General features: G+C 66.1%; 48 protein-coding genes (1 of these 48 cut by a window edge). 19 read left to right on the top strand and 29 right to left on the bottom strand.

Features of this window, described 5'->3' with window-relative positions:
- The 6 genes in view from YH64_RS22095 to glyQ are tightly spaced (at most 20 nt apart) and all read right to left on the bottom strand, a layout consistent with a single transcriptional unit that may run on beyond the window.
- Positions 1–810, bottom strand: the 5' portion of a protein-coding gene (locus YH64_RS22095) for a 2-aminoethylphosphonate--pyruvate transaminase (protein WP_046806493.1). Its footprint begins 333 nt before the window's first position; only the first 810 of its 1143 coding nucleotides appear in the window; it begins with the start codon at positions 808–810; its stop codon lies off the left edge, out of view.
- Positions 811–830: 20 nt separating this feature from the next.
- Complete coding sequence (locus YH64_RS22090; RefSeq protein WP_143215489.1) at positions 831–1847, bottom strand: M48 family metallopeptidase; 1017 nt, start codon at positions 1845–1847, stop codon at positions 831–833.
- Complete coding sequence (locus tag YH64_RS22085; protein ID WP_046806492.1) at positions 1834–2562, bottom strand: 1-acyl-sn-glycerol-3-phosphate acyltransferase; 729 nt, start codon at positions 2560–2562, stop codon at positions 1834–1836. The genes YH64_RS22090 and YH64_RS22085 overlap by 14 nt, the downstream gene beginning before the upstream one ends.
- A 4-nt stretch (positions 2563–2566) precedes the next feature.
- Positions 2567–3106 (bottom strand): D-glycero-beta-D-manno-heptose 1,7-bisphosphate 7-phosphatase, encoded by a 540-nt coding sequence (gmhB, locus tag YH64_RS22080; RefSeq protein ID WP_046806491.1) that lies wholly within the window; start codon positions 3104–3106, stop codon positions 2567–2569.
- On the bottom strand, positions 3103–5241 hold the full coding sequence (gene glyS / locus YH64_RS22075; RefSeq protein ID WP_046806490.1) for a glycine--tRNA ligase subunit beta: 2139 nt from the start codon (positions 5239–5241) through the stop codon (positions 3103–3105). The genes gmhB and glyS overlap by 4 nt, the downstream gene beginning before the upstream one ends.
- The gene (gene glyQ / locus YH64_RS22070) at positions 5242–6153 is read right to left on the bottom strand and encodes a glycine--tRNA ligase subunit alpha (RefSeq protein WP_046806489.1); all 912 of its coding nucleotides are present in this window, start codon (positions 6151–6153) and stop codon (positions 5242–5244) included.
- Positions 6154–6431: 278 nt separating this feature from the next.
- Between glyQ and YH64_RS22065 the strand changes: the two genes are divergently transcribed.
- Both YH64_RS22065 and YH64_RS22060 read left to right on the top strand, forming a co-directional pair.
- The gene (locus YH64_RS22065) at positions 6432–7199 is read left to right on the top strand and encodes a crotonase/enoyl-CoA hydratase family protein (RefSeq protein ID WP_046806488.1); all 768 of its coding nucleotides are present in this window, start codon (positions 6432–6434) and stop codon (positions 7197–7199) included.
- A 125-nt stretch (positions 7200–7324) separates the two neighbouring features.
- Entirely contained in the window at positions 7325–8848 is a 1524-nt protein-coding gene (locus tag YH64_RS22060; RefSeq protein ID WP_006217560.1) for a fumarate hydratase, read from the top strand.
- Between the two features lie 81 nt (positions 8849–8929).
- Here the strand turns inward: YH64_RS22060 and YH64_RS22055 are convergent, their stop codons facing one another.
- The 3 genes from YH64_RS22055 to YH64_RS22045 are packed head-to-tail and all read right to left on the bottom strand — an operon-like array spanning position 8930 to position 11941.
- Positions 8930–10162 (bottom strand): CaiB/BaiF CoA-transferase family protein, encoded by a 1233-nt coding sequence (locus YH64_RS22055; protein ID WP_046806487.1) that lies wholly within the window; start codon positions 10160–10162, stop codon positions 8930–8932.
- Positions 10159–11019, bottom strand: coding sequence for a MaoC/PaaZ C-terminal domain-containing protein (locus tag YH64_RS22050; protein ID WP_046806486.1), 861 nt, complete (start codon positions 11017–11019; stop codon positions 10159–10161). Before YH64_RS22050 ends, YH64_RS22055 begins: the two co-directional genes overlap by 4 nt.
- 7 nt (positions 11020–11026) lie before the next feature.
- Positions 11027–11941 (bottom strand): SDR family NAD(P)-dependent oxidoreductase, encoded by a 915-nt coding sequence (locus YH64_RS22045; protein ID WP_046806485.1) that lies wholly within the window; start codon positions 11939–11941, stop codon positions 11027–11029.
- Between the two features lie 150 nt (positions 11942–12091).
- Between YH64_RS22045 and YH64_RS22040 the strand changes: the two genes are divergently transcribed.
- The 5 genes from YH64_RS22040 to YH64_RS22020 all read left to right on the top strand — a co-directional run bounded on the left by YH64_RS22040 (position 12092) and on the right by YH64_RS22020 (position 20995).
- Positions 12092–12997, top strand: coding sequence for a LysR family transcriptional regulator (locus tag YH64_RS22040; protein WP_046806484.1), 906 nt, complete (start codon positions 12092–12094; stop codon positions 12995–12997).
- Positions 12998–13227: 230 nt separating this feature from the next.
- Entirely contained in the window at positions 13228–14223 is a 996-nt protein-coding gene (locus tag YH64_RS22035; RefSeq protein WP_046806483.1) for a tripartite tricarboxylate transporter substrate binding protein, read from the top strand.
- Between the two features lie 176 nt (positions 14224–14399).
- Positions 14400–16910 (top strand): type VI secretion system Vgr family protein, encoded by a 2511-nt coding sequence (locus YH64_RS22030; RefSeq protein ID WP_046806482.1) that lies wholly within the window; start codon positions 14400–14402, stop codon positions 16908–16910.
- 75 nt (positions 16911–16985) lie between these two features.
- The gene (locus YH64_RS22025) at positions 16986–19352 is read left to right on the top strand and encodes a DUF3274 domain-containing protein (protein ID WP_082134592.1); all 2367 of its coding nucleotides are present in this window, start codon (positions 16986–16988) and stop codon (positions 19350–19352) included.
- Positions 19353–19573: 221 nt separating this feature from the next.
- Positions 19574–20995 (top strand): DUF2875 family protein, encoded by a 1422-nt coding sequence (locus YH64_RS22020; RefSeq protein ID WP_221935916.1) that lies wholly within the window; start codon positions 19574–19576, stop codon positions 20993–20995.
- A 15-nt stretch (positions 20996–21010) separates the two neighbouring features.
- On the opposite strand, the gene YH64_RS22015 is transcribed toward YH64_RS22020, so the two are convergent.
- The 5 genes from YH64_RS22015 to YH64_RS21995 form a co-directional block, all read right to left on the bottom strand.
- On the bottom strand, positions 21011–21979 hold the full coding sequence (locus YH64_RS22015; protein ID WP_046806481.1) for a nitronate monooxygenase family protein: 969 nt from the start codon (positions 21977–21979) through the stop codon (positions 21011–21013).
- Between the two features lie 19 nt (positions 21980–21998).
- A complete protein-coding gene (locus YH64_RS22010) occupies positions 21999–22973 on the bottom strand; it encodes a tripartite tricarboxylate transporter substrate binding protein (RefSeq protein WP_046806480.1) in 975 nt (324 codons plus the stop codon).
- Positions 22974–23030: 57 nt separating this feature from the next.
- Positions 23031–24551 carry a class I adenylate-forming enzyme family protein gene (locus YH64_RS22005; protein WP_046806479.1) on the bottom strand — a complete coding sequence of 507 codons (1521 nt, stop codon included), beginning with the start codon at positions 24549–24551 and terminating at the stop codon, positions 23031–23033.
- Positions 24552–24612: 61 nt separating this feature from the next.
- The gene (locus tag YH64_RS22000; RefSeq protein ID WP_046806478.1) at positions 24613–25785 is read right to left on the bottom strand and encodes a thiolase; all 1173 of its coding nucleotides are present in this window, start codon (positions 25783–25785) and stop codon (positions 24613–24615) included.
- Positions 25782–26186: a Zn-ribbon domain-containing OB-fold protein gene (locus tag YH64_RS21995; protein ID WP_046806477.1), complete on the bottom strand. Its 405-nt coding sequence runs from the start codon at positions 26184–26186 to the stop codon at positions 25782–25784. Before YH64_RS21995 ends, YH64_RS22000 begins: the two co-directional genes overlap by 4 nt.
- A gap of 218 nt (positions 26187–26404) precedes the next feature.
- Here YH64_RS21995 and YH64_RS21990 point away from each other — a divergent pair, with 218 nt between their 5' ends.
- The 3 genes from YH64_RS21990 to paaG are packed head-to-tail and all read left to right on the top strand — an operon-like array spanning position 26405 to position 29572.
- Positions 26405–27595 (top strand): acyl-CoA dehydrogenase family protein, encoded by a 1191-nt coding sequence (locus YH64_RS21990; protein WP_046806476.1) that lies wholly within the window; start codon positions 26405–26407, stop codon positions 27593–27595.
- Positions 27596–27626: 31 nt separating this feature from the next.
- Entirely contained in the window at positions 27627–28757 is a 1131-nt protein-coding gene (locus YH64_RS21985) for an acyl-CoA dehydrogenase family protein (protein WP_046806475.1), read from the top strand.
- Positions 28754–29572 (top strand): 2-(1,2-epoxy-1,2-dihydrophenyl)acetyl-CoA isomerase PaaG, encoded by an 819-nt coding sequence (gene paaG, locus YH64_RS21980; protein ID WP_046806474.1) that lies wholly within the window; start codon positions 28754–28756, stop codon positions 29570–29572. The genes YH64_RS21985 and paaG overlap by 4 nt, the downstream gene beginning before the upstream one ends.
- Before the next feature lie 30 nt (positions 29573–29602).
- Here paaG and YH64_RS21975 read toward each other — a convergent pair whose 3' ends face one another.
- Positions 29603–30496 (bottom strand): LysR family transcriptional regulator, encoded by an 894-nt coding sequence (locus YH64_RS21975; protein WP_104143472.1) that lies wholly within the window; start codon positions 30494–30496, stop codon positions 29603–29605.
- A gap of 165 nt (positions 30497–30661) precedes the next feature.
- On the opposite strand from YH64_RS21975, the gene YH64_RS21970 reads away from it, so the two are divergent.
- The 4 genes from YH64_RS21970 to YH64_RS21955 are packed head-to-tail and all read left to right on the top strand — an operon-like array spanning position 30662 to position 34405.
- Positions 30662–31492 carry a MaoC family dehydratase N-terminal domain-containing protein gene (locus YH64_RS21970; protein ID WP_046806472.1) on the top strand — a complete coding sequence of 277 codons (831 nt, stop codon included), beginning with the start codon at positions 30662–30664 and terminating at the stop codon, positions 31490–31492.
- Positions 31489–32682, top strand: a complete 1194-nt coding sequence (locus YH64_RS21965) for a CaiB/BaiF CoA-transferase family protein (protein ID WP_143215488.1) — start codon at positions 31489–31491, stop codon at positions 32680–32682. The genes YH64_RS21970 and YH64_RS21965 overlap by 4 nt, the downstream gene beginning before the upstream one ends.
- Positions 32679–33512 (top strand): CoA ester lyase, encoded by an 834-nt coding sequence (locus YH64_RS21960; RefSeq protein ID WP_046806470.1) that lies wholly within the window; start codon positions 32679–32681, stop codon positions 33510–33512. Before YH64_RS21965 ends, YH64_RS21960 begins: the two co-directional genes overlap by 4 nt.
- Positions 33509–34405: a sugar kinase gene (locus YH64_RS21955; RefSeq protein ID WP_046806469.1), complete on the top strand. Its 897-nt coding sequence runs from the start codon at positions 33509–33511 to the stop codon at positions 34403–34405. The genes YH64_RS21960 and YH64_RS21955 overlap by 4 nt, the downstream gene beginning before the upstream one ends.
- Before the next feature lie 96 nt (positions 34406–34501).
- On the opposite strand, the gene YH64_RS21950 is transcribed toward YH64_RS21955, so the two are convergent.
- The 4 genes from YH64_RS21950 to hda are packed head-to-tail and all read right to left on the bottom strand — an operon-like array spanning position 34502 to position 37790.
- On the bottom strand, positions 34502–34990 hold the full coding sequence (locus tag YH64_RS21950) for a 2-amino-4-hydroxy-6-hydroxymethyldihydropteridine diphosphokinase (RefSeq protein WP_046806468.1): 489 nt from the start codon (positions 34988–34990) through the stop codon (positions 34502–34504).
- 3 nt (positions 34991–34993) lie between these two features.
- Positions 34994–36394 carry a polynucleotide adenylyltransferase PcnB gene (gene pcnB, locus YH64_RS21945; RefSeq protein ID WP_046806467.1) on the bottom strand — a complete coding sequence of 467 codons (1401 nt, stop codon included), beginning with the start codon at positions 36392–36394 and terminating at the stop codon, positions 34994–34996.
- Positions 36394–37092, bottom strand: a complete 699-nt coding sequence (locus tag YH64_RS21940; protein WP_046806466.1) for an HAD family phosphatase — start codon at positions 37090–37092, stop codon at positions 36394–36396. The genes pcnB and YH64_RS21940 overlap by 1 nt, the downstream gene beginning before the upstream one ends.
- Positions 37089–37790 carry a DnaA regulatory inactivator Hda gene (gene hda, locus YH64_RS21935; protein WP_046806465.1) on the bottom strand — a complete coding sequence of 234 codons (702 nt, stop codon included), beginning with the start codon at positions 37788–37790 and terminating at the stop codon, positions 37089–37091. Before hda ends, YH64_RS21940 begins: the two co-directional genes overlap by 4 nt.
- Positions 37791–38181: 391 nt before the next feature.
- Here hda and purM point away from each other — a divergent pair, with 391 nt between their 5' ends.
- Positions 38182–39231, top strand: coding sequence for a phosphoribosylformylglycinamidine cyclo-ligase (gene purM / locus YH64_RS21930; RefSeq protein WP_046806464.1), 1050 nt, complete (start codon positions 38182–38184; stop codon positions 39229–39231).
- Positions 39232–39391: 160 nt separating this feature from the next.
- On the opposite strand, the gene miaA is transcribed toward purM, so the two are convergent.
- Entirely contained in the window at positions 39392–40360 is a 969-nt protein-coding gene (gene miaA / locus YH64_RS21925) for a tRNA (adenosine(37)-N6)-dimethylallyltransferase MiaA (RefSeq protein WP_046806463.1), read from the bottom strand.
- A 2-nt stretch (positions 40361–40362) separates the two neighbouring features.
- Positions 40363–42516: a DNA mismatch repair endonuclease MutL gene (mutL, locus tag YH64_RS30405; protein WP_046806462.1), complete on the bottom strand. Its 2154-nt coding sequence runs from the start codon at positions 42514–42516 to the stop codon at positions 40363–40365.
- Positions 42517–42618: 102 nt separating this feature from the next.
- Here mutL and YH64_RS21905 point away from each other — a divergent pair, with 102 nt between their 5' ends.
- Positions 42619–43254, top strand: a complete 636-nt coding sequence (locus tag YH64_RS21905) for a VTT domain-containing protein (RefSeq protein WP_082134590.1) — start codon at positions 42619–42621, stop codon at positions 43252–43254.
- Positions 43255–43377: 123 nt separating this feature from the next.
- Here YH64_RS21905 and YH64_RS21900 read toward each other — a convergent pair whose 3' ends face one another.
- Entirely contained in the window at positions 43378–44760 is a 1383-nt protein-coding gene (locus tag YH64_RS21900; protein WP_046806461.1) for an N-acetylmuramoyl-L-alanine amidase, read from the bottom strand.
- On the bottom strand, positions 44688–45227 hold the full coding sequence (tsaE, locus tag YH64_RS21895; RefSeq protein ID WP_046806460.1) for a tRNA (adenosine(37)-N6)-threonylcarbamoyltransferase complex ATPase subunit type 1 TsaE: 540 nt from the start codon (positions 45225–45227) through the stop codon (positions 44688–44690). Before tsaE ends, YH64_RS21900 begins: the two co-directional genes overlap by 73 nt.
- A 162-nt stretch (positions 45228–45389) precedes the next feature.
- Here tsaE and fumC point away from each other — a divergent pair, with 162 nt between their 5' ends.
- A complete protein-coding gene (gene fumC / locus YH64_RS21890) occupies positions 45390–46784 on the top strand; it encodes a class II fumarate hydratase (protein ID WP_046806459.1) in 1395 nt (464 codons plus the stop codon).
- An 80-nt stretch (positions 46785–46864) separates the two neighbouring features.
- On the opposite strand, the gene YH64_RS21885 is transcribed toward fumC, so the two are convergent.
- Positions 46865–47764: an AEC family transporter gene (locus YH64_RS21885; RefSeq protein WP_143215487.1), complete on the bottom strand. Its 900-nt coding sequence runs from the start codon at positions 47762–47764 to the stop codon at positions 46865–46867.
- Between the two features lie 245 nt (positions 47765–48009).
- Here YH64_RS21885 and YH64_RS21880 point away from each other — a divergent pair, with 245 nt between their 5' ends.
- Positions 48010–49002: a tripartite tricarboxylate transporter substrate binding protein BugE gene (locus tag YH64_RS21880; protein WP_046806457.1), complete on the top strand. Its 993-nt coding sequence runs from the start codon at positions 48010–48012 to the stop codon at positions 49000–49002.
- Positions 49003–49241: 239 nt separating this feature from the next.
- On the opposite strand, the gene YH64_RS21875 is transcribed toward YH64_RS21880, so the two are convergent.
- Positions 49242–50147 carry a LysR family transcriptional regulator gene (locus YH64_RS21875; protein ID WP_104143488.1) on the bottom strand — a complete coding sequence of 302 codons (906 nt, stop codon included), beginning with the start codon at positions 50145–50147 and terminating at the stop codon, positions 49242–49244.
- A 114-nt stretch (positions 50148–50261) separates the two neighbouring features.
- On the opposite strand from YH64_RS21875, the gene ggt reads away from it, so the two are divergent.
- Positions 50262–52028, top strand: coding sequence for a gamma-glutamyltransferase (ggt, locus tag YH64_RS21870; RefSeq protein ID WP_046806456.1), 1767 nt, complete (start codon positions 50262–50264; stop codon positions 52026–52028).
- 133 nt (positions 52029–52161) lie between these two features.
- Here ggt and YH64_RS21865 read toward each other — a convergent pair whose 3' ends face one another.
- From YH64_RS21865 to YH64_RS21850, 4 genes are all read right to left on the bottom strand, one after another.
- Positions 52162–53568 carry an APC family permease gene (locus YH64_RS21865; protein WP_046806455.1) on the bottom strand — a complete coding sequence of 469 codons (1407 nt, stop codon included), beginning with the start codon at positions 53566–53568 and terminating at the stop codon, positions 52162–52164.
- A gap of 97 nt (positions 53569–53665) precedes the next feature.
- The gene (locus YH64_RS21860; RefSeq protein WP_046806454.1) at positions 53666–54802 is read right to left on the bottom strand and encodes a CaiB/BaiF CoA-transferase family protein; all 1137 of its coding nucleotides are present in this window, start codon (positions 54800–54802) and stop codon (positions 53666–53668) included.
- 12 nt (positions 54803–54814) lie between these two features.
- Positions 54815–55798 carry a tripartite tricarboxylate transporter substrate binding protein gene (locus YH64_RS21855; protein ID WP_046806453.1) on the bottom strand — a complete coding sequence of 328 codons (984 nt, stop codon included), beginning with the start codon at positions 55796–55798 and terminating at the stop codon, positions 54815–54817.
- A 52-nt stretch (positions 55799–55850) separates the two neighbouring features.
- A partial coding sequence (locus YH64_RS21850) for an acyl-CoA dehydrogenase family protein (RefSeq protein WP_143215486.1) occupies positions 55851–57466 on the bottom strand: 1616 nt, incomplete at its 5' end.

The following is a 57466-nucleotide window of genomic DNA, read 5'->3' as shown; positions in this document are numbered from 1 at the left end:
GTTGGCCGTGTAACGCGCCAGCCGCGCCTCGCGGCCTTCCTGGTGGTACAGGTCCAGCGCCACGGCCAGCGCCGCCAGCGTGGGTGCGGGCGGCGTGAAGCGCGGGCCGGCATTGGGCGCCAGCGTGTGTTGATAGATGTCGGCCAGGTCCAGCGACCAGCTGCCCGCGTTGCCGCGCGCGGCCTCCAGGCGGTCGCGGCGGGCCACGACGAAGGCGGCGCCGGGCAGCCCTTCCAGGCATTTATTGGCCGTCAGCACCACGGCATCCACGGCGGGCAGGGAGGAGACATCCAGCGGCAATGCGCCGAAGGCGGATACCGCGTCGACGATGACGCGGCGGCCCAGCGCGTGGGCAATGCGCGCCAATGCCGGCACGTCGTGGCAGATGCCGCTGCCCGTTTCGCTATAGACCAGCGCCAGGTGCGTCAGCGTGGGGTCTTGTTCCAGCGCGGCGGCCACGGCGGCCGGGTCCAGGCGTTCGGTGGCGCCGACCGCCAGCGGCACGGCGATGCGTCCGGCGTCGCCGGCCAGCTTTTGCAGGCGCGCCGCGTACGCGCCGGTGGACGGCGCCAGCAGGCGGCCGCCGGGCGGCACGAAGGTGCGCACGGCGGCTTCCACCGCAAAGTGGCCGCAGCCGGGCAGCGCCATTGCCACGTGCTCGTCGGCCGAGCCCTGGGCCACCTGCAAGACCCCGTCGCAGACCTGCCGGTAGGCTGCGCGGAAATCGTTGTCCCACGGCGCGTAGTCTTGCGCCATGGCGGCCTTCACCCGCGCGTCGGTCGTGACCGGGCCAGGAATCAGCAGCAACATTGTCTTGTCTCCAGTGCGCCTCAGAACTGAGGCAGCGAAGCGGGGTCGTGGCGCCGCAGGACGTTCTTGGCGTCTTCGAAGTCGGGAAGGATCTGGCCGACTTCGCGCCAGAAGTCCTGACTGTGGTTCATCTCGCGCAGATGCGCAAGCTCGTGCGCGATGACGTAGTCGATGATGCCGGGCGCGAAATGGATCAGGCGCCAGTTCAGCATGATGTTGCCGTCGCTGGTGCAGGAGCCCCAGCGCGTGGCGGCGGACGACAGTCGCCAGCGGCGGATCTTCAAGCCGCTGATTTGCAGGAAGTGCGCCAGCCGCGCGCCGAACCAGGCGCCCGCGCGCTGCTGTAGCCAGGCTTGCGCGGCGTCGCGGATGCGGCTTTGGTCGGCCGTGGACGGCAGCGCCAGCCACAGCGTGTCGCCGTCCTCGGGCGCGTCGGCATCGCCCGACAGGCGCGACTGGCGGCTGTCGCCGCCTACGCCGATCAGGATGCGCTTGCCCAGGTAAGGCAGTTCGCCGCCCGCCTGCCAGCGCGTGTGCGCCATGGCCAGCTGCTGCTTGCGGGCGTGCCATTCGCGCAGCTTGGTGACGATCCAGCGCGCTTTCTCGCGGACCGCGTCGTCGATCTGCGTCAGCGTGACCCAGCTGGGCGCGGTGACCCGCAGGCCGTCGTCGGTGATGACAAAGCCAATGCTGCGCCGGCGCGAACGCAGCAGCACGAAGCCGATGGGCTGTTGGTCGGTGGGAATTTCGCGCCAGCGCGCGCCGGGCGGCAGCGGGTCGGGGCAGGGCGTGGGCACGCGCGAGGCGGCATTGGGCGACAGCGTCAGCAGCGGTTCGCCCTTGCCGGCATCGCCTTGAGAGGCGTCGGGGAACAAGTTCACCGGCGTGACGGGCTGGGGCTGGGGCTGAGGCTGAGGCTGCGGTTCAAGCCTGGGCTGCGGCCGCGGCTTCGGCGTGGCGATCAGCGGCGACGCGCCGTGGGGCGCGTCGTGTTCTTGCATGTCGAACAAGAGTTCGAGCTGATCAGTGCTGGGCATACCTTTCAGGATTCAGACGCCGCATTTCCCCTTCGATCCATTCCTGAACCTTCTGGTTCAGTTCGTCGGGGGAGAGTCCTTTGGATTCTATCGCGGGACCGATCGACAGGGTGACCAGCCCCGGATATTTGACGAAAGCGTTGCGCCGCCAGCACTCGCCGGCGTTGTGCGCCACCGGAATAACCACCGCGCCGGTGCGCGAGGCCAGCAGCGCTCCGCCCATCTTGAAGCGCGCCGTCTTGCCCGGCGGCACGCGCGTGCCCTCGGGAAACAGCAGCGGCCAGCGGCCTTCGTCCATGCGCGTCTGGCCCTGCTTGACCACCTGGTCGAAGGCGTCGCGGCCCTTCGAGCGGTCAATGGCAATCATGCGCAGCAGCGCCAGGCCCCAACCGAAGAACGGCACCATGTGCAGTTCTTTCTTGTAGACGAAGCACACTTCGCGCGGCATGTGGGCGGGAAAGAACAGCGTTTCCCAGGCCGACTGGTGCTTGGACAGGATCACCGCCGGGCCGTCGGGCAGGTTTTCCCAGCCCTTGACCTGCCAGCGGATACCGCAGAACACCTTGGCGCCCCAGATGGCCAGGCGCGGCCAGCCCACCGTCAGCTTGTAGCGCCAATGCAGCGGCAGCGGCGCCCACAGGATGCACAGGAACGCGTAGGGAATGACCGTGATGGCCAGGAACAGGAAATACAGCAGCGAACGTAGCCGGGCCATTGAATCAATTGTCCTGAAGCAGAATGTCGACCACGGCCGACAGGTCTTCGCAGACCCGGGTGTTCTCGGGCAGGCCGCCCTTGGCCAGCGTCTTCTTGCCGTTGCCGGTGTGCACCAACCACGGCGCGCAGCCCACGGCCGCCGACGCTTGCAGATCGCGCAGCGAATCGCCCACCGCCGGCACGCCGGCCAGGCTGATGTCGTAGCGATGGCCGATCTGTTCGAACAGGCCCGGGCGCGGCTTGCGGCAGGTGCAGTTGTCATCCGGCCCGTGCGGGCACAGGAACACGGCGTCGATCGTGCCGCCCACGGCGGCCAGTTCGCGCCGCATCTTGGTGTGGATGGCGGTCAGCGTGTCCATGTCGAACAGGCCGCGCGCCAGGCCCGACTGGTTGCTGGCCACCACCACTTTCCAGTCGGCCTGCGTCAGCCGCGCAATGGCTTGCAGGCTGCCGGGCAGGGCGATCCATTCGTCGGGATTCTTGACGAACGCATCGCTGTCCTGATTGATGACGCCGTCGCGGTCTAGGATGATCAGTTTCACTGTGCCAGCCTGGAAATGTCGGCCACCTGGTTCATCAGGCCATGCAGCTGGCTCAACAACGCCAGCCGGTTGGCGCGCACGGCCGGGTCTTCGGCCATGACCATGACGTCGGCAAAGAAGGCGTCCACCGGTTCGCGGGCTTGCGCCAGCGTGGACAGGCTGCCGGCAAAGTCGCCGGCGGCCAACTGGGCTTCGGCTTGCGGACGCAGCGTGGCGACCGTGGCGGCCAAGGCCTTTTCAGCCGGTTCCACCAGCGCGGCGTCGTTCACCGAACCGATCTCGCCTTCAGCCTTTTTCAGCAGGTTGCCGATACGCTTGTTGGCGGCGGCCAGGCTGGCGGCTTCGGGCAGTTGCGCGAATGCGGCGGCGGCGCGCACGCGTTCGGCCACCTGATGCAGCGGCGGCGTCAGCACAATCACGGCTTCCACCGCGTTGCGGTCGAAGTCGTTGATGAGCTGGTTGCGATAGCGCTCGTAGATGAAGGTGCGCACTTCGGCCAGCGTGTCGGCCGGAATCTTCCCGGCGGGGAAGGTGCCGGCGGCCAGGGTCAACAGGCCGTCGAGCGACAGCGGGCCGTCCTGGCTGACCTTCAGCCAGCCGCCGGCCGCCAGTTGTTCAAACGCGCTGATCAGGCCCAGCGCCGCGCGGCGCAGGCCGAAGGGGTCGCGCTCGCCCGTGGGCGCCAGGCCGATGGCCCAGATGCCGACCATCGTTTCCACGCGCTCGGCGATGAACAGCGTGGCGGCGGTCAGCGTGTCTTGCGTGACGGGGGCATCGTAGCGGTTGCGGTATTGCGTGCGCAGCGCTTGCACGACGCTGTCCGGCTCACCATCGCCGGCTGCGTAGTAAGCGCCCATGATGCCTTGCAGCTCGGGGAATTCGCCCACCATGTTCGAACCCAGGTCGGCCTTGGCCAGCATGGCGGCGCGGTCGGCGGCGGCAACGTCGCCGCCCAGCTGTTCGGCCACGCCGCGCGCGATGGCGCGCACGCGTTCGACGCGTTCAAGCTGGGTGCCCAGCTTGTTGTGATAAACGATGGAACCCAGCTGCTCCACGCGCGAGGCCAGCGGCGTCTTGCGATCGGTTTCGAAGAAGAACTGCGCGTCGGCCAGGCGCGGGCGGACCACGCGCTGGTTGCCTTCGACGATATTCACCGGGTTGTCCGTGTGCATGTTGCTCACGATCAGGAAGCGGTGCGTCAGGCGGCCGGTGGCCGGGTCGAACAGCGGGAAGTACTTCTGGTTCAGCCGCATGGTCAGGATCAGGCATTCCTGCGGCACTTGCAGGAACTGCTCTTCAAACTGGCCCACGTACACGGTGGGGTGTTCGACCAGCGCCGTCACTTCGTCCAGCAGCGCGGCCACTTCCGGGTCATCGCCCAGCGTGGCCGACAGGCGGCCGGCGTGGTCCAGCAACTGACGCTGGATCTCATCGCGGCGGCCTTCGAAGGACGCCACGACGCGGCCTTTTTCCGCCAGCGTGGCGGCGTAGGAATCGGCATCGGCAAACGAGACCGGGCCGGCGGACATGAAGCGGTGGCCCAGCGTGTCGCGGCCGGCCTGCATGCCCAGCGTGGACACGGGCACCACCTCGGCGCCGAACAGGGCGACCAGGCCATGCGCCGGGCGCACGAACTTGACGGTGGTGACGCCGTCGGCCAGCTGATAGCGCATCACCTTGGGAATCGGCAGGCTGTTCAACGCCGTGTCGATGCCTTCCTGCAAACCGGCAGCCAGCGACGAACCGGTGGCGGTGCCGCGGGCAACCAGGTAGTCCTGCTTGCCGTCGGATTCGCGGTCCAGCGTGGACAGGTCTATGTTTTCCAGGCCCTTGGCGGCCAGCTTCTTTTGCAGTGCGGGCGTGGCCTTGCCGTCTTCGGTCAGGCCGATCTTGGCGGGCATCAGCTTTTCGGCATAGGGCTGGTCGGGCGCCTGCGCCAGCACGGCGGACAGGTGCACGGCCAGCCGGCGCGGCGTGGAATACGCGGTCACGGCGCAGCCGTCGGCCAACAGGCCGTGGCGTTCCAGCGTGGCGCGCACGCCTTCGGCAAAGGCCTGGCCCAGCTTTTGCAGGGCCTTGGGCGGCAGTTCTTCGGTCAGCAGTTCGACCAGCAGGGGGCGGATGTTCGTCGTCATTTATGCTGCCTCCCCGGCGGCCTGGTTGCGGCGCAGCATGGGAAAGCCCAGTCGTTCGCGGGAATCGAAATAAGCCTGCGCGACGGCGCGCGACAGGTTGCGGATGCGGCCGATGTAGGCGGCGCGCTCGGTCACGCTGATCGCGCCGCGCGCGTCCAGCATGTTGAAGGTGTGCGCGGCTTTCAGCGCGGCCTCGTAGGCCGGCAGCGCCAGGGGCACTTCCATCAGGCGCTTGGCCTCGGCTTCGTAGTCGTTGAAGTGCGCAAACAGCATGTCGGCCGACGAGTGCTCGAAGTTGTAGGTCGACTGCTCGACCTCGTTCTGGTGGAACACGTCGCGGTACAGCACGCGGTTGCCGTTGGCGCCTTCGGTCCAGACCAGGTCGTAGACGCTTTGCACGTCTTGCAGGTACATGGCCAGGCGTTCCAGGCCGTAGGTGATTTCACCGGTGGTGGGGGTGCAATCCAGCCCGCCCACCTGCTGGAAGTACGTGAATTGCGTGACTTCCATGCCGTTCAGCCAGACCTCCCAGCCCAGGCCCCAGGCGCCCAGCGTGGGGTTTTCCCAGTCGTCTTCCACAAAGCGGATGTCGTGTTGGGTGGGGTCGATGCCCAGCGCCTTCAGCGAACCGATGTACAGGTCAAGGATGTCGGGCGGCGCGGGCTTGAGCACCACCTGGTACTGGTAATAGTGCTGGAGACGATTGGGGTTTTCGCCGTAGCGGCCATCCTTGGGGCGGCGCGAGGGCTGTACGTAGGCGGCGCGCCACGGCTCCGGGCCGATCGCGCGCAGGAACGTGGCCGTGTGCGAGGTACCGGCGCCGACTTCCATGTCGTAGGGTTGCAGCAGGGCGCAACCCTGCTTGTCCCAGTATTCCTGGAGCGTAAGGATGATTTGCTGAAAGGTGAGCATAGGATTCTTGGAATTCGACCGCCGGGCAAGGCCTGCCGTGGGCGTGGGAAACCGGGCATTTTAACTGGCCCGGGGCCGTCCCGTTTGGCGGGCGCCGCCGCGCGGTTACATCTATGTCCTGGTGGCATCCCCCGGGCGGGCCAGGTGTGCCCCTGGCGGACGCTTGGGGGCGGCCTCGCTGCGCCTGCAAACCAATGGTCGTATGATTCCGGGTTACGTCCCAAGTCTTATATAAAACCCGGAACCCGATTCCGAGAAATCCCGGAAGGAGCAGTCCTATGTCAGACCTGATCACGGTGGAAGTCACCGACGGCATCCAGATCATCACGATCAATCGCCCCGAAGCCAAGAACGCCATCAACCTGGAAACCGCCCAGGCCATGGCCGCCGCGCTGGACCAGCTGGACAGCCGCGACGACATCCGCATCGGCATCCTGACGGGTGGCGGCGGCACGTTCTCGTCGGGCATGGACTTGAAGGCATTCGCCAAATCCGGGCAGCGCCCCTACGTTGAAGGCCGTGGTTTTGCCGGCCTGAACGAACGCCCGCCCAAGAAGCCGCTGATCGCCGCCGTGGAAGGCTACGCGCTGGCCGGTGGCTGCGAAATGGCCTTGGCTTCCGACCTGATCGTGGCCGCCAACAACGCCAAATTCGGCCTGCCGGAAGTCAAGCGCGGCCTGGTGGCAGGCGCCGGCGGCATGCTGCGCCTGCCGCGCCGCCTGCCGTACCACATCGCCATGGAAGTGATCTTGACGGGCGAAATGCTGACGGCTGAACGCGCTTACTCGTTCGGCCTGGTCAACCGCCTGACCGAGCCGGGCGGCGCATTGGCCGGCGCGCTGGAACTGGCGCGCGCCATTGTTGAAAACGGCCCGCTGGCCGTGCAGACCGCCAAGAGCATCGTGTCGCAGGCCGTTGATTGGGAACAGGACGGCATGTTCGACCGCCAACGCCCGTTGATCGCCCATATCTTTTCGTCGGCCGACGCCAAGGAAGGCGCGACCGCTTTCGCTGAAAAGCGCAAGCCGGTCTGGCAAGGCAAGTAAGGAGTATCTCCGGCCGCCTTTCAAGGCGGCCGGGCAACAATAACGATCTGTGCTCCCATGTGGTTAGCTTCACCCGCCAGCCGCGTTTTCAATATCCAGTTTTCCATCTAGACCCGCAAATCGCCATGTCCGTCATCATTAAAGAAGAAGACTTCATCCAGTCGATAGCCGATGGCATCCAGTTCATCAGCTACTACCATCCCGTCGACTACATCCGCCATCTGGCGCGCGCGTACGAGCGCGAGGAAAGCCCCGCCGCGCGTGACGCGATGGCGCAGATCCTGACCAATTCCCGCATGTGCGCCGAAGGCAAGCGTCCGCTGTGCCAGGACACCGGCATCGTCAACGTCTTCCTGAAGATCGGCATGAGCGTGCGCTTTGACACCAAGCGCACCTTGCAGGAACTGTGCGACGAAGGCGTGCGCCGTGGCTACCTGAATCCGGACAATCCGCTGCGCGCCTCCGTGCTGGACGACCCGCTGTTCGCCCGCAAGAACACGCGCGACAACACGCCCTGTATCCTGCACGTCGAACTGGTCCAGGGCGACAAGGTCGACGTGCAGATCGCTTCCAAGGGCGGCGGTTCTGAAAACAAATCCAAGTTCGCCATGCTCAATCCCAGCGACTCGCTGGTGGACTGGGTGCTGAAAACCGTCCCGACGATGGGCGCCGGCTGGTGCCCGCCGGGCATGCTGGGCATCGGCGTTGGCGGCACCGCTGAAAAGGCCATGCTGATGGCCAAGCAGTCGTTGATGGAAGACATCGACATGTACGAACTGCTGGCCCGGGGCCCGCAGAACAAGCTGGAAGAACTGCGCATCGAGCTGTACGAAAAGGTCAACGCGCTGGGTATCGGCGCGCAGGGCCTGGGCGGCCTGACGACCGTGCTGGACGTCAAGATCAGCACCTTCCCCACGCACGCCGCGTCCAAGCCGGTTGCCATGATCCCGAACTGCGCCGCCACGCGTCACGCGCACTTTGAGCTGGACGGCACGGGCCCCGCGCGCCTGGACCCGCCGTCGTTGTCCGAATGGCCCGAAGTGCATTGGGCGCCGGACTACAACAAGTCCAAGCAAGTCGACCTGAACACGCTGACCAAGGAAGAAGTGGCCAGCTGGAAGCCGGGTCAGACGCTGCTGCTGTCGGGCAAGATGCTGACCGGCCGCGACGCCGCGCACAAGCGCATCCAGGACATGCTGGCCAAGGGCGAGCCGCTGCCGGTGGACTTCACCAACCGCGTGATCTATTACGTGGGCCCGGTGGATCCGGTGGGCGATGAAGTGGTCGGCCCCGCCGGTCCCACCACCGCCACGCGCATGGACAAGTTCACTGACATGATGCTTGAGAAGACGGGCCTGATCTCGATGATCGGCAAGTCCGAACGTGGCCCGGTCGCCATCGAAGCCATCAAGAAGCACGGCTCGGCCTACCTGATGGCCGTGGGCGGTGCGGCCTACCTGGTGTCCAAGGCCATTCGCGGCGCCAAGGTGCTGGGCTTTGCCGACCTGGGCATGGAAGCCATCTACGAATTCGACGTGAAGGACATGCCGGTGACCGTGGCGGTGGACGCCAAGGGCACGTCGGTCCACACGACGGGTCCGAAGGAATGGCAGGCCAAGATCGGGAAGATCCCGGTTGCGGTGGCGTAATCCACGCAGCGTTGCGCGCTGACATAAAAACGGCCGCTGAGAAATCAGCGGCCGTTTTTTTGACGCGGTTTGGCATGGCCCCTAGGCGTCGCGCGTGCCCTTCGTGAACGCCGCTATCGCGTCCGGCGATTTGCCCAGCACCTCGCGCAGCACTTCCTCCGTGTGTTCGCCCAGCAGCGGTGGGGCACGCCGATACACCACCGGCGACCCCGAAAAGCGCAATGGGCTGGCCGTCACCGGCGCCACGCCGCCCAAGGGATGCGGCATGTCTCGACGCAACTGCCGGGCTTGCGCCTGCGGGTGCGCAAAGGCCTGCGCAATATTATTGATTGGGCCGCATGGCACGCCCACCGCTTCCAGTTTGGCAATCCAGTCGTCGCGGCGGCCTTCCTGCATGATCGCCGTCAGGATGCCGATCAGTGTTTCGCGGTTCGTCACGCGCAACCGGTTCGTGGCAAAGCGCGGGTCGTCGCCCAATTCCGGCACGCCGATGGCGCGGCAGTACGCGCGGTACTGCGATTCATTGCCCGTGGCCACGATCAGGTGGCCGTCGCTGGCGGCGAACACCTGATACGGCACCACGTTCTGGTGGGCGTTGCCCGCGCGGGTGGGGGCCACGCCCGAGTTGAAGTAGTTGGAATTCTGGTTTGCCAACAATGCCACGTGGCTGTCCAACAGGGCGATGTCCAGATGCTGCCCCAAGCCGCTGCGATGCCGTTCCTGCAAGGCCGCCAGAATCGCTACGGTGGCGTACATGCCGGTGACGATGTCTGTCACCGCCACGCCCGCCTTCTGCGGGCCGCCGCCGGGCAAGTCGTCGCGTTCGCCGGTGATGCTCATCAGCCCGCCCATGCCCTGGATCATGAAGTCGTAGCCGGGGCGCTGTGCAAAGGGTCCGTCCTGCCCAAAGCCCGTGACCGAGCAGTAGATCAGGCGCGGGTTGACGGCCTTCAGGCTGTCGTAGTCCAGCCCGTATTTGGCCAGGCCGCCCACCTTGAAGTTCTCGACCAGGATGTCGCTGACAGCGGCCAGCTCGCGGATCAGCGCCGCGCCTTCGGGCGTGGCCATGTCCGCTTCCACCGAACGCTTGTTGCGGTTGGCGCTGAGGTAATAGGCGGACTCGCTGGTGTCCTGGCCGTCGCCATCCTTCAGGTACGGCGGCCCCCAGGCGCGCGTGTCGTCGCCCACGCGCGGGCGTTCGATCTTGATGACGTCGGCGCCCAGGTCGGCCAGGTTCTGCGTGCACCAGGGGCCGGCCAGGATGCGCGACAGGTCCAGCACGCGGATGCCGTCCAGCGCGGGCGCGCGCGTCATGATTGCACCGTCGCGGTACCGTGGCTCATCACCACGACGTTGCGTTCGCGCGAGCGCGCCAGGAACTGGATCTGCCCGTCCGGCAGCCGCCAGATGTCGCATTGCAGCGTTTCACCGGGATACACCGGCGCCGAGAAGCGCGTGTTCAGACTGGTCAGCCGCGAGGCGTCGTAGTCGCAGCAGCTTTTCACGATCGCGTGCGCCACCACGCCATACGAGCACAGCCCATGCAGGATGGGGCGCGGATACCCGGCCTGGCGCGCGACCTCGGGGTCGACATGCAGCGGATTGGGGTCGGCGTTCAAGCGATACAACAGTGCGGCATTGGGGGCGATGCGCATTTCGCAGCGCAGGGTCGGGTCGCCGTCCGGCGCGGCGGGCAGGGGCTCCGGGCTGGCATCGCCCTGGCCAAAGCCGCCGTCGCCCCGGCAGAAGGTGCTTTGCCGCAAGGTGGCCAGGCAGGCGCCGTCCTCGCCGTGCAGCGTGCGTTCGGTGATGACGATGGCGCCTTTGTCCGCGCCCTTGTCGATCACATGCGTGTTGCGGCTGCGGCTGGTGACCTGGCCCGCCGGCGGCAGCGGCGCGTGCACGGTCAGGCGTTGTTCGCCGTGCACCACCTTGACCCAGTCGATGCTGCTGCGCGCATCGCGCACCCAGAAGCCCGGGTACGCCAGCACGACGCCCATCGTGGGAAATGCTTGCAGGTCTTCTTCGTACACGTAGCGCAGCTGCCGGGTGTCCTCGGGGTCCTGGCCCAAGCCGATGCCCAGCGCGTACAGCATGGTGTCTTTGTGGTCGTAGCGCTGACGGACCTCGTCAAAGCGCCAGTTCTTTACGGTCGCGTAATCCAGCGGCATGGCGGTCTCAGATGGGGTCCCAGTCGATCACGTCGGGCGAACGCTCCAACGCGTAGAAGTGCTTGCGCATGGCAGGCACGGCGATGTCGGCGATGCGTTCGGGCGTCCAGCCTTCGCTGTGATGCACCGTGCGCAGCGGGCGCGGCTGGCTGATCAACATGATTTCGTTGGCGCGCACCGCGAAGATCTGCGCGGTGATTTCGCTCGCCGCGTCGCTGGCCAGAAACACGGCCATCGGCGCGACCTTGCCCGCTTCCATCTTCTTCAATTTTTCGACGCGCGCTTTCTCTTCGTCGGTTTCCGCCGGAATGGAACTGGTCATGCGGCTCCAGGCAAAGGGCGCAATGCAGTTCGAACGCACGTTGTAGCGCGCCATGTCCAGCGCGATGGATTTGGACAGCGCCACGATGCCCAGCTTCGCGGCCGCGTAGTTGGCCTGGCCGAAGTTGCCGATCAGGCCCGAGGTGGATGTCATGTGCACGAACGCGCCCGATTCCTGCTCGCGGAAATACGGCGCGGCCGCGCGGCTCATGAAGAACGAACCGTTCAGGTGCACGTCGATTACCTGGCGCCATTCCTCTTCGCTCATCTTGTGGAAAACCCGGTCGCGCAGATTGCCCGCGTTGTTGACGACGGCGTCAATGCGTCCGAACGCGTCGATGGCCGTCTGAACGACGCGGCTGGCGCTGTCGTACGCCGCCACGCTGTCGGTGTTGGCCACCGCCTGTCCGCCTGCCGCCGTGATTTCGCGCACGACTGCTTGTGCGGGGCCTTCGCCGCCGCCTTCGCCGGTCAGCGACACGCCGATGTCGTTCACCACTACCTTGGCGCCCGCCTCGGCCATCGCCAGCGCAATGCTGCGCCCGATGCCTCCGCCCGCGCCGGTGACGACCACTACCTTTCCGGAAACGATGCCGCTCATTGCCCTGACTCCTTTGCTGCGGCGCACGCGCCGTCGATGGAAAACAGTTCCGCATCAACCGGTCTGGTTCATGGGAATGCCCCATGGTAGATTCGTGGCGGCATTCGAAGAATTCAAAATTAGAAATGCCCCCCTTCTGCGTGGTGGAACATGAGACATGATCTGACGGACCTGCGTTTGTTCTTGAACGTGGGCGAAACCCTCAACCTGACCCGGGCCGCGGAACGCACGTTCCTGTCCTTGCCAGCGGCAAGTGCCCGGGTCAAGCACATGGAAGAAGCCTTCAAGGCGCGCCTGTTGGTGCGGCTGGCCACGGGCGTGGCGCTGACGCCGGCGGGCGAGGTGCTGCTCAAGCACGCCAATGCCGTCTTTCGACAGCTGGAATGCCTGAACGCCGATCTGCAACCCTATGCCAGCGGCCTGAAAGGGCGCTTGCGCCTGCTGGCCAACACCACGGCCACCAATTCGTTCCTGGCCGATGCCTTGTCCACGTTCCTGGCGGAAAACCCTGACGTGGACGTCGAGCTTGAAGAGAAAATTTCTGGCGACATTGTCATCGCCATCCGCGCGGGCGCGGGTGACCTGGGGCTGGTGGCCGGCAATATCGACGTGGAAGGCCTGGATGTCACGCCCTTGTTTCGCGACGAGCTCACCGTGGTGACGTCGCTGGACCATCCGCTGGCCGCCTCCCAGTCCGCGCACTTCGCGGACCTGGTCGACGCCTACCAGTTCGTGGGCATCCACCCCGACAGCGCCATCCAGACCTTTCTGGAAGACATTGCCAGCGGCCTGGGCAAGCGCCTGTGCCAGCGCGTGCACGTGGGCAGCTTCGAAGCAGTGTGCCGCATGGTGGAGGCGGGCGCGGGCATTGCCGTGGTGCCACGCGCCTGCGCCGCGCGCTACAGCCGCCCCGATGCGCTGCACGTGCTGAAGCTGGAAGACGCCTGGGCGCTGCGCGACCGCTTGCTGTGCCGCCAGCGCGGCCGCGACCTGCCCAGCTTTGCCGAGTGCTTCATCGAACACGTGCAACGCGCGGCGCGCGGCCAGTCGGCGTAAGCCGGCCCTCGTGCGTATGTCGTAGGCGCGACGGGACTTAGGGAAATTCCTGTCCGATGACCGAACATTGAAGCGGGTACGAAAGAGGGGCTTTTGAAAATGTGTAGCGGCGAATCCGGGCTCTCGGAAAATAATAAAAAAGCGTGAGGCGACCCACGCGAAGAAAAAGAGCGGCGGGCGGCAGCATCCAACGCCTGATCGCGAACAACACCGAGACCCAGGAGACCGCAGTGATTGATCCTCAACGCCGCCGCGTCATCGCGGGGCTGGGCGCCGCGTGCGCCTCGGCCGTGCTGCCCACTTTGTTTTCATCGCCGGCACGCGCCGCCACCTGGCCCGGCCATGCCGTGACCTTCATCGTGCCGTTTCCGGCGGGCGGGCCGGTGGATACCACCGCGCGCTTCACCACGCAGCCGCTGGGGCAGATGTGGTCGGTGCCCACCGTGGTGGACAACAAGTCGGGGGCGGGCGGCATCGTCGGCGCGCAGTTCGCGGCCAAGGCCGAGCCCGACGGCTACAACTTCTTTTTCGCATCCATCCATCACGCGGTGCTGCCCAGCCTGCGCAACAACCTGACGTACGACATCACCACCGATTTCGTGCCGGTCGGGATGGCCGCGGTGTTTCCCATCGTGCTGGTGGTGACCGCATCGCTACCGGTGAACTCCGTCAGCGAATTGATCGCCTACGCCAAGAAGAACCCGGGCAAGCTGTCGTTCGGGTCGTCCGGCACGGGCGGCGGCACGCACCTGGCGGGAGAATTGTTCAATGCCATGGCCGGCATCCGCATCCAGCACGTGCCCTATCGCGGCAGCGCGCCGGCCATGCAGGATTTGCTGGGCGGGCAGGTGCAGGTGATGTTCGCCGATGGCCCGTCCGCCGTGCCGCACCTGAAGGGCGGCAAGGTCCGCGCGCTGGGCGTGGGCAACCCCACGCGTTCCAGCATGCTGCCCGACGTGCCCACCATCGCCGAGTCGGGCCTGCCCGGCTACGAGGCCTATTCCTGGAGCGGCGTGATGGCGCCCAAGGGCACGCCGCCCGACATCGTCAAGCGCATCAATGCCGACATGGTCAAGGTGCTGTCCGACCCGGCCACGGCCAAGAGCTTGATCGCGGCGGGCGCCGAGCCCAAGCCCGGCACGCCCGAGCAGTTCGGCGCCTTCGTGCGCGACGAGATCGTGAAATGGCGCGACCTGATCAAGACGGCGAATATCAAGCTGGAATAAGGCAGATGAGATATAGCAGATGAGATAGAGCAGATGAAATAAGGCAGACCGCATCGGGCAGATTGATGAATCCGGATAGGGGCTTCGGATTGCGCTGCCGCATTTCAGATTTGTTCTATATCTGTTTGGCGTGGGGTCGGCTAGGCTCCCGGCAGGAAATCCTTACGGACTCTGCCATGCCCAGCCAGTCGACGTTCCGTTTCACCTTTGAGCCTGTCAAGGCAAGTGCGATCGGCGTTGCCTTCGACGTTGTCGAGTTCACGCTGGACGAAGCGCTGTCGGAAACGTATCGCTTGACGCTGTGGCTATCCAGCACGGCATCCGCCATGGATATCGGCGCCATGCTGGACGAAGCGGCCTTGTTCACCATCTGGCATGGTGCGCAAGCCGCGCGCCACGTACACGGCATCGTCACTGAATTTGAACAAGCCGCTACCGGCTTTCGCCGTACCCGCTATCGGGCAGTGGTCGAACCGTCATTGGCGCGCGCCGCCCTATGTTCCGATTGGCGCATCTATCAGCACCTGTCCGTGCCCGAGATCATGGCCGACGTGATCAAACGCCAGGGCATCACCGACTACGAACAGATCAGCACCCACGAACACCTGCCGCGCGAGTATTGCGTGCAGGCAGGCGACACGGACCTGGCTTTCCTGGACAGGCTTGCCGCCGAGGAAGGCTATTTCTATTACTACGCGCATTCCGACGGCGGGCATCGTCTGATACACGGCGACCGCATCACCCTCAACGACGACATCCCGGGTGACCCGGTCATCTACCACCCCGCCCGCGGCGGCGACCCGCCCGCGCCCGGCTTGCAGCGCTTTAGCTATACCGAGCGCGTACGTACCGCCATCCAGACACAACGCGACTACACCTATACGCACCCCCGGTACGAGCAGGAACACAGCGCTGTCGCCGAGGATCAGGCGCATCACGACACCCGCTACGAGCGTTACGACTATCCCGGGCGCTACAAGCGCGATGAGGCGGGCAAGCCCTTCACCCGGACCCGCCTGCTGGGGCGGCGTAACGACGCTTGCAGCGCGTCTGTCGAAGGCGACGACCCGCGCCTTGTTCCCGGCCTGGCCTTTTTGTTGCAGGGCCACGCGCGCAACGAGTGGAACCGCAAGTGGCGCCCGGTACGCATGCGTCACCATGGGGTTCAGCATGTCAGCCAGGAGCAAGACGGCGCGCACGCCCAGTCAGGCACGCACTACGGCTACACGGCTGAACTTGTGCCCGATAAAACAGACTGGAAGCCGTCGCCCCGCGGCAGACCGTGCATCGATGGCCCGCAAACGGCCACCGTTGTCGGCCCGCCCAACGAAGAAATCTTCTGCGACGAGTTTGGCAGGATAAAAGTGCAATTTCCCTGGGACCGCCTCGGCCGCAACAACGAACACAGCTCGTGCTGGATACGCGTGGCGCAGGATTGGGCGGGCGCGCAGTGGGGGCATATGGCGGTCCCGCGTATCGGTCAAGAGGTCGTCGTGAATTTCTTGAACGGTGATTGCGACCAGCCAATTGCCATGGGGCGGCTATTCCGCGCAACCAACCTGCCGCCCTACGCGCTGCCCCGGCACAACACGATTGCAACCATCAAATCCAAAGAGCACAAAGGGCACAGCGCGAACGAACTGCGGCTGGACGACACCTTGGCGCAGATCAGCGCGGCGCTGATGAGCGACCATGCCGCCTCCGAACTGCATCTGGGTTATTTAACGCAGCCCAGGCCCGACGGCGGGGCGCCCCGTGGTGAAGGGTTTGAGCTGCGCACGGACGGACAGGGCGCGGTGCGCGCCGCAAAGGGGATATTGCTGACGACAGACGGACAGGCACACGCCAAGGGCGGGCAGCTATCCCGTAGCGAACTGGTGCAGGGCTTGGAAAGCGCGCTGGAATTGGCCCGTAACCTGGGCGAACACGCCGCCCGCCACGAGGCGCTGACGCTTGACCCCACGCGCCAACAGCAGCTGACGGACAACGTGCGGGACCTTGGTCATGGCGCCAACGACGAAGCCGGGGGCAGCAACGGCGGCCAACCCGTTATTGGGTTGAGCAGCCCGGCGGGCATTGCCGTGGGGACGCCGGCGTCAATCACCCTGGCGGCGGGCGGCAACGCGGATACCGTCGCGCAGAAGAACCTGCACCTGACGGCGGGGCAATCCGTCGTTATGAATGCGGGGCAGGGAATCAGCCTCTTCACACAAAGCGGGGATATGCGGCACATCGCCCACCAAGGCCAGATGCTGTTGCAGGCGCAACATGGCAGCGTGCGCGTGCAGGCCGAAAAAAGCGTTGAAATTTCCTCGGCCGACGCGCATGTCCTGGCGGTCGCCGACAAGCACATCACGCTGTTGTGCGGCGGGGCCTACATCAAGATGCAGGATGGCGCGATTGAGTTCGGCTGCCCCGGCGCGTTCACGGTCAAGGCGGCCAGCCACCAGATGTTGGGGGCGGCCAGCTTGGCAGCGGAACTCCCCCGGTTTGACCTTGGCCAGACCCAACGAAAATTCATCGTGACCCTGCCGGATGGTGTGCGCCCGGTGGCCCACCGCCGCTACACGATCACATTGAACAATGGCGAAACCGTGCAAGGCGTCACCGACGCGCAAGGCGCGACGCAGTTGGTGGAAAGCGACGCAATGCACATCGCGACGCTGACTGTGCACGACGCCGATTGACGCGGCCAGGGGGTGGGCCGTGATGCGATTGGCCGGGCTGCCAGCGGGCCAATTCACTTCGACCAAGGAGGTTCCATGGCAACACATTCCGTCCCATTGACGGGCCAGCCCGAGGCGCTGCTGTTGCCCGGCGCGCGCCCTGCGATCGTGCGGGTACAACAGGCAAAGCCCTGCGTGGTGATTCTGATTCACGGAGTGAATGATCTGGCCGGCGTGTATGACGACCTGGAAACCGGCATCTGCGTGGGCTTGAATGAGCGCCTGGATCATTTGAAGGCCGCGGACGGCAGTAGAAGCTGCGCCGCGCTGAATCCCGCCAGTTACCGATTGCCCGCCCAGGATCAGGGCGCGGCGCCCAATCCTGACGCCGTCTACTATCGCCGCCGAGCATCCGCCGGCAAGTTCGGCGGCGCGTCGCGCAGTGTCGTTATCCCGTTCTATTGGGGCTTTCGCGAAGAAGAGCAATACATCGACAAGAAGACCGAGCACGGAGAATGGCTGGACCGCTACCACAACAGGCTCGACAAAGACGGCATCAAGCAGGGCGGGATGTTCGCGAACGCCACGACCTCCATCCCGGATATGTGGGGTGAGGGCTTCTCCGGCAAGCTGATGGGCCTGCTGCCGATCAACCCCTTGTTTGGGTCGCCCGACCACCCACTGGTCATGGCGCCCAGCCGCAAGTACATGCTGCTGGCGGCCAAGCGCCTGGCCATGCTGGTGAATATGATTCGCGCCTATCGCCATCCTGGCGGCAAGACCACCGGCGAAAACGACACAATCAACGTGGTCGGGCACAGCCAGGGCACGCTGATCACCCTGCTGGCCAACGCCTTGCTCAAGGACGAAGGCAAGCGCCCCGTGGATGCGGTCATCATGATGAACCCGCCATACAGCCTGCTGGAGTCTCGCTTCGAGCGCATGGAGATGTCCGAGGCGCAGCAGACCACCAAGGCGCGCGTGACAACGCTTGCGAATATCGTCGGCTTCATCGGCGCAAATCCCAACCCGGTGCCCACCTTCGCTCAGATGGCCGACCCCTCAAGCCCGTCCTGCATCGGTGGATTGCGTTGGAATGGCTTGCAATGCCAGACCACGCTGGAAGGCAAAGACGTTGCCTTTTCCGAGCGTGACAATCGCGGCCGCGTGTTCCTCTATTTCTGTCCCGAGGACAAAACCGTCGGCATGCGCAATGTGCAGGGTATCGGCTGGCAAGGCATTGCCGACACCTTGACTTACCAGGCCATGCCTGCGCACAAGCCAAGGACGATGGTGGATTTCGTGCCCACGATGGTGGGCAACATGGCGAAGCAGTGGGTGGGTGATATTTACGGCCCCGGATTGTCCGCACTGGGTGGCCATTTTCATCAACGCGTATTCACCATGCGAGCGCGTGACGGCGAGAGCCAACCCATTGGTTTGCCGCCAACGCAGGACTACGTTTTGCGCCGGCAGCATGAAAGCACCTGGGAGGGTTCGGGCATGGGCCTGCCGCAGCGATGGGCGGCCAACGCCGACTTCGCGCCTGGCCAGTCGGTGCCCATCAACGCGCCAGCCCTGCCGCAGCCGTTTCTGGCGGACTTCAGGTCGGGCGGGGTGGTAATGGCCGAGCAGGCATCGGCGGGTATTGCACCGGTACACGCGCCGGATGATCCGATTGATGCATCGATTGCCATTACGAACAAGGGAATACGTGTGGCGGGTACCCGCGTAGTGACCTTACCGGAAGGCGCCGGACCGGTCCCGCAAACCTATAGCTCCCGCAGTGCAAGCATGGCGTATGCGCCATTGCTTGAGGCCGAACTCACGGGCTTGAACGACCCGCTGCGCAACCCGTACACCGCACCGGAAAACAACGAATGGGCAGCGGACTGGCACCGGATCACCGGGGTCGACCACGTGGGCGGGCGTCGCTTTAACGTGACATATCAGGAAAGCCCGAACGAGGCGCGTCGGCGAAGAATGGACGCGGGGGCGGACGAGCAAAGCCCGATCTCCTTTCATTCATCAATCCCCGCGAATTCGATGCATAGCCAACGCGCGATGGCGTACGACCTGGCGATAGGGCAGGCACGCAGTATTGATGATGAGCCGTTCTATGCGTATTTGTGTCGGGTGGCGGATTGGAGAATGGCTTGGGTGGAGTTCGATGTGGAACCAAACGCTAGCAAAGAGAACGACGCGGCACTGCCGGACGAGGCAACCTTGGATTACTACAGAAACGAAAGCTCCGAGAATCTCGAACTCATCAATGCTACCGACCTCTATCGAAGTCGGCGAGTTGCGGTCTATGACGAAGATGGGAAGTTGTTGACTAGGGGAGGAGGCAGCTTGCCTGCCTCGATCCATCAAATGAAGTTACCCACCTTGGTGTCTACGCAGACCCGAAAGGACAGAGATGCTGGCCGCGATCTCACGGCTGGGGACGGGGAGCCGGGATGAAGTTCATATCTTGCACTATGGCCTTTTTGTTGGCTGCTACGTTTCAGCAAGAGGTACGCGCCGACACCGAAAGTTCAAGGGAGTCCTCCGAGTGGAAGGGCGTGGCTTGCGAATTGCCCCCAGCGCCTGATGCGTGGATTCCCGTTGACCCCATTCCGCAAGCCCCCGGAGTTGTGATGCCTATTTTCGCTGCGCCCTCCTCGTCCCCACGCCTGGAGACGTTGGACATCATCCGCGTTGGCTTGAGCTTGGACGTCTATCGACAAGGTCAGGTGTGGGCACAACTGCTACAACAGAACTCTTCACAATCCGACGCATTGCAGGTCGGGACCGCGTTGCAGATGGACCCTGCGTTCTATCCAACCATAGCGGAAGATAAGGACATGGCCTGGGCGCAGCGTAAGGCCAACGCATTGGAGTTGGCGCTGCGCGGCTTTCCTGAACGTTGGGCCATTCCCACCTTGACGGTTGTGCGCGATTACGACCCGACGGTGCCCCGACTGCGCTTTTCTCCAGAAAGAGCGTCTATTTCCCTCAACGGGATGGCCGACCGAACGATGGGGCCTGCGGGATTGCATTGGCATCGAAGTAAGCCGCTCAGACCCGGCGTTATTTGCAACAGTACGCCGGAAGAGTTCGTGGAGTATCTGTTCAGTGTCTTCGAAAAGAACCCCGATATGCCCGCGCTGCTGGTTTATGCCGTCGACGGCTTCGGCATGTTCTATGCAATGGGCAGTCGCAATGACAAGCGCAAGGGTGTGGCGACTGGTCCCCGCCAACCCGGCGAGCTGACAGACGCCGTCACCGCCATCGTCTTTGCCCGCCCCGAGCGCCTGGACTGGTTGCGCGGCTTTGCTAAATACACCAAACCGCACAAGAACGACATTGACCCCGCCTTCACCGGCTGGCGCCGCAACCCGCCATATTCCTTTCAACCCAGCCCCTGGTTCCCTCAACCCATCACCGAACGCGGCTTCCAGCAATGGGACCGCCTGACGCCGTTGGCGCGGCTGCACCGTCCGGTCGAAGTGTCGCTGCAATCCGACAGCATCCCCCTGAAAGGCGAGGCCCGCCATGCGGCAATCGCAAACGCCTGGACGCAGGCCGTGGCGCCTCTGGCCCACGCGCCCTCCCGCATGTTCTACGACGCAGGCTTGCACCGTTCCGCCCTGGCCGATCTGCTCCCCGCTTTGCAGATGGCCGACAGCTCGCTCGACCTGCTGGCTTCGGACCAAAGCTACGACCTGACGCAACGCCTGGGCGACACTGGCGCGGCGTCTCCCTTTGTGGGAATTGCGCTAGCCACCATGGCCAGCTATCTGAACGCCGACACCAGCGCCATCGTCCCGCTGCGCCGTGACGACCGGGTAACGGTGATCACCATCAGTTCGCCGACGCCGGGCCAGAAGCCGGCCAACGATCCCTTTGGCGTGAAGCTGCGCCCGCAAACCCGTACCTTGAGCGAAGCGCCGTCACCGGAGTTTCGGCAACGGTTTGCGGAACTGACGCAAGAAAGCGCGCGTAACGCCCCACTACCCGCTCGGTATGTGGACCCGGAGAAAATTGCGGCCGAGAAGCGCCTGCTGAATCAGTTCATCGCTGGCGGGCCGAGTATGGATTTGTTGGGGGAGTCGGAGAAGTGATGCCGCCGCTACACGCTAGCCCGCTACCGCCACCAACGCCGCGCGCGCGCTGAGATATTCGGCTTCCAGCTGATCCACCAGGGTCGCGATGGACAGGATTTCTTGCGCCGACCCTACCCCCTGGCCGGCGCTCCAGACATCCTTCCACGCCTTGGGCCGCGAGTTCTTGTCCATGTTGGCGGGCGGCGCTTCGCCGTTCTTCGCCAACGCCACCGGGTCCAGGCCCGCCGCCAGAATGCTGGCCGACAGGTAGTTCGCGGGCACGCCAGAAAAGTAAGGCGTGTAGGTCACGTCGGCTGCTTGCGCTTGCAGCACCATCTCGCGGTAGGCGTCGGTTGCCAGCGATTCCTGCGTGGCGATGAAGCGCGTGCCCATGTAGGCGAAGTCGCAGCCCAGCACCTGCGCGGCCAGCACGTCCTTGCCATGGCTGATACAGCCCGATAGCGCCAAAGGGCCGTCGTAGAACGCACGGATTTCGTTGACCAGCGCAATCGGATTGACCTGGCCTGCGTGGCCGCCCGCGCCCGCCGCTACCAGGATCAAGCCGTCCACGCCCGCCTCCAACGCGCGCTTGGCATGCCGCACGTTGGTGACGTCGTGATAGACCAGCCCACCGTAAGGGTGCACCGCCCGCACCACCGCTTCGGGCGCGTGCAGCGACGTGATGATGAGCGGCACGCGGCGTTCGGCGCAGATGGCCAGGTCGCCCTGCCAGCGCGGGTTGCTGGGGTGGATGATCAGGTTCACGCCGTAGGGCGCCACCTTGGCGTGCGGATGGGCGCGGCGTTTGGCGGCCAGCCCGTCTTCAATGCGCGTGATCCAGTCTTGCAACTGTTCTTGCGGACGAGCGTTCAGGGAGGGAAAGGTGCCGATGATGCCGGCCGCGCATTGCGCCACGACCAGCTCGGGCCCAGAGACCAGAAACATGGGGGCGCCGATGATCGGCAGGCGGGTCTGGGCGCGTAGCGCAAGCGGGGCGGGCATCAGTGGGCTCCGGTAAGGGTCAGTTGGCCTGGATGTTGGCGCTTTGGATAACGTCCGACCACAAGGCGTACTCGCGGTCGATGCGGGATTGCAGGGCGGCGGAGTCGCCCGTGTTGATGGTGTAGCCGCCTTCGGTCATGGCTTTGCGGAACGCGGGGTCTTTGGACACGTCTTGCAGCGCGCGGGTCAGGCGGGCCGAAACGGCGTCGGGCAACTTCTTGGGGCCGACCAGCGCGTACCAGCCCACCACCTCGTAGTCCTTCATGCCGGCTTCGATCATGGTGGGCACGTCGGGCAGTTCGGGGTTACGGGTCTTGGACGTGACGGCCAGCGCGCGGGCCTTGCCGCTTTTGATGAACGGGATCGCGGTGCTGGTGATGTCGAACATGAAGGTCACCTTGCCGCTGATCACGTCCATCATGGCGGGCGAGTTGCCGCGATACGGCACGTGCAGCATCGACGCATCGGCCTGCTTTTTAAGCAGTTCGGCCGACAAGTGGTTGGACGCGCCGATGCCGGCGGATCCGAACGACACGGCGTCGGGGTGCGAGCGCGCGTAGCTGACCAGCTCGCCCACGTTCTTGGCGGGAATCTGCGGGCCGATCAACAGCACGTTGGCGTAATCGACCACCAGGCCGATCAATGAGAAGTCGTGGCGCGGGTCGAACAGCGTGCTGCGCTGGACCAGCGGCGACATGGTCAGCGTGGGGCTGGCGGCAAAGCCCAGCAGGTAGCCGTCGGGCGTGGCCTTGGCGGTGGCGTCAGAGGCGATCATGCCGCTGGCGCCCGCGCGGTTTTCCACGACGACGGTCTGGCCCAGCTTGTCGCCCAGGTATTTGGCAAAGACGCGGGCTGTGGTGTCCACGGGGCCGCCGGGCGCGTAGCCCACCAGCAGGCGGATGGGGCGGTCGGGGTACGTCTGCGCGCCGGCGCTGGACGCCATGGCGAAGGCGGCCGTGGCGGCGGCCACGGCAAAAAGGGTCTTGAGTTTCACGCTGTTGTCTCCTTGTGTATAGGTGGCCGGTCGTGGAGCGGAACAGCGGGTCCGCGCCTACGCCAGCCTTTCTTTCAGCGGTTGCTTGAGGATCTTGCCGCTGACGGTCGTGGGAATCGTGTCGATGGAAATGATGCGCGCGGGCCGCTTGTACGGCGCCAGCTGGGCGCGCAGGTGCAACATCAAGAGGTCGGTGTCGACGCGTGCACCCGGTAGCGGTTCGACGAACGCGATCACCTCTTCGTTCTGGTCGGCTGTGTTGCGACCGACCACGGCGGACAGGCGCACGCCCGGAAACGCGTTGATCACCGATTCCACTTCGATGGGGTAGACGTTGAAGCCCGAGCGGATGATCAAGTCCTTGGAGCGGCCGGCGATGAACAACGCGCTGCTGTCGTCCACATAACCGATGTCGCCGGTGTTGAGCCAGCCGCCGGGCAGCAGCGCTTGCTCGGTCTGTTCGGGATTGCGGTAGTAGCCCAGCATGACGCCGGGGCCTCGGATCAGGATGTCGCCACGTTGGCCGGGTTTCGGCGCGCCCGCGTCGGGGCTGCCCAGGCGCATTTCCACGCCGTCTACCGCGTAGCCGGCCGAGCAGTCATCGCGCGGCTCATCGATGCGCGTGATGAACATGGAGCCCGCGTATTCGGTGATGCCGTAGCCGTGATGCATCGCCACGCCAAAGTAGCGCTCGGCGTCGCGTTTCAATGTGGGGTCCAGCGCCGCGCCGCCGGTGTACAGATAGCGCAGGGCAGGGGCGCGCAGCTCGGCGCGCGGTGGGGCCACGGCCATCATGCGGCTGAACATGGTGGGCACGCCTTGCAGGATGCTGACGCCGGGATGCGCCAGCGCCTTGAAGGCGTCGTCGGCGTCGAAGCGGCTGCGCAGCACCAGGCTGGCACCCGCGTGCACCGTGGCCATCAGCACCGTGGCGATGCCGAAGATGTGTGACATGGGCAACGCCGCGTAGCCGATGTCGTGCGGTGTCAAGCGCCGCGACGCTGCTGACACGCGCGCAAAATGCAGCAGGCCGCGATGCGGCACCAGCACGCCCTTGGGCGCGCCCGTGGTGCCCGACGTATAGATGACGGTGGCCACTTCCGAGGCCAGCGCGTCGGTTTCAGCAGCGGTGGGCGTGGCGGCGCGCGCGGCTTGCACGCCCGGCCCCCACACGGCAGGGTCCGCATCCACCGCGCGGGCGTCAGCGGCATGCGCGGCGGCGGCGGACGACACGCCGGTGGTGTACAGCAGCAGTTCAGGCTGCGCGTGCTGGCGGATGTTGTCCACTTCGCGGCCGGACAGCCTCGCGTTCACGCCCACCGGCCACGCGCCCACCACGCCGCATCCGAACAGCGCGGCGATCATCGCGGTGCAGTTTTCCCCCACCATCAGCACACGATGGCCGGGCTGCACGCCTTGCCAGCGCAGCCAGTCGGCCACGGCCTGTACACGCTGCCATAGCTGCGCATAGGTGACGGTGCCGCCGCCTTCTTCGTACAGCACGATGGCGTCGGGTTGCCGGCGCGCTTGCCGGGCCAGCAGTTCATGGATGCGGGTAAGGGTTTCTGCTTGAGACATCGAAGGTGGCGTGTCAGTCAAAGTGCGGGTGAGTCGATCAAAGCCGGGATCAAAGCCGGGATCACAGCGTGGCCTGGGTGCCCAGGATGGCGGTGGACTGGCTGGACAGCGTGCCGCCGTTGCCGTGCACCAGCGCCAGCTGCGCGTCGGCCACCTGCCTGTCGCCGCATTCCCCACGCAATTGCCGCACGGCTTCAATCATGATGAAGACGCCGTACATGCCGGGATGCACGCAGCACAAACCGCCGCCATTGGTGTTGACGGGCAGCCTGCCGCCCGGCGCAATCGCGCCGTCCGCGATGAAGTCCTTGGATTCGCCCTTGGCGCAAAAGCCCAGGTCCTCCAGGAACAGCAAAGTGTTGATGGTGAAGGCGTCGTAGAGTTCGACCACGTCGATATCGCGCGGCGACACGCCGGCCATGTCGAAGGCCTGCTTGCCCGACTGCGCGGCGGCCGTCACCGTCAGGTCGTGCATGGACGAGATCTGCCGGTTCCACACGGCGGTGGCGTTGCCCAGTACGTAGACAGGCGGACGCGGCAAGTCGCGCGCGCGGTCGGCGCGCACCAGCACAAAGGCGCCTGCCCCGTCGGTGACCAGGCAGCAATCGCGCACGCTCAAGGGGTCGGACACCATGCGCGCCGACAGAATTTCATCCAGTGTCGTGGGTTGGCGCAGCTGCGCCTCGGGGTTCAACTGTGCCCATTGGTTGGCCGCCAACGCCACCTGCGCCAGATGCTCGCGGCGCGTGCCGTACTGGTGCATGTGGCGCGCCGCCGCCAGCGCGTATGACGACAGCGGGCTGAGCGGGTCGTAAGGGGTTTCATAGGGTTGCGGGTCGAACTGCTTGCGCACGCGGCCCACTTCGGCGCGGCTCAGGGTCGACGTGCGCTGCGTGCTGCCATAGCAGACCAGCACGGCGTTGCACTGGCCGGACGCCAGCGCGTGCATGGCCGGCAACAGGTGCGCGACGAAGCTGGAGCCGCCCAGCATGGTGCTGTCGATGAAGGTGGGGCGGATGCCCAGGTGTTCGATCACCGGCATGGCCCACATCGGCGCGGCCACGCTGGCGGTGCAGATGCCGTCAATGTCGCGCAGGGTCAGGCCCGCGTCGGCCACGGCGCGCTGCGCCGCCTGCACCAGGATTTCCATTTCGGTAAAGCCGTTGGCCTGTCCCAGGCCCGCATGGCCGACGCCGGCCACGGCCACCGCGCCGCGCAAATCGTTAAGCGTCATGCCGCCTCCTGCTTAGCGTCAAAGACCACCAGGCCGTGGCCGTCCTGTTGGATCACACGGGCGCGCACGGCCATGCCGATGCGCACGTCGGCCGGCGCAACGCCTTCAACGCGGCTCATCATGCGCACGCCTTCGTGCAGGTCGATCAGCGCCACGTTGTAGTCGCCGCCCGCGTCGGGCTTGCGGCGCACAACGGTGGTGGAATAAACGGTGCCGCGTCCGTCGGCCGGCGTGAAGGCCAGCTTGTCCGCGCCGCAATGCGGGCAGACCATGCGGGGATAGAACACCGCGCGGTCGCAACCGCCACAGTGCTGGATAAGAAAGCGGCCCTGGTCGAGCGCCTGGCGGTACTGCGCCTCGACGCCCTGCGACACGCCTTCCTTTTGATCGGAAACAGTCATGGTGCGATGGGATTCCAGTGGATGACGGCTGCTAGTGTCGGCACTGCGCCAAGGTTCTGCCATTCTTCATTGCTGAAGCAGGCCTTTTGCGAAGCGGTAGTGGGCCGCTCGCGCCGTCCGGGGTGTTGCCCTACATCCAGCGCGAAGCCGGTCTTCGGAAGAGGCAGATTGTGGGGCTGCCCGCGCCATGGCTAGATACCGGGCAAAGGAGGTAGACCATGAACCTGACCTGGACGCCGCAAGAGCGCCAATTCCGCGACGAGGTGCGCGCGTTTGCCGCCACCCGCCTGCCCGCCGACATCCGAGACAAGGTGTTGCGCCATCAGCGGCTGGAACGCGACGACTACGTGCGCTGGCACAACATCCTGGCGGACCAGGGCTGGGGCGCGCCGAACTGGCCGGTAGAGCACGGCGGCACCGGCTGGAACGCCTTGCAGCGCCTGATCTTCGAAGTGGAGTGCTTCAAGGCCGGCGCGCCGCGCCTGCTGCCGTTCGGCTTGTCGATGATCGGCCCCGTGCTGATGAAATACGGCAGCGCGCAACAACAATCGCGCTTTTTGCCACGCATCCCTCGGGTGCAGGATTGGTGGTGCCAGGGCTATTCCGAACCGGGTTCGGGGTCGGACCTGGCGTCGCTGAAAACACGCGCCGTGCGCGATGGCGATGATTACGTTGTCAACGGTCAGAAAACCTGGACCACGCTGGCCCAATACGCCGACTGGATGTTCTGCCTGGCCCGCACCGACCCCGACGCGCGCGCGCAACGCGGCATCTCGATGCTGCTGCTGGACATGCGCGCGCCGGGCGTGACGGTGCGCCCCATCCGCACGCTGGACGGCGGCCACGACGTCAATGAAGTCTGGCTGGAAGACGTGCGCGTACCGGTGGAAAACCTGGTGGGCGAAGAGAACCAGGGTTGGACCTACGCCAAGTACCTGTTGGGCCACGAGCGCACCGGCATCGCCGGGCTGGGCCATTGCCATCGCGAACTGGGCATCTTGAAACACATGGCGGCGCAAGCGCAATCGCGCGGCAAGCCCTTGCTGGCCGACAGCCGTTTTCGCGACCGTATCTCGCGCATTGAAGTGGACATCATGGCGCTGGAAATGTTGTTGCTGCGCGTAGCGTCCAGCAACGACGGCACGCCCGGCCCCGAGGCCTCGGTGCTGAAGATTCGCGGGTCTGAGATCCAGCAGGATCTGGCCATGCTGCAAATGGAAGTGGCGGGGCCGGACGCCTGGCCCTACGACCCGGATTGGCTGCTGGCCGACCACGACGATCACGGGCCGGGCCCGGCGATGGCCGCGGCGTCGGGCGCGGGCTATGCCGATATGCGCAAGACGTCCATCTACGGCGGCACGACCGAAGTGCAGAAGGGCATCATCGCCCGCCTGGTGCTGGGCCTGTAGGCCCGCCGCGCCATCCGACAGGAAGACACGCATGGATTTCATCTATACCGAAGAACAGCGCATGCTGGCCGACAGCCTGCGCCGCCTGGTGGACCAGGCATGGACATTTCCCCAACGCCGCGCGCGGCAGGCCACCGGCACGCTGGATGCCCGCGCCTGGGCCGCGCTGGCCGAACTGGGCGTGCTGGGCCTGACCATTTCGCAGGACTTTGGCGGCTTTGGCGAAGTGCCGGCCAGCCTGCTGCCCGTGCATGTGGAACTGGGACGCGCGCTGGTGTCCGAACCCGTCATTCCCAGCGCGGTCATCGGCGCGGCATTGCTGGACGCGTGCGGCGACGCGGCGCGTGGCCGCTGGTTGTCGGGCATAGCCTCGGGCGAGACGATCGTTACCGTGGCCTATCAAGAACCCGGCCGTCGCTACGACACGCAGCCGCGCGATTGCCGCGCGGCCAAGACTGCCCAGGGCTGGCGGCTGGATGGCGCCAAGCATCTGGTGTGGCACGGCGCGGCGGCCAATGCGTGGCTGGTCAGCGCATTAGGCGCCGAGGGCCAGACGGTGTTGCTGGCCGTGCCGTCGGACGTTGCCGGCGTGCGCGTCACCGACACCCCCACGCTGGACGGCGCGCGCTGCGCCCGGCTGGATTTCGACGCGGTGGGCCTGCCCGCCGATGCCTTGCTGGCCGAAGGCGCGCAGGCCGACGACGCCCTGGCCCAGGCGTTGCAGTGGGGCACGGCGGCGCTGTGTGCGCACGCAGCGGGCGCGATCGACCGGCTGCTGGAAATCACCGTTGATTATCTGAAGACGCGCAAGCAATTCGGTCAGCCGCTTGCCTCGTTCCAGGCGCTGCAACACCGATTGGCCGAGATGCTGGTGGCCAAGGAACTGGCTTTGTCGATGGCCTATGTGGCCGTGGCCGCGCTGACCGAACCCGATGCCGTGCAGCGCCGCCGCATGATTGCGTCGGCCAAGTTGGAAGCCGCGCGCGCCGGGCGCCAGGTGGCGCAGATGGCGGTGCAGTTGCACGGCGGCATGGGCATGACCGACGAGCTGGAAGTGGGCGATTATTTCAAGCGGCTGACCATGGTGGATCCGTTGCTGGGCGACACGGCCGAACAACTGGCGGTGCTGGAGGAAGTGGCGATGCTGGAGGAGCAGGCATGAGCGCAACGCACGACAACGCAGCCGACGGCTACACGCAGATCCGCTTCACGCTGAAAGACGGCGTGGGCGTCATTACCCTGAACCGGCCGGACCGGCTCAACAGCTTTACCGAAGTCATGCACGGCGAACTGGCGCGCGCGCTGGATGTGATGGAGTCGCACGCCGGTCTGCGCGGCCTGGTCATCACCGGCGCGGGGCGGGGCTTTTGCGCGGGGCAGGATCTGAGCGAGCGCAAGCCCTCCGAGGACGGCTCGCGGCGCGACCTGAGCCTGATGCTGGAAAAGTGCTATCGCCCGTTGATCACCCGTTTGCGCGCGCTGCCGGTGCCGGTAGTGTGCGTGATGAACGGCGTGGCGGCGGGCGCGGGCGCCAGCCTGGTGCTGGCCTGCGACGTGGTGTTTGCCGCGCAGTCGGCCCGCTTTGTGCAGGCGTTCAGCAAGATCGGCCTGCTGCCGGATGCGGGCGGCACATGGTTTTTGCCCCGGCTGGTGGGCTCGGCGCGCGCGATGGGCGCGGCATTGTTTGGCGAGGCCGTCAGCGCCACCGAGGCCGCCGCGTGGGGGCTGATCTGGCGTGTCGTGCCTGACGATGCGGTGGCCGCCACCGTGTCGGACATCACCGCCACATTGGCCGCCGGGCCAACGCGGGCCTACGCGGCCACCAAGGCGGCGCTGCACGCGTCCAGCGGCAATACGCTGGCCCAGCAGTTCGATCTGGAATGCCAGTTGCAGCGCGAGCTTGGCTACACCGACGACTACCTGGAAGGCATGCGCGCCTTTGCCGAAAAGCGGCCGCCCGCGTTCACGGGGACCTGAGCGACCGGTGCTTGCCTCGCGCCCTGAAGGTCAAGGCGCGCGGGGTACCTGGATCTGTTCGATCAGGTCACGCGCGCAGCCGGGCAGGGCGTCGATGTCGCGCACCAGCAGCTTACGTTCACGCACCACCCAGGGTTCATCCAGCTCTACCACGCGCAACTTGGTGTCGGCGCCATAGCGGCGCGCGGCGGAATCTGGAATCACGCCGATGCCCACGCCCGCCTGCACCATGCGGCAAATGGAATCGAAGCTGTACAGCTGGATGCGTTGCGGCAGGCGCTGGCCGCTGCGTTCCAGCTGGTCACGCAAGAAGGCCACCAGCGTGGAGCCTTCGTGCATGGTGATGAACGGGTAGCGCACGGCGTCCACCAGCTTGACCTTGTCCTGGTCTTGCAGCGGATGGCCGTTGGGCACCACCAGCACCAGCCGGTCGGTGCTGAAGTGGATGGCTTGCAGCTCGGGCGCATCGACCGGGCCGGCCACGATGCCCAGGTCGGTGGTGCCGTCCAGCACGCCGCGCACGATGTCGCGCGTCAGGCGTTCTTGCAGGTCCACCGTGACGCCCGGGTGCCCCGACAGGAACTGCGCCAGGATGTCGGGCATGAATTCGGTCACGGCCGTGGTGTTGGCAAAGATGCGGATGTGCCCGGCATCGCCGTCGGATTGCTCTTGGAAGTCGTGCTTCAGGTGGTCCACCTGCCGCATGATGACGCGGGCATGTTGCAGCAGTTTCTGCCCGGCGGGCGTGATTTCCACCCCACGGCTGTCGCGGTACAGCAGGCGGGAATTGAGCTGGTTCTCCAGCGCCTTGATCCGCACGCTGACGGCGGCCAGGGACAGATGCGCTCGTTTCGCGGCCTGGGTCAGGCTGGGGGATTCGGCGATGTGGATGAACAGGCGTAGGTCGGCTAGGTCGAAGTGCATGGGCCATATATTACGGCGCGCCGCGCCGGGCCTGGGCGTGGGCTGTCGATTCAGGCGCCGCAAACCCCGCCTTGAGGAAAAACGAATTCACAACGGGGACGGCTTGCGGGCATCCTTGGCGCTTACCAACAATCCCACCAAACAACCCCACCAAAGGATATGGGCATGACTTCTACAGACCCGGCAGCCTGGATCGGCAGCGGCGAACGCAAGCCGGACGCCATGGACCCCGGCCACGCCGCGCGCATCGCGGCCACCCTGGGCGGTCAGGCGCCGGGCGTGGGCGAGGCCCTGCCGCCCTTGTGGCAATGGGCGTTTTTCATCAGCACGGTGGGCATGGACGGGTTGGGGACGGATGGGCACCCCGCGCGCGGCGGCTTCTTGCCGCCGGCACAGGACCGTAACCGCATGTGGGCGGGCGGCCGGGTGCAATGGCATCAGCCTTTGAAGGTGGGCGTGCCGGCCGAACGGGTGTCCAAGGTGCTCAAGGTGGAAGAGAAGGCGGGCCGCACCGGCGCGCTGCTGTTCGTCACCGTGCGCCATGAATACCATCAGGCCGGCGACATCGTCATCGAGGAAGAGCAGGACATCGTCTACCGCCAGCCGTCGCCACCCAAGCTGTCGGGCAGCGAGCCCGCGCCCCAGGCGCAATGGCGCGACACCGTCAACCCCACGTCGGTGCTGCTGTTCCGCTATTCGGCGGTGACCTTCAACGGCCATCGCATCCATTACGACCACCCCTATGTCACGGACGTGGAAGGGTATCCGGGCCTAGTCGTGCACGGCCCCCTGATTGCCACCGAGATGGTTGCCGCCTTTACGCGCGCCCATCCCCGAGCTCGCCCTACGCACCTGAGCTACCGCGGCCTGCGTCCGCTGATTTCGCCTACGCCCTTCCAGGTGGCCGGCCGCTTGACCGAGCCGGGCGTCGCCCAGCTGTGGGCCGAGCAGGACGGCACGCTGGCCCATCAAGCCGAACTGAGGTTTACCGAATGAGCACACAGGCATCCCGCCCGTTGGACGGCATTACCGTCGTCAGCCTGGAACACGCCATCGCCGCGCCCTTTTGCACCCGCCAACTGGCGGACATGGGCGCGCGCGTCATCAAGATCGAACGGCCCGGCAGCGGCGATTTCGCGCGCGGCTACGACGAACGCGTGCGTGGCCTGTCCTCGCATTTCGTCTGGACCAATCGGTCCAAGGAAAGCCTGACGCTGGACCTGAAGCGCGACGAGGCGGGCGGCATCATGGAACGCCTGCTGGAATCGGCCGACGTGCTGGTGCAAAACCTGGCGCCCGGCGCGGCGGCCCGGCTGGGGCTGTCGTTCGAGGCCCTCCATGCGCGCTATCCGCGCCTGATCGTCTGCGACATTTCCGGCTATGGCGAGGGCGGCCCGTATCAGGACAAGAAGGCGTATGACCTGCTGATCCAAAGCGAAAGCGGCTTTCTGTCGGTGACGGGCACTAAGGACGATCCGGTCAAGGCCGGGTGTTCCATCGCCGATATCGCGGCCGGCATGTACGCGTATTCGGCCATCCTGAACGCCTTGTTGCTGCGCCAGAAAACCGGCCTGGGCAGCCGCCTGGACGTGTCCATGCTGGAAAGCATGGTCGAGTGGATGGGCTTTCCGATGTACTACGCGTTCGAAGGCGCCAAGCCGCCCGTGCGCGCGGGGGCGGCGCATGCGTCGATCTATCCCTATGGCCCGTTTCCGGTGGGCGATGGCTCGACCATCATGCTGGGCCTGCAAAACGAACGCGAATGGCGGGTGTTCTGCGCGCAGGTGTTGCGCCAGCCCACGCTGGCGGAAGACGCGCGCTTTATCTCGAATTCGCAGCGCACCGCCAACCGCGACGCGTTGCGCGACCTGATCGTGGCGGCGTTTGCCGATTTGTCGATCGAACAGGTCACACAGCGGCTGGAAGATGCGCAGATCGCCAACGCCCGCGTCAATGACATGGCCGGCGTGTGGGGCCACCCGCAATTGCAGGCGCGCGCGCGCTGGAGCCAGGTCGACAGCCCGGCCGGCATGTTGCCCGCGCTGTTGCCGCCCGCCAGCAGCAGCGCATTCGCGCCGCGCATGGCCGCCGTGCCCGCCGTGGGCGAAAACACGGATGCGGTGCTAGCATCGCTGGGATACGCGCCCGATCAGGTGGCGCAATTGCATGCTTCGGAGGTCGTGTGACGCATTCCGTCGTTCGTAGCGCCCTGTTCGTGCCGGCGTCGCGCGCCGAGCGCATCCCCAAAGCGCTGGCCGCCGGGGCCGACACCGTTATCGTGGACCTGGAAGACGCTGTCGAGCATCTGGCCAAGGCGTCTGCCCGCGAGGCGCTGTGCGACTTCCTGGGGACGCATCGCGACGCCCGCCTGTGGGTGCGCATCAACGACGCGTCCACGTCCTGGCACGACGATGACCTGAAAGCCTGCCGTGGCCGGCCCAACATCGCGGGCATCCTGCTGCCCAAGGCAGAAACACTGGCGCAGGTGCGGCACGTGGCGCAAACCGGTCTGCCCGTCATCCCCCTGATTGAAACCGCGCGCGGGCTGCTGAACGCGTCCGAAGTCGCGGCCACGCCCGGCGTGGCGCGGCTGGCGTTCGGCAGCCTGGACTACGCGCTGGACATGGGCCTGACCCCCGACACCCCCGGCGCCGAAACCGTGCTGGATCAGGCGCGCGTGCAGGTATTGCTGCACAACCGCGCCGCCGGGCTCGCGCCCGCGCTGGACGGCGTGTTTCCCGGCGTGCAGGACACGGCCGGGCTGGCGGCCGCGGCGGCGCGCGCACAGCAAATGGGCTTTGGCGGCATGCTGTGCATCCACCCGGCGCAGGTGCCGGTGATTCACGCGGCCTTCGTGCCCGCGCGCGAAGAACTGGCCTGGGCGCGGCGCGTGGTGGCTGCACATCGCGAGACGGCGGCGGGCACCTTCATGCTGGACGGCAAGATGGTGGACGCGCCCGTGATCGCGCGCGCGCGGCTGGTGCTGGCGCAGGCCGGGGAACAGACCCCCCCATGAGCCATGCGCTGTTTATCGGGCATACCTACATCGACGTCACCGTATTGGCCGACGAATGGCCCACCGGCGACGAAAAAAGCGTGGCGCGTGACTACGCCGTGTCCTTCGGCGGCAACGCCGTCACGGCGGCGTTTGCTTGCGGCAAGCTGGGCACGCCGCCCGACCTGATCTGTTCGCTGGCGCCCGATTGGCTGGGCCACATGTACACCGACATGGCCGCCGCGCACGGCATCACGCTGCATGCGCGGCATGTGCGCCGGTCATCGTTGTCGTTCATCATGCCCAACCACGGCAAGCGCGCCATCGTGCGCGCGCGCGACGTGCAGTACCTGAATGATTTCCCCCGGCTGGATGTCGGCGCGTATCGCGCATTGCACCTGGACGGGCATCAGCCGGATGCCGCGCTGCACTATGCGCGCGCGTGCCGGCAGGCTGGCGTGCTGACGTCGCTGGACGGCGGCGGCGTGCGCGAGAACACCGACGAGCTGCTGCGCCATATCGACGTGGCCGTGTGCGCCGAGCGCATGTGCGAACAGCTGGAGCTGAGCCCAGCCCGGCTGCTGGACTTGCTGAAGGCGCGCGGCTGCCGCATCGGCGCCGTCACGATGGGCGAGCGCGGCATGCTTTGGTATGACGAAACGGGGCGCGTCGACACCTTGCCATCGCTGGATGTGCCGGGCGAACGCATCGTGGATACCTCAGGCGCGGGCGACGTGTTTCACGGTGCCTATGTGTGGTCGTATTTGAACCGGCCGGAGCTGCCCTGGTTGGAACACTTCACCTTTGCGCGCGCGGCGTCGGCGCACAAGATCCAGCACTTGGGCAACGAGGCCGGCTTGCCGCAAGTGGAAGACGTGGAACGCGCGATGATGGCGTTTGCGCCTAAAGCCTAGGCGCGGGGGCGGTCGGCGGGGGCAGGCGCCGGGGGTAGGCATCGGGGCAGGCATCCGGGCAGCCATCGAGCCCAAGCTTGCAGGCTGCCTGCCCGATCAATCCGGCAAGCGTTCGATCGCCTGATCGCGGATCTGGGCGACCCACGTCGAAATCGGCCGGCCATTCACCAGCATGTCCGGCGCAAGGTCGTGCAGCGGCAGCAGCACGAACGCGCGTTGATGCATGCGCGGATGCGGCAGGATCAGCCGTTCGTGATCCAGCAACACGTCGCCGTATGTCAACAGATCAAGATCCAGCGTGCGTGGGGCGTTCTTGTAAGGGCGCAGCCGCCCGTGCTGGTTTTCCAGCGCCTGTAGCGCATCCAGCAAGGCCAGCGGCGGCAGCCGCGTGTCCAGTGCCGCCACCGCATTGACGAAGTCGGGGCCGGCGGCGTCCACCGGCGCGCTGCGGTAGAACGGCGACGCCGTCACGGCGTCGATGCCGTCCGTGGCCTGCAATTGGGCCAGCACGCGGCGCAAGGTGGCCGCGCTGTCGCCCAGATTGGCGCCCAGGCCGATATAGGCGCGGACCAAAGCGGGCGACACGGTTTACTCGGGGGTGGCCGGGCCGCGCGACGGCGAACGGCGCGGACGCCGGCGCTTGCGCGTGCCGGTCGACGCAGCGGGGCCGCCCATGCCGCCCATGCCGCCCATGCCGCCATCACCCGCCTCGCGCGGCAGGCGCGCCACTTCCTCGATCATGTCGGCGCGCGTCACGTCGTCGGCGTTGGCCAGGTCCATCCACCACTGTGCCAACACGCTGTCGAATTCGCCGGCAGCGGCGCGCAATTGCAGGAAATCGCAGGCGGCGCGGAAGCGCGGTTGTTCGATCATGCGGAAAATCGTCTTGCCCATGCGACGCTCGAAACGCGGCTGCATGAACCAGATCTCGCGCATGTCGGACGAGAAGCGACGCTGGATGGCCAGCTTTTCCGTCTGTTCGTCCAGCACCGAATCGGCGGCCTGGGACAGCGCGGGTATGGTGTGCTCGCCCTGCGCGCGCAACTGCTTCCAGCGCACATCCACCTGCTGCCACAGCAGCGCGGCAAACAGGAAGCTGGGGCTGACGGTCTTGCCGGCGCGCACGCGGGCGTCGGTGCGTTCCAGCGCCAGCTCCACGAAGTGTTCGCCACCGGGCTGCTCCAGCACCACGTCCAGCAAGGGCAGCAGGCCGTTGTGCAGGCCGTCGGCGCGCAGCTGGCGCAGGCAGTCCATGGCGTGGCCGCAGGTCAACAGCTTGAGCATTTCGTCGAACAGGCGCGAGGCCGGCACGTTTTCGATGAGCTCGGCCATGGTGCTGATGGGCTCGCGCGTGGCGGGGTCGATCGTGCCGTTGAGCTTGGCGGCGAAACGCACGGCGCGCAGCATGCGCACCGGGTCTTCGCGGTAACGCTTGACCGGGTCGCCGATGATGCGGACCTGGCGTTTTTTCAGGTCGGCCACACCGTTGTGGTAGTCGATGACTTCCTCGGTGTGCGGGTCGTAGTACAGCGCGTTCATGGTGAAGTCGCGGCGCTTGGCGTCTTCTTCTTGTGACCCGAACACGTTGTCGCGCAGGATGCGGCCGTGCTCATCGGTTTCCTGCTCTTCGGACGCCGGGGCGCGGAAGGTGGAGGTTTCGATGATTTCCTGGCCAAACACCACGTGCACCAGCTGAAAGCGGCGGCCGATGATGCGCGCGCGGCGGAACAGCGGGCGGATCTGTTCGGGCGTGGCGTTGGTGGCCACGTCGAAATCCTTGGGTTCCAGTCCGACGATCAGGTCACGCACCGCGCCGCCCACGATATAGCCTTCGTAGCCGTGCTGGCGCAAGACTTCGCAGACCTTGATGGCGTGGCGAGAAACGTTACGGCGATCAATGCCGTGCTTGTCGCGCCCAATGCGCAGCGGCCCCCGGGGTGCCGGCGCGAACAAGCGGCCGACGAATTTTTTTATGGTTTCAGTGATCATTAGGACTTCGAGTCTTCCATGTGGTCGAACAAGTCGATCACTTGCCAGCCACGGTCCTTTGCGATGGTGCGCAGGGTCGGGCTGGGGTTGGCGGCGATCGGACGGGTCACCTTTTCCAGCAGAGGCACATCATTGACCGAATCGCTATAGAAAAACGATTCGGGGAAATCCGCAAGCGCCAATCCCAGATTGGACAGCCATTCGTTCACGCGCACAACCTTGCCTTCCTTGAAACTGGGCGTGCCCAGGATGCGGCCGGTATAGCGCCCGCGCAGGTATTCGGCGTCGGTGGCGACCAGGTAGGGCACGCCGAAGGCGCGCGCGATGGGGGCGGTGACAAAGCTGTTGGTGGCCGTGACGATGGCGCACAGGTCGCCGGCGTCCAGGTGGGATTGCACCAGCGCGCGCGCGTCGACCGTGATGGACGGGCGGATGACTTCGCGCATGAATTCTTCGTGCCAGTCGGCCAGGTCGAACGGCGAATGCGCCGCCAGCAGGCCCAGCATGAATTCGGCGGCCTGTTCGGCGGTGAGTTCACCGCGGTTGTAGCGGTCCATCAGGTCGTCGTTCTGGCGACGGGCCTGGACGGGGTCTCCCGCGCGGCCGGTGCGGGCCAGGTAGTCGGCCCATTGATAGTCGCTGTCCAGCGGCAACAGGGTGTGGTCCAGGTCGAACAGGGCGAGACGTCGGGATGTCATGTGCGTTGCGAATCAGGATCTGCGAGCATGGCGCGCAGCAATGGCAGGGTGATGGGACGGCCGGTGGCCAGGGAATAGCGGTCAAGCGCGTCGATCAACGCGGCCAGTTTGCGGATGTCGCGTTCGTGATGAATCAGCATCCAGTTGATGATTTCGGGCGCCAGGTGCATGCCGCGTTCGGCGGCCTGCGCGGACAGCGCGGCCAGCTTGTCGGCGTCGGACAGCGGGTCCAGGCGGAACACCAGGTCCCAGCCCAGGCGGGTGCGCAGGTCTTCGCGCAGCGGCATGGACAGCGGGGCGCGGTCGCCGGCCAGCGCCAGCGCAAACGCGCGGCCCGTGGCGGCGGATTCACGCCAGCGGTTGTACAGCGCGAACAAGGCGGCCTGGCGGCTGTCGTCCATGCGGTGCACGTCGTCAACCGCCACGAATTTGGGCATGGGCGATTTGGAATCGGCTTCGGCCAGGCGGCGCAGCATGGTTTCGCCCTTGGCCGGATCAACGAAGACGGCGTCCGGCCGCGCGGTCAGCGCGCGCAGCAGGTGAGTGCGGCCGCAGCCCGCGGCGCCCCATATATACAGCGCGCGACCCGGATTGAGCGCGCGCACGGCCGCCAGCGCTTCCCCGTTGGGGCCGGCGATATAGTTGTTCAGCGATGGCGCTGGCGCGGGAAGAACGTCGAGCAGCAGCTGGCGGTTCATGAGAGGTTATCAATCAGGCTTGTTCGGTACTTCCAATGCCCTGCGCGGTACGTCTGCGCAAGGCTCGCTGCGGCGCGATGGGCATGCCGGTGTTGCCGGAAAAGCCAAAAAACGGTGATACACGGGGCCGATTCGGGTAATGCCCGCCAGAAACTGGCAAAATCCAACCCGGCCAACCCAACACTTTAAACCACCTGGGGGGATGGTGTCGCGCTCAAGGGCTTTGCCAGGCTTGGGTTTGCGCCCTTTTTGCCCCCCGGCCAGCCCGTCTCGCCCCCGCCGCTTTCGCGGTGCCCGGCCAGTCCGAACCCTGCACAGGCCCGCAACATCGTAAAATGCGGGGCGTTCCACCAAATTCCCAGCAATTGTTACATACCCCACGGCATTTCTCATGACGAATCAACCTAAAGCCCCCTTGACCTACCGCGATGCCGGTGTCGACATCGACGCAGGCGACGCCCTGGTCGACCGTATCAAACCCCTCGCCGCGCGCACCATGCGCCCCGGGGTGCTGGCCGGTATCGGCGGCTTTGGCGCGCTGTTCGAAGTGCCCAAGAAGTACAACGAGCCCGTGCTGGTGTCGGGTACCGACGGCGTGGGCACCAAGCTGCGCCTGGCGTTCGAATGGAACCGCCACGACACCGTGGGCATCGACCTGGTCGCCATGAGCGTCAACGACATCCTGGTGCAGGGCGCCGAGCCCCTGTTCTTCCTGGACTACTTTGCCTGCGGCAAGCTTTCGGTGGACACGGCGGCGTCGGTGGTGGGCGGCATTGCCAAGGGCTGCGAATTGTCAGGCTGCGCGCTGATCGGCGGTGAAACCGCTGAAATGCCGGGCATGTACCCGGACGGCGAATACGATCTGGCCGGCTTTGCGGTGGGCGCGGTGGAAAAGTCCGCGATCATCGACGGCAAGTCGATCAAGCCGGGCGACGTGGTGCTGGGCCTGGCCTCCAGCGGCGTGCACTCCAACGGTTTTTCGCTGGTGCGCAAGATCATCGAACGCGCCGGCGCCAAGCCGACCGACGACTTCCACGGCCAGCCGCTGGTTGACGTGGTGATGGCGCCCACGCGCATCTACGTCAAGCAAGTACTGGCCGCGCTGGCCAAGCACGGCACCGACATCAAGGGCCTGGCCCACATCACCGGCGGCGGCCTTCTGGACAACGTGCCGCGCATCCTGCAAGCCGGCCTGTCGGCCAAGCTGCATCGCGACGGCTGGGAAATGCCCAAGCTGTTCCAGTGGCTGCAAGAGCAGGGCGGCGTGGAAGACACGGAAATGCACCGCGTCTTCAACTGCGGCATCGGCATGGTGCTGGTGGTGGATGCGGCCCAGGCCGACGCCATCGCCGCGACCTTGCGCGAGCAAGGTGAAACGGTCAACAAGATCGGCGAAATCGTCGCGCAGACCGAAGGCATGGCGCAAACCTTCGTGGTGTAAGCCCGGCTGGTTTCGCTTGGCGTGCTTGAGTATGAAAAACCCGCCGTTGGCGGGTTTTTTCATGGGCGGGCCCGAAGCAGCTCGCGCTGTCGTCGGCGTTTCGCCGCGTTGCGCCACGTTTTGCCACGCGCGAGGCGCGACTTGGGCAAGCGTCATTCTGCTACAAGTGCTTGCCCGCCAGCGCCAGCGCCACGGCGTCGATGGTTTGCGCCACCGCGTCGCTGGCCAGGCAGTCGACGATGACGCGGTCGGGCTGGGCGCGCAGCCAGGTGATCTGGCGCTTGGCCAGTTGGCGCGTGGCGGCAATGCCCTGTTCCCGCGCGGTGGGCAGGTCGACCTCGCCGTCCAGATGCGCCCACATCTGCCGATAGCCCACGCAGCGCACGGACGGCAGGCCCGGATGCAGATCGGCCCGGGCGCGCAGCGCGCGCACTTCGTCCAGCAGGCCGTTGGCCAGCATGGCGTCAAAGCGCTGTTCGATGCGCGCGTGCAACGCGGCGCGCTCCGACGGTTCAAGGCTGATGGTCAGGTAGTGGTTGGCGTCGTCGTCGGGCTTTTGCTGGCCGCGCGACAGCAATGCGGACATCGGCTGACCCGCCAACTGGCAGATTTCCAGCGCGCGCTGGATGCGCTGGCTGTCGTTGGGCGCCAGGCGCGCCGCCGTGATGGGATCTTGCCGCGCCAGTTCGGCATGCAGCGCGGGCCAGCCCTGGATGGCGGCGCGCGCTTCGATTTCGGCGCGCAAGGCGGGGTCCGCCTGAGGCAGGTCGTCCAGCCCATCGCGCAGGGCCTTGTAGTACATCATCGTGCCGCCGGCCAGCAGCGGAATGCGCCCGCGCGCACGGATCTCGTCGATCAATCGCAGCGCATCGGCGCGAAACTCGGCGGCCGAATACGACTGCGCGGGGTCCAGGATGTCCAGCAGGTGCTGCGGTACGCGGGCCTGTTCCTCGGGCGAGGGCTTGGCGGTGCCGATATCCATGCCTCGGTAGATGGTGGCCGAATCGACGTTGACGATTTCCATCGGCCAGCGCTCGGCCAGGGCCAGGGTGGACGCGCTTTTGCCGGCGGCCGTGGGGCCGGCCAGGCAAATCACCAGCGGGGTATCGGGGGGCAGGGAAGAGGGCAAACTTATTGTCCGCGCAGAAAGAGCTTGTCCAGGTCGGACACCGACCATTGCACCCAGGTCGGGCGGCCATGGTTGCACTGGTCGGCGCGTTCGGTGGCTTCCATCTGGCGCAGCAGCCCGTTCATTTCTTCGATGGTCAACCTGCGGTTGGCGCGCACCGATCCGTGGCACGCCATGGTGGACAGCAGTTCGTTGCGTTGTTCGGTAAACAGGCGCGATACGCCCACGGCACCAAGGTCACGCAACACCGCGCGCGCCAGCGTTTCGATATCGCCACGCGCCAGGATGGCGGGCACCGAGCGCACGGCGATGGACGTGGGGCCGGAAGGGCGCATCTCGAAACCCAGCTCGCTGAGCTGCTCTTCAAATTCCTCGATCAGCGCCACGTCTTTTTCCTGGGCGTGGAACACCACCGGCACCAGCAGGTCCTGGCGCGGCAGGCTGCGCGCGTCCAACGCCTGCTTGAGCTGTTCGTAGACGACGCGCTCGTGCGCGGCGTGCATGTCCACCAGCACCATGCCCCGGCGGTTCTGCGCCAGGATGTAGATGCCGTGCAGTTGCGCCAGCGCCATGCCCAGCGGATGTTCCTCGTCCATGGGCAAGGAGGGCGCGGGCCGGGGCTCGCTGACCGGCGTGACCTGGGCGGCGGTATCGTCGTTCAGGGGGCGATACAGGGATTGCCAGTCGGCGGCGGGGATGCCGGCGGGCTCGCTATGCAGGCGGAACGGCACCTGGGTGTGAGCGCGTTGCGGCGCGGGCGACGGACGCAGGCCGTAGGCGGCGTTCTGGCCGGTGTAGCCGGGGCGAAGGGCGTTCGGCGCGGTACCGGAGGCACCGTGGCCGTCCTGAGTGCGTGCGTGGGCGGAGGCGGCGTCCGCGACGGCAGTGTGACCGGCATTGGCACCGGCGCCGGCGCCGAAGCCCGACCCAGAAGCCAAGCTCGATCCGGAACCCGATCCGGAAACTGAACCGGCCCCCAAGCCTGAACCAGAACCCAAGCCCGAACCGGCCGCCAAGCCAGAGCCGGCCGCCAAGCCAGAGCCGGCCCCCAAGCCAGAACCCGAACCCAAGCCAGAACCGGAGCCCCCTGCCGCCGTAGCCGACGCCACGGTCTCAAAGCCGCCGTCTTCCTCCTGCTCTTGCCGCGAAGGCGTGACGGCGGACGAGCCGCCCGTCTGCGCCAGCGTCTGGCCCACGGCGTGCGACACAAAACGGTGCACCGCGCCGCTATCGCGGAAGCGGACTTCGTGTTTGGCCGGGTGTACGTTCACGTCCACGGCGGCCGGGTCTATGTCCAGAAACAGCACGTACGCGGGTTGGCGGTCGCCGTGCAGCACGTCGGCATAGGCGGCGCGCAGCGCGTGGCTGACCGTGCGGTCGCGCACGTAGCGGCCGTTTACGTACAGGTATTGGCGGTCGGCACGGGCGCGGGCGGCGGTCGGGCGGGTGATCATGCCCGCCAAGCTGACGGTGCCGACCGAGTGCGACAACAGCAGCCCGTGCTCGGCGAATTCCGCGCCCAGCACGTCGCGGATGCGCTGGGGCGGCTCGGCCGGCAACCATTGCCGCTGCGCGCGATCATGGTGAAACAGGCGGAACGCAATCTGCGGATGCGCCAGCGCGATGCGTTCCATCGCGTCAACGCAATGGCCGAATTCGGTAGCCTCGGACCGCAGGAATTTGCGCCGCGCCGGCACGGCGTCGAACAGCTGGCGCACGTCCACGGTGGTGCCGGGTGGGCCGGAAGCGGGGCTGACCTGCATGCTGCCCGCATCGATCTGCCAGGCATGCTCGCCGTCGCGGGTGCGCGAAATGATGGTCACCTGGGCCACCGAGGCAATCGACGCCAGGGCCTCGCCCCGAAACCCCATCGACGCCACCGATTCCAGTTCGTTCAGCGAGCGGATCTTGCTGGTGGCGTGACGCGCCAGCGCCAGCGGCAGCTCGTCGGGCGGAATGCCGCCGCCGTCGTCCGTGACGGCAATACGGCGGATGCCGCCGCCTTCCAGGCGCACTTCAATGGCGCGGCCGCCCGCATCGATGGCGTTCTCAAGAATTTCCTTGAGCACGGAGGCGGGCCGCTCGATGACTTCGCCAGCGGCAATCTGGCTGATCAACAGGTCGGGAAGCGCAAGAATGGAACGGCGTTCTGTCATTAGGCTTAAGTCTGATGGTGCTGTGTGGACGATTTTAGCGTCATGGGCCGGTGGGCTATAGTCGCGAAGGTTTAACCTTCCTTCCGACTTCCAGGCCGCTGAATGCTCGAATTTTTCAATATGGTCCTCCACATCGACAAGACGCTGGGCGTCTGGGTCGCGCAATATGGCGTGTGGGTGTACCTGGTGCTGTTCCTGATCGTATTCGCCGAGACCGGCTTGGTCGTGTTGCCGTTCCTGCCCGGCGATTCCCTGCTGTTCATCGCGGGCGCATTCGGCGCCACGGGGCATATCGACCCGGTGTTGATGGCCGTGCTGCTGATCGTGGCCGCCATTTCCGGAAACACGCTGAACTACATGATAGGGCGCTACATCGGCCCGCGTGTGTTCTCCATGAACTTGCGCTTTCTGGACCGGGGCGCGCTGATGCGCACGCACGCGTTCTATGAAAAGCACGGCGGCAAGACGATCGTCATGTCGCGCTTCATTCCCGTTGTGCGCACGTTCGCGCCCTTCGTGGCGGGCGTGGCCGATATGTCGATGTCGCGCTTCCAGATGTTCAACATCCTGGGCGCCCTGTTCTGGGTGATCAGCCTGGTGGCGGCCGGTTATTTCTTCGGCAACATCCCGCTGGTGCGCGAACACCTGAACACCATCGTCCTGCTGGGCCTGGCCGCCGCCATCGTGCCCGTGGTGGGCGCGGGCGTGTTCAAGCTCATCAAGTCACGCCGGGCGTAACAGCCCAAGGGCCACCCCGCGCAACGCTGCGCGGGGTCGAAAAAAGGGCGATGCGCCATCAAGCGCATCGCCCTTTTTTTATCCCGACCGTTGTCGCGGTTGTTGGGGGTTACGCCGGCGGGTTCAGCTGACGTCGCCCAGACGCGCCAGCGGCGGGTTGGCCGTGAAGTAGCGTTGAATGCCGGTCATCATGGCTTGCGCCAGTTTGTCCTGGTGCGAATTGCTGCGCAACAGGGCTTCTTCCTGCGGGTTGCTGATGAAGGCGGTTTCGACCAGTACCGAAGGGATGTCCGGCGCTTTCAGCACGGCAAAGCCGGCCTGCTCGACGCTGTTCTTGTGCAGGCGGTTGATCTTCTTGATTTCGTCCAGGAAGGCGTTGCCCACCTTGAGCGAATCGTTGATCTGCGCGGTGGTGGACAAGTCCAGCAGCACCTTGGCCACCTGACGGTCGTGGCTGCCCAGGTTGACGCCGCCGATCAAGTCGGCCGCGTTTTCCTTGTCGGCCATCCAGCGCGCCTGCGCGCTGGACGCGCCACGTTGCGACAGCGCGAACACCGACGAGCCGTTGGCCGACGGCTTGACCCAGGCATCGGCGTGGATCGAGATGAACAGGTCGGCATGCACGCGGCGGGCCTTTTGCACGCGGACATGCAGCGGCACGAAATAATCGTCGTCGCGGGTCAGGTAGGCGCGCATGTAGGGCTGGCTGTCGATCAGCGCTTTCAGGCGCCGGGCGATGCGCAGCACCACGTCTTTTTCGCGCAGGCCGCTGCTGCCGATGGCGCCGGGGTCCTCGCCGCCGTGGCCGGGATCAAGCGCGATGGTCAGCATGCGCTGCTTGCCACGGCCGGCGGTGGCCGGGGGCGACTTGGGCGCGGTGGGCAGGGGCGGGGCCGGCTGCTGGCCGCGCACGCGCGGCGGCTCGGGCGGATCGGCCCGCGTAACCGGGTTGCGCTGGATGTCTTCCAGGATGCGCGCCAGGGGGTCGTCGACGTCGGGGCCGCTTTTGTTCAGGATCGCCACCAGCGGGTCCTGGGCGATCTTCGGGTACAGGTCCAGCACCAGGCGGTACTGGTAGTCGGCCACGGGCTTGAGCGTGAACACCTGCGGCGCCACGGGCTGCTTCAGGTCGAACACCAGGCGCACCACGTTCGGGCGGTTCTGCGCCACGCGCAGGCTTTGGATATAGGGGTCGTCGGGGCGGACCTTGGAGACGAGGTCGTTCAAGGCCGCGCTAAGGGTCAGTCCCTCGATATCGACGACCAGCCGATGGGGATTTTCAAGCGTGAATTGTTCCGCCTTCAGCTCGCTATCGAGCTCCAGCGTGACCCGGGTGTATTCGTCGGCCGGCCAGGTACGTACGGCCAGGATCGTTGCCGCCTGCGCCAGACGCGGCAGGACCGGCAAGACGAGCAGAGTGGCGGCGACGCTGATCAGGCGTCGTCGGGTGGCGCCTGCCGAGGGAAGGGCGCCGTCTTTGGCGGGGGGACAATCGCGTTCAACCATGTTTGTCCTCGTGCGGTGTACGCGGTCAGGGTGGCGTCGCGGCCCTCATCGGCATAAGCCAGGGAAATCAGCAAGTCGGGCGGGGGCAAAAGGCCCTCGGCCCGCTCCGGCCATTCGATCAAAACCACCGCGTCTTCACGCAGTAAATCCCGAAATCCTGCGTCCAACCATTCGCGCGAATCACTAAATCTATAAAAATCAAGATGATAGAAGTATAAGTTAGAAACTTTATAGGATTCAAGCAGCGCGTAGCTGGGACTTTTGATTCGGCCGGTGATGCCGCATTCGCGCAACAGGGCGCGGGTGAAGGCCGTTTTGCCTGCGCCAAGGTCGCCTTGCAGGTGTATGCAGGCGCCGGCGGGCTTGGTCTGTCCCCCGGAAACCAACGGGGCAAGCTGCCGCGCCAGCGATTCCGTGGCGGCTTCGTCGGGCAGGTGCAAGGTCAGGCTGCAAAGAGGGGCGGACATGGCGCGGGGCGAGTGGTAAAAAACGGTGGAGGGATTTCGGATTTCCGCAATTATAGGAATGCGGGTTTCTGCTAATCTATTTAGTGATTTTCATTCTCAATAAGTCGCTTGCGGCCGACGCCGCGCTTTGCGACTGTCAGCCGCCACGGAGTTGTACGCGCCATGAAGACCCGCATCGAAAAAGACACGTTTGGGCCGATCGAAGTCCCCGAGGATCACCTCTGGGGCGCCCAAACGCAACGTTCGCTGCATTTTTTCGCGATTTCCACGGAAAAGATGCCTGTCCCGCTGGTCAACGCCATGGCGCGCCTGAAGCGGGCGGCCGCCAAGGTCAATGCCGAGCTTGGTGAGCTGGACCCGAAGATCGCCGACGGCATCATTCGCGCGGCCGACGAAGTCATCGCCAGCAAGTGGCCCAACGAATTTCCGCTGTCGGTCTGGCAGACGGGGTCGGGCACGCAAAGCAACATGAACATGAATGAAGTGCTGGCCAATCGCGCGTCGGAACTGCTGGGCGGCGTGCGCGGCGAAGAGCGCAAGGTGCACCCGAACGACCATGTCAACCGCGGCCAGTCGTCCAACGATACGTTCCCGACCGCCATGCACGTGGCCGCCGCCGTCGAAGTCGAACATCACCTGCTGCCCTCGCTGAAGCAGTTGCGCGCCACGCTGGCCGAGAAAAGCGCCGCCTTCTACGACATCGTCAAGATCGGCCGCACGCATTTGCAGGACGCCACGCCCTTGACGCTGGGCCAGGAACTGTCCGGCTATGTGGCGCAGCTGGATCTGGCTGAACAGCAGATCCGCGCCACGCTGCCCGGCCTGCATCAGTTGGCCATTGGCGGCACGGCGGTGGGCACGGGCCTGAACGCGCATCCCGAATTCAGCGCCAAGGTGTCGGCCGATCTGGCGCATGCCACCGGCACGGCCTTTGTGTCGGCGCCCAACAAATTCCAGGCACTGGCCTCGCACGAGGCCTTGCTGTTCGCGCACGGCGCGTTGAAGTCGCTGGCGGCCGGGCTGATGAAGATTGCCAACGACGTGCGCTGGCTGTCCAGCGGCCCGCGTTCGGGCCTGGGCGAAATCAGCATTCCGGAAAATGAGCCGGGCAGCTCGATCATGCCGGGCAAGGTCAACCCCACGCAGTGCGAAGCCGTCACCATGCTGGCCGCGCAGGTCTTGGGCAACGACGTCGCCATCAATATTGGCGGCGCCAGCGGCAACTTCGAACTGAACGTGTTCAAGCCGCTGGTGATCCACAACTTCCTGCAATCGGTGCGCCTGCTGACGGACGGCATGGCCAGCTTCAACGCGCATTGCGCGGCCGGCATCGAACCCAACCACGAGCGCATCGCTGAACTGGTCGACCGGTCACTGATGCTGGTGACGGCGCTGAACCCGCACATCGGCTACGACAAGGCCGCGCAGATTGCCAAGAAGGCGCACAAGGAAGGCTTGTCGCTGAAGGAGTCGGCGCTGGCGCTGGGTTACGTGACCGAAGCGCAGTTCGCCGAATGGGTGGTGCCCGGGTCCATGACCAACGCGCACAAGTCGTAAACGTCTGGGGACAGGGCTCAAGCCCAAGCCCAGCCCAAGCCCAACAAGGCTGCCGACCCGGCAGCCTTTTTTTCGTCGGATCAGGGCTGCCCGGCCAGCAGCAGCCACATCGGTATCGTCACCGCGGAAAACAGCGTGCCCAGCGATATCAGCACCGCCACCATGCGCCCGTCGCCGCCCATGCGCATCGCCAGTACATAAGCGGCCGAGGCCGTCGGCAGGGCCGCGAACAGCAGCAGCATGCGCGCTTCCAGCGGCGGCAGGCCCAGCAGCATCGCCACGCCCAGCGCCACGGCGGGCAGGGCGACCAGTTTCACGGCCAGCATCCAGGCGATCAACGTGCCGTAACCCTTGCCGCCTTCCCAGGCCAGGCTGGCGCCTACGCAAATAATCCCCAGCGCCAGCGCCGCCGCGCCCAGCCGCCCCAGCACCGTGTCGACGGGGCTGGGCAGGTGCAGGCCCGCCAGGTTGCAGGCAAGCCCAACCAGCGTGGACACGACCAGGGGGTTGCGCGCCAGCTCGCGCAGCAGATTGCCGCCGTTGTGGCGCGCCAGGCCATAGACCGCGGCCACATTGGCCATGGGCACGGCAAAGCCGACGATCAGCGCCATCACCGTCTGGCCCTGCGTGCCGGCAAGGCTTGCCGACAGCGCCAGGCCGATATACGTGTTGAAGCGGTACCCGCACTGGGCCGACGACGCCAGCCCCACCGACGACGGCCGCAACACCCAGCCGGCCAGCCACGCCATCGCCACGCCGGCCACCACCACCGCCGCCGTGGCCTGTAGCAACATGGCCGCGTTGCCCGCGGTGATGGGCGTGCGCAGAATGGATTGGAACAGCAGCGCGGGGAACAGGACGAAGTAGACGAGACGCTCGGTGCCCGCAAAAAACTCGCGCGAAAAACCCAGCTTGTGACGCAGCGCCCAACCGAGCGCGACCAGCATGAAATCAGGGAAAACCAGGAAGGCGACCGACATGAGGAAAGGGTGTTTTAACAGCGCGTTGACCGGGGATCGGCACGCTATGCGGGTGTAAGCATTTGCTGCTATTCTCCGTCATTCTGGCGGGCGCGTCTGCCACAAGCACCTTATAAAAGCAGCGCCACACACGCTGCACAGAAGCAATGCGCTCCCACCGTTATCTGCTGGCCCGTCCACAGGCGGAGACCATCTCAAAACGGTCCGTTTACATACGGGCTCGCACTCTTGGAGGAAACACACCTATGAATAAAGTTCGCTCCCTGGCCGTTGCTATCGCTTTGGCTACCGGCGCCGCCGGCACGCTTGGCGCCTCCGTCGCGCATGCCGCCGACAAGTACCCCAGCAAGCCTATCCGCGTGATCGTTCCGTTCGCGCCCGGCGGTTCCACCGACATCATCGCGCGCCTCGTGACGCAACGCATGAGCCAGGAACTTGGCCAGCCGATGGTCGTGGAAAACAAGGGTGGCGCGGGTGGCGCCATCGGTGCCTCTGAAGCCGCGCGCGCCGATGCCGACGGCTACACGCTGTCGATCGCCACGGTCTCGACCATGGCCGTCAACCCGGCCTGCCGTCCGAAGGACCTGCCGTACGACCCGATCAAGGACTTCCAGCCGGTTACCAACTTCGCCAACACGGCGAACGTGGTTGCCGTGAATCCGAAGTTCCCCGCCAAGGACTTCAAGGGCTTCATCGAAGAACTGAAGAAGAACCCCGGCAAGTACTCGTATGGCAGCTCGGGCACGTGCGGCGTGCTGCACTTGATGGGCGAATCGTTCAAGATGGCCACGGGCACCGACATCGTGCACGTGCCGTACAAGGGTTCGGGCCCGGCCGTGGCCGACGCCGTCGGCGGCCAGATCGAAATCCTGTTCGACAACCTGCCGTCCTCGATGCCGCAGATCCAGGCGGGCAAGCTGAACGCCATGGCCATCGCCTGGCCCGAGCAGATTCCCGCCGTCAAGGGCGTGCCCACGTTCAAGGAAGCCGGCTTCCCGGTGCTGAACCAGCCGGTCTGGTACGGCCTGCTGGCCCCGAAGGGCACGCCGATGGAGGTCGTGAACAAGCTGCGTGACGCTGCCGTCGTGGCCTTGAAGGACCCGAAGGTCATCAAGGCGCTGGACGACCAGGGCTCGGCGCCGTCGGGCAACACGCCTGAAGAGTTCGCCAAGGAAATCAAAGAGCAGTTCGATTGGGCTCAAGACGTGGTGAAGAAGCAGAACATCAAGCTGGATTGATGCGGCTTGGGGCTGGCTGCCTAGCCGGTTCCTGATGCTGAAATGAGACGGGCGCCCTGACAGGCGCCCGTTTTTTTTGCCGTGCAGTGATGCCGGCACGACGGAGACACGACGGCGACACGACGGCGACACGACGGCGACACGACGGCGACACGACGGCGACACGACGGCGGCCGAATGCGCGCGCGGCCAGTCTTGCAACGTCGGCCCAGCTGCTTCAGCTACTCCATTTACCCGGACTACCCCGCCACATCCAAGGACGCCACGCGGGCGGCGCAGGCCGCGCGCAGCCGCTCGATCAGGTCAGCATGCAGCGCCGACAAAGGGTCCTGGTTGCGCACCATGATGCTGATCGGCACGCGCAGCGCGGGCTCCAGGCGGCGCAGGCTCATGCCGGGACGCAACATGGCCTGCGCGGTGATGGCGTCGACAATGGCGTCGCCGCAACCCGCGTCCACCAGCGCGCAGGCCACGTAATGCGTTTGCACCTGGATGGAGACCTGCGGCGCCAGCCCCTGTGCGTCCAGCGCCATTTGCAGCAACGCGCCGGACGCATCGCCCGCATCCAGCACGATCAGCGTTTCACCGGTGGGATCGGCCAGTTCGGCCAGGCGCATGGGCCCCGTGGCCGGCCGACGGCTCAGGTGCACAAGCTCGGTGTGGCCCAGGCCGGTGCGCGTCAGGCCGGGATAGTCGTTGGTGTCGAAGGTAATGGCCAGGTCCAGCTCGCGCGTGAGCAGGCCTTGCACGAGTTCCGCACTGTGATGCGTGTGGATGTCGAACGTGATGCCGGGCTGCGCGTCGCGGCTGTCGCGCACCACGCCGGGCAGCAGGCCCAGACCCAGCGCGGGGGCGCAGCCCAGGCGCAAATGCCCATGCGGCCGGTCGCGCAGGTTGGCGACCAGCCGGCGCACGCTGTTCAGGTCCTGGTTCAGCCGCGCGACCTCGGGCGTCAGGATCTCGGCTTCTCGGGTGGCCACCAGCCGGCCTTTGACACGATCAAACAGCTTGAAGCCCAGCTGCGCCTCGGCGTGCGCCAGCAGCTTGCTGGCGGCCGGCTGCGAGATATGCAGCGCGGCGGCCGCCTCGGTCAGGGAACCGGTACGACGGATCGCTTCGAAGATTTCGATGTGGCGCAGGCGCATGGCAGGACAGGATAGGGGACCGGAACCGCGATTCTAAGCGGTTGACGGCGCGCGACCCGCTGGCCGATCATCATGGACGCCTGCCGGACACCCGGCGCCACCCTGGAGCTCACCATGCGCGCTTGCCGCCACGCCGCCGCCATCTTGCTTGCCGCCACCCTGACGGCCAGCATGGCCCCCGTCCCGGCCGCTTGGGCCCGCACGCCGGCCACCGAAGACATCAACCCCGAAGCCGCCAGCGGCGCCAAGGCGCGCGAACTGGTTCGCGCCAAGCATTACATGATGGTGTCGGCCAACCCGCTGGCTACCGAGGCGGGCGAGGCCATGCTGCGCAAGGGTGGCTCGGTGATCGACGCCGCCATCGCGACGCAGCTGGTGCTGAACTTGGTCGAGCCCCAATCGTCCGGTATCGGCGGCGGCGCCTTCATCGTGTGGTATTCGGCCAAGTCCGGGCGCATCCAGACCATCGACAGCCGCGAAACCGCGCCCGCCGCCGCGCGCCCCGACCGTTTCCTGGACGCCGACGGCAAGCCGCTGCCGTTTGCGCAGGCCGTCAACAACGGCATGTCGGTGGGGGTGCCAGGCTTGTTGCGCGGCCTGGAACTGGCCCACAAAGAAGCGGGCGTGCTGCCCTGGGCCGACCTGTTCCAGCCCGCCATCGACCTGGCTGAACAGGGCTTTGCCGTGTCGCCCCGCCTGCACACGCTGCTGGCCGGCAACAAGGCGCTGCCCACGCAGGCCGCCGCCGCGGCGTATTTCTACGCGCCCGACGGCGCGCCGTGGCCGGTAGGCCATGTGCTGAAAAATCCCGAATTCGCGCGCACGCTGCGCGCCGTGGCCAAGCAGGGCGCCGATGCGTTCTACCAGGGTGACATCGCGCGCGACATCGTGGCCGCCGTGCACGGCCACGCCAAGCCGGGCGACCTGACGCTGGCGGACCTGGCCAACTACCGCGCCAAGACGCGCGACCCGGTGTGCGGGCCGTATCGCGGCTACCAGTTGTGCGGCATGGCGCCGCCCAGCAGCGGCGGCATCGCGGTGTTGCAGATGTTGGGCGAGCTGGAACAGTATCCGCTCGCCACCTACGCGCCCGGTTCCGTGCAGGCCGTGCATTATTTTTCCGAGGCGGGCCGGCTGGCCTTTGCCGACCGCGACTTCTACGTGGCCGATCCGGACTTCGTCAACGTGCCGGTGCGCGCGCTGCTGGACCCGGCCTATCTGCGCACGCGCGGGGCGTTGATTCAGCCCGACCGCAGCATGAAGGTGGCCCTGCCCGGCGACCCCGAAGGCAAGCTGCTGACCCTGGGCCGCGACAACGCGCTGGAAGTGCCGTCCACCAGCCACCTGGTCGCGGTGGACGCCAAGGGCAACGCGCTGTCCATGACGACCACCATCGAAAGCGAGTTCGGCAGCAAGATCTTCGTGCGCGGTTTTTTGCTGAACAACGAAATGACGGATTTTTCTTCGTCGTTCAAGGACCCCGAAGGCCGGCTCGTGGCCAACCGCGTCGAAGCGGGCAAACGGCCGCGCAGCTCGATGGCGCCCATGATCGTGCTGCGTGACGGCAAGCCCTTCATGCTGGTGGGATCGCCCGGCGGCAGCGCCATCATCAACTATGTGGCCAAGACCATCGTGGGCGTGCTGGATTGGGGGCTGGACATGCAGGCTGCCATCGCGCTGCCCAACATGGGTAGCCGCAACAAGGAAACCGAACTGGAAAAGGGGACCGCGCTGGAGGCGCTGGCGCCCGCGTTGGAAGCCATGGGGCATCCGGTGCGCATCACGGAATTTCCCAGCGGGATACACGGCATCGTGATCGATGCGCAGGGCTTGCAAGGGGGCGCGGACCCGCGCCGCGAAGGGCTGGCCAAGGGCGGTTGAAACCGCGCAAGGCGGGAGCAAGGCGGGGCGCGATGCGCACCCGCCCATTTCGGGCAAGGCCCATGCCTTGCCGCCCCGCCAGATCGACGCTGTGACGTCCGATCAAGCGGTCCCGCGACCCCGCAATGCCGCCTCAATCCAGCGAGGCCGGGTCGATCTCCATGCGCGCTTCCTTGCGGTGCGCCACGTACGTCACGCCCCACATCACCACGCCCAGCAGCAGCAACCAGCCCGCCACCTGATATTGGATGACGTCGCGCCCGGTCAGCGGGGTCACCATGAACAAGCACGCCGCCGCGCCCAGCCACGGCACGATGCGATTGATCGTGAAGTGCTGATGCTGGACCTTGTCGCGGCGCAGGACCAGCACCGCCACGTTGACGAAGGCGAACACACCCAGCAACAGCAGCGCCGTGGTGCCGCCCAACGCGCGGATGGCTTCGGAGTCGGCCAGCGACACCAGGATGATCAGGCCGAAGGCCAGCACGGTCGTGAACAGAATGGCCGTCCACGGCGTCTGGTTCTTGCGATGCACGTGCGCCAGAAAGGCCGGCAGCACGCCCTGGCGCGACATGCCGTACAGGAGGCGGCTGGCCATCATCATGTTGATCAGCGCCGAATTCGCCACGGCAAACATCGAGATGATTGGCATGATGTATTCCACCGGCAGGCCCGGGGCGGCGCGCTTGACCACCAGCACCAGCGGCGTCGAGCTCTTGGCCAGTTCGCCCACCGGCACCAGCGCCACCGCGCAGATCGACACCAGCACGTAGATCACGGCCGTAATGCCCAGCCCCGTCAACATCACCTTGGGAAAAATGCGGCTGGGCTCGTGCGTTTCCTCGGCCATGTTGACCGAGTCCTCGAACCCGACCATCGCGAAGAACGCCAGCGCGGTAGCCGACGTGACGGCCAGGAACACGCTTTTATCCTCGGGCGTGTCGAACGCCACCACGCGCGAGAAATCCGCTTGCCCGCCGGCGATGGCATAAAAGCCCAGCAGGATCACCATCAGCAGGCCCGACAGCTCGATCAGCGTCAGCACCACGTTTGCCTTCACGCTTTCGGCCGCGCCGCGCAGGTTCACCAGCATCACCAGCAGCATGAAGCCCAGCGCGCCGAACGTGATCCACGTCTTCTCGGCCTTGATGCCGAATGCGGCGAACAGGTTCGCGGCGAATGCCTGGGACGCCGTGGCCGCCGATGTCAGCCCCGAACACATGACGGTGAAGCAGACGATGAAGGTCAAAAAGTGCACGCCGAACGCCTTGTGCACATACAGCGCGGCGCCTGCCGCCTTGGGGTACTTGGTGACCAGTTCCAGGTAGGACAGCGCGGTCAGCAGCGCGATGGCAAACGCCACCAGGAAGGGCAGCCAGGCCGCGCCGCCAACTTCGGCGGCGACCTGGCCGGTCAGTGCATAAACGCCTGTGCCCAGGATGTCGCCAACAATGAACAGCAACAGCAGCTTGGGGCCCATCACGCGCTTGAGCGGCGCGTTTTCCGATTGCGATGGGGCTTTTACATCGGTTGTAGCCATCTTCTTTTTCTCCTCTTTCTTTGACTCGCGGGAGGCGACCCGAAAAGTCTAAGGGGAGGACGTAGCAGCCGTTGCTACAGCGGTGCAACGAAATGTCTTAGTTGTTGGTATTCGTTGATGGCGCCTCTTGCAGCGCGGGCGGCAGCTTGCGCAAGGTGGCGGGCGTGCGCGACAGCTTGATGGGCGAGCCCACCCCCTTGTAGTCGCCCTGTTCCACCACCATGCCGCGATGGCGCGTGTGCGGGTGCGCCAGCGCCTCGTCCACCGTCTGCACCGCCGCGGCGGGCACGCCCGCGCGCAGCAGGCGGTCGGCCAATGGCGCGGCGTGTTGCGGCGCCAGCAGGTCCGACAAGGCGTCGCGCAAGGCCTGGCGGTTTTGCAGGCGATCGGCGTTGGTGGCAAAGCGCGGGTCGGCGGCAAGTGTCGGCGCGTTCAGCACCTGCGCCATCAATGCAAACTGCCGGTTGTTGCCCACGGCCAGGAAGATCGGGCCGCTGGCGGTGGGCAGCGTTTCGTAAGGCGCGATGTTCGGATGCGCGTTGCCACTGCGCTTGGGCACCTTCCCGCTGTAGAAAAAATTGGCGGCGTGCGGATGCAACAGCGACAGCGCGCAGTCGTACAAGGTGATGTCCAGGAACTGGCCCAGGCCGCTGCGATGGCGTTCGTTCAGCGCCAGCAGGATGGCGACGGCGGCGTTCAAGCCAGTCACCATGTCCACCACCGGCAAGCCCACGCGCGTGGCGTCGCCGTCGGCTTCGCCGTTCACGCTCATCAGGCCGCACATGGCTTGCGCGCAGGCGTCGTAGCCCGGCAAGCCGCCCAACGGGCCATCGGCGCCGAACCCGCTGACGCGGCAATGCACCAGCTTGGGAAACGCCTGGCTTAACGTGTCAAACCCCAGGCCCCATTTTTCCAACGTGCCGGGCTTGAAGTTCTCGACCAGCACGTCCGCGTCGGCCAGCAGATGGCGCAGCAGTTCCTGGCCCGCCGGTTGCGACAGGTCCAGCGTCATGCCTTCCTTGTTGCGGTTCACGCCGATGAAGTACGAAGCCGTGTCGCCCAGGAAAGGCGGCCCCCAGCCGCGCGTTTCATCACCGCCCGGCGGCTCGATCTTCAACACGTCGGCGCCGTGGTCGGCCAGGATCTGCGTGCAATACGGGCCGCCCAGCACGCGCGACAGGTCGATGACTTTGCAGCCGGCAAGCGCGCCGGCGTTCGGTAGGGTAGGGGCCATGGGTGGTCTGCTTCAGTCGATGGAAACGTTGGCGCTCTTGATCAGCTCGCGCCACTTGGGGACTTCGGTGGTGATGAACGCGGCCAGGCCTTGCGGCGTCTGGTCTTCTGCGGCAACGATGCCTTGCGAACGCAGCGTCTGTTCGATGGCCGGGTCCGATAGCGCCGTCTTGAACGCGCGGTTCAAGGTATCGACCACATCGGCCGGCGTGCCCTTGGGCGCCACGATGCCGAAGAAGACGCTGACGTCGTAGCCCGTCAGCCCTTGCTCGGACAAGGTGGGCAGGTCGGGCAATGCGTCAGAGCGTTGCGCGCTGGCCAGGCCGATGGCGCGCAGCTTGCCGGCCTTGATGTAAGGCAGCGCGGTCAGGATGTCGGTGAATGACATCGATACCTGCCCGCCCAGCAGATCGTTCAGCGCCGGGCCCGTGCCCTTGTACGGGATGTGCATGATCTTGGTGCCGGCCATCTGGTTGAACAGAATGCCGGCCAGATGCGATGACGCGCCGTTGCCCGACGAGGCGTAGCTGAGCTTGTCCGGATTCTGCTTGGCGTACGCGATGAGCTCTTTGGCGTTGTTGACCGGCACCGACGGGTTCACGACCAGGATGTTGGGCAGGTGGCCCAGGCGGATGATCGGCGCGAAGCTGGTTTCGGGGTTGTAGCCCTGCTTCTTGTAAAGGCTGACGTTGATGGCCAGCGGGCCGGACGTGCCGAACAGGATCGTGTAGCCGTCGGGCTTGGCCGACGCCACGTATTCCGAGCCGATGTTGCCGCCCGCGCCGCTGCGGTTTTCGACGATGACGTTCTGCTTGAGCGGTTCACGCAGCTTTTCGGCCAGGCGGCGCGCCATGGCGTCGGTGGGTCCGCCCGGCGGGAACGGCACGATCAACGTGATGGGTTTGGCGCTGGGGTAAGCATCGGCCGCCAGCGCGGGCGCGGCGGGCGCCACGGTGGTGGCCACGGCCAGCAGCAAGGGGGCAAATAGGCGTTTCATGGTGGTGTCTCCTGTGAGGGGGGCGCGCCGGCTGTGCCGCCGGCGTCGCGGATTACAGCGCGTACTGCAAGATGGCCTGGCAGGCGGCGCTTTCGTTGGGGGGAATGGCGTAGGGGTCGCGCGGCGCCAGGCGGTGCAACAGCACCTGGTCGGCCAGTTGCGCACGGCTTTGCATGCCCGCGTCCGTGGCTTCCCAGCGCAAGGCGGCCATGGACACGGCGTGGTAAAGCAGGGACGCCGCCTGGCGGGCCAGTTCGGCGTGGTCGCCCATCGCGGCGTGCTCGGCCAGCGCAAAGGTCTTGGCCAGCGCGTCGGCCTGCAACGCGGCCAGCGCGGGCGGGCAGGGCGCGCCGTCTGCCAGCAGCTGGTCGATATGGGCGCGCAGCGCGGGCAGCGAATTTTCTTTCTTGATGGCGCGCAGCACGTCCAGCGCGACGATGTTGCTGGTGCCTTCCCAGATGGATCCCAGATGCGCGTCGCGCACCAGGCGCGGCTCCGTCCATTCTTCGATATAGCCGCAGCCGCCGCGCACTTCCATCGCGTCGCCCGTCACCTTGCGCGCGTCGCGGCAGGCGCGGAACTTGATCAGCGGGGTCAGGATGCGCGCCAGCGCCGGGTCGGCGGTGCCCTGGTCGGCGTCGGCCAGCGCGCGCGCCGTCTGGAACATGACGCTGCGCGCCTGCTCGGCCCAGACCGTCATCTTGACCAGCTGGCGTTGCATCAGCGGCATGTCGATCAGGCGCTTGCCGAAGGCGCGGCGCTGCTGCGATACGAAGATCGCTTCGGTCACCGCGCGGCGCATCAGCCCGGCCGCGCGCATGCCGTTGGACAAGCGCGAGTTATTGATCATGTCGGCCATGTGCTTGAAGCCCCGGCCGCGCTCGCCCACCAGCCAGGCCACGGCGCCTTCCAGCCGGATTTCGCCGCTGGCCATGGACCGCGTACCCAGCTTGTCTTTCAGACGCAGGATGCGGTAGTGGTTGTGGCTGCCGTCGGCCAGGTCGCGCGGCAACAGGAACAGCGAGACGCCTTTCAGGCCGGGCGCGGTTTCGCTGCGCGCCAGCACCATCGCAAAACCCGCGTCGGGGTTTGAGCAGAACCACTTGTCGCCATGGATGCGCCAGCTGCCGTCCGCTTGCAGGTCGGCGGTGACTTCGGTGGCGCTGACGTCCGAGCCCGCGCCTTGTTCCGTCATGAACATGGCGCCTTGGCGCAACGCGTCGAAATCCTGCGTGGTCACTTGCGGCAGCACGCGTTCCACCAGCGCCGGGTCGCCGAACTTGCGCAGCGTGCGCGCCAGCGAATCGGTCATGCTGACCGGGCAGCACAGGCCGAATTCCGCTTGCACGAACAAATGGCTCAACGCGTACTTGGCGGCGGCCGGCATGGGTTCGGGCCAGCCCAGCACGCCGCCGCGATGCGACAGCGCGGCCAAGCCGAATTCGCTGTACGCCAGCCGTTCCAGTTCCACATAGGCGGGGTGCTTGTCCACCCGCGATTCGTCGGCCCCGGCCCGGCTGCGCACCGACAGCGTGGGCGGATGCTTGTCCGCCGTGGCGGCCAGTTCGTCCATCACGCCTCCGGCCAGGCCGCCCAGGCGTTCCAGGTGGGGCAGCAGGTGGGCGTGCAGGGGGGCGGGCAGGTAGCGCCGGCTGAGCGCGGCGGCGT

The organism is Achromobacter sp. LC458 (assembly GCF_001005835.2).
Lineage (GTDB): Bacteria > Pseudomonadota > Gammaproteobacteria > Burkholderiales > Burkholderiaceae_B > Achromobacter > Achromobacter spanius_B.
The sequence above is the reverse complement of the archived record's forward strand: the minus strand, read 5'-3'. Positions and strand labels throughout refer to the sequence as shown.

What these genes read in the sequence shown, in the direction of transcription:
- YH64_RS22050 (WP_046806486.1), bottom strand. Translation starts at nt 11,019, where the DNA reads ATGCCGCTGGATTACGCGACCGTAAAGAACTGGCGCTTTGACGAGGTC.
- paaG (WP_046806474.1), top strand. Translation starts at nt 28,754, where the DNA reads ATGAGCGCAACGCACGACAACGCAGCCGACGGCTACACGCAGATCCGC.
- YH64_RS22005 (WP_046806479.1), bottom strand. Translation starts at nt 24,551, where the DNA reads ATGTCTCAAGCAGAAACCCTTACCCGCATCCATGAACTGCTGGCCCGG.
- YH64_RS22060 (WP_006217560.1), top strand. Translation starts at nt 7,325, where the DNA reads ATGTCCGTCATCATTAAAGAAGAAGACTTCATCCAGTCGATAGCCGAT.
- glyS (WP_046806490.1), bottom strand. Translation starts at nt 5,241, where the DNA reads ATGACGACGAACATCCGCCCCCTGCTGGTCGAACTGCTGACCGAAGAA.
- pcnB (WP_046806467.1), bottom strand. Translation starts at nt 36,394, where the DNA reads ATGATCACTGAAACCATAAAAAAATTCGTCGGCCGCTTGTTCGCGCCG.
- YH64_RS21905 (WP_082134590.1), top strand. Translation starts at nt 42,619, where the DNA reads ATGCTCGAATTTTTCAATATGGTCCTCCACATCGACAAGACGCTGGGC.
- mutL (WP_046806462.1), bottom strand. Translation starts at nt 42,516, where the DNA reads ATGACAGAACGCCGTTCCATTCTTGCGCTTCCCGACCTGTTGATCAGC.
- YH64_RS21955 (WP_046806469.1), top strand. Translation starts at nt 33,509, where the DNA reads ATGAGCCATGCGCTGTTTATCGGGCATACCTACATCGACGTCACCGTA.
- YH64_RS21975 (WP_104143472.1), bottom strand. Translation starts at nt 30,496, where the DNA reads ATGCACTTCGACCTAGCCGACCTACGCCTGTTCATCCACATCGCCGAA.
- YH64_RS21970 (WP_046806472.1), top strand. Translation starts at nt 30,662, where the DNA reads ATGACTTCTACAGACCCGGCAGCCTGGATCGGCAGCGGCGAACGCAAG.
- YH64_RS21900 (WP_046806461.1), bottom strand. Translation starts at nt 44,760, where the DNA reads ATGGTTGAACGCGATTGTCCCCCCGCCAAAGACGGCGCCCTTCCCTCG.
- YH64_RS21995 (WP_046806477.1), bottom strand. Translation starts at nt 26,186, where the DNA reads ATGACTGTTTCCGATCAAAAGGAAGGCGTGTCGCAGGGCGTCGAGGCG.
- YH64_RS22040 (WP_046806484.1), top strand. Translation starts at nt 12,092, where the DNA reads ATGAGACATGATCTGACGGACCTGCGTTTGTTCTTGAACGTGGGCGAA.
- YH64_RS22030 (WP_046806482.1), top strand. Translation starts at nt 14,400, where the DNA reads ATGCCCAGCCAGTCGACGTTCCGTTTCACCTTTGAGCCTGTCAAGGCA.
- YH64_RS21860 (WP_046806454.1), bottom strand. Translation starts at nt 54,802, where the DNA reads ATGGCCCCTACCCTACCGAACGCCGGCGCGCTTGCCGGCTGCAAAGTC.
- purM (WP_046806464.1), top strand. Translation starts at nt 38,182, where the DNA reads ATGACGAATCAACCTAAAGCCCCCTTGACCTACCGCGATGCCGGTGTC.
- YH64_RS22065 (WP_046806488.1), top strand. Translation starts at nt 6,432, where the DNA reads ATGTCAGACCTGATCACGGTGGAAGTCACCGACGGCATCCAGATCATC.
- glyQ (WP_046806489.1), bottom strand. Translation starts at nt 6,153, where the DNA reads ATGCTCACCTTTCAGCAAATCATCCTTACGCTCCAGGAATACTGGGAC.
- YH64_RS22000 (WP_046806478.1), bottom strand. Translation starts at nt 25,785, where the DNA reads ATGACGCTTAACGATTTGCGCGGCGCGGTGGCCGTGGCCGGCGTCGGC.
- YH64_RS22055 (WP_046806487.1), bottom strand. Translation starts at nt 10,162, where the DNA reads ATGACGCGCGCGCCCGCGCTGGACGGCATCCGCGTGCTGGACCTGTCG.
- YH64_RS21885 (WP_143215487.1), bottom strand. Translation starts at nt 47,764, where the DNA reads ATGTCGGTCGCCTTCCTGGTTTTCCCTGATTTCATGCTGGTCGCGCTC.
- YH64_RS22015 (WP_046806481.1), bottom strand. Translation starts at nt 21,979, where the DNA reads ATGCCCGCCCCGCTTGCGCTACGCGCCCAGACCCGCCTGCCGATCATC.
- YH64_RS21875 (WP_104143488.1), bottom strand. Translation starts at nt 50,147, where the DNA reads ATGCGCCTGCGCCACATCGAAATCTTCGAAGCGATCCGTCGTACCGGT.
- hda (WP_046806465.1), bottom strand. Translation starts at nt 37,790, where the DNA reads ATGAACCGCCAGCTGCTGCTCGACGTTCTTCCCGCGCCAGCGCCATCG.
- YH64_RS21965 (WP_143215488.1), top strand. Translation starts at nt 31,489, where the DNA reads ATGAGCACACAGGCATCCCGCCCGTTGGACGGCATTACCGTCGTCAGC.
- tsaE (WP_046806460.1), bottom strand. Translation starts at nt 45,227, where the DNA reads ATGTCCGCCCCTCTTTGCAGCCTGACCTTGCACCTGCCCGACGAAGCC.
- YH64_RS21855 (WP_046806453.1), bottom strand. Translation starts at nt 55,798, where the DNA reads ATGAAACGCCTATTTGCCCCCTTGCTGCTGGCCGTGGCCACCACCGTG.
- YH64_RS21880 (WP_046806457.1), top strand. Translation starts at nt 48,010, where the DNA reads ATGAATAAAGTTCGCTCCCTGGCCGTTGCTATCGCTTTGGCTACCGGC.
- fumC (WP_046806459.1), top strand. Translation starts at nt 45,390, where the DNA reads ATGAAGACCCGCATCGAAAAAGACACGTTTGGGCCGATCGAAGTCCCC.
- YH64_RS21865 (WP_046806455.1), bottom strand. Translation starts at nt 53,568, where the DNA reads ATGGCTACAACCGATGTAAAAGCCCCATCGCAATCGGAAAACGCGCCG.
- YH64_RS21985 (WP_046806475.1), top strand. Translation starts at nt 27,627, where the DNA reads ATGGATTTCATCTATACCGAAGAACAGCGCATGCTGGCCGACAGCCTG.
- ggt (WP_046806456.1), top strand. Translation starts at nt 50,262, where the DNA reads ATGCGCGCTTGCCGCCACGCCGCCGCCATCTTGCTTGCCGCCACCCTG.
- YH64_RS22045 (WP_046806485.1), bottom strand. Translation starts at nt 11,941, where the DNA reads ATGAGCGGCATCGTTTCCGGAAAGGTAGTGGTCGTCACCGGCGCGGGC.
- YH64_RS22090 (WP_143215489.1), bottom strand. Translation starts at nt 1,847, where the DNA reads ATGCCCAGCACTGATCAGCTCGAACTCTTGTTCGACATGCAAGAACAC.
- YH64_RS22025 (WP_082134592.1), top strand. Translation starts at nt 16,986, where the DNA reads ATGGCAACACATTCCGTCCCATTGACGGGCCAGCCCGAGGCGCTGCTG.
- YH64_RS22085 (WP_046806492.1), bottom strand. Translation starts at nt 2,562, where the DNA reads ATGGCCCGGCTACGTTCGCTGCTGTATTTCCTGTTCCTGGCCATCACG.
- YH64_RS21940 (WP_046806466.1), bottom strand. Translation starts at nt 37,092, where the DNA reads ATGACATCCCGACGTCTCGCCCTGTTCGACCTGGACCACACCCTGTTG.
- YH64_RS21990 (WP_046806476.1), top strand. Translation starts at nt 26,405, where the DNA reads ATGAACCTGACCTGGACGCCGCAAGAGCGCCAATTCCGCGACGAGGTG.